This window comes from Staphylococcus auricularis (genome assembly GCF_051172115.1).
GTDB lineage: Bacteria > Bacillota > Bacilli > Staphylococcales > Staphylococcaceae > Staphylococcus > Staphylococcus auricularis_A.
Window position 1 is genome coordinate 57,672 of sequence record NZ_JBPIZN010000004.1, and the last position, 57,671, is coordinate 115,342.

Here is a 57,671-nt window from a genome sequence, read left to right on the forward strand (position 1 = left end):
AGTAAGATACCATCTGCACCTAATTCCATAACTTGGCAAGCATCTTTTGGTGAACCGATACCTGCATCTACAATGACAGGTACATTCACACGTTCTACGATGTAACGTAAATTCAACGGATTGTTGATACCGCGTCCAGTTCCGATTGGTGAAGCAAGTGGCATGACTGCATGTACACCTAGTTCTTCTAAACGTTTGGCTAATACGACATCATTAGAAATATAAGGACAGACAATAAAGCCTTTATCTAATAAAATTTTACATGTTTCGTAAGTTGCGAATGGATCTGGAAGTAGTGTATCATCGTCACCAATAATTTCTACTTTGATCATGTCACATACGCCAGCATGGTCTGCAATTTCTGCAATGCGCAACGCTTCTTCAGTCGTTTTAGCTCCTGCTGTATTCGGGAATGTCACAAATTTTGATAAGTCCACATCAGCAAGTGGATTAGGTAAATTTTTGTCATAAAGGTTCATACGGCGTACAGCGAAGGTTAACACGTCTGTTTCAGAAGCTTGAATCGCTTTTGATTGTGTTTCTTCATCCGCAAATTTACCAGTACCTAATAATAAGCGTGAATTTAATTTAAATGGTCCAATGTTTAACATATTAACCGCCTCCAACTAATTCTAGTAATTCTAACGTATCTGCATCTTTGACGATGCGTTGATCAAATTGATCTTTTTTAATTAAATCCTTATTGTGTTCGACGATGATGCGTTGTCCATCTAACTCTAAATGTGTGATGATGTCATCTACAGATAATTCATGATCAAACGTAAATTCATCTCCGTTAATTGTGCATTTCATGGCGTTCACCTCGCTTAAATTGAAAATCTGTGAATGATTCTGGACGTTCATGGTTGAGCACCCATTCACTCATTAACTGACCGATTAAAGGTGAGAGCAGGATGCCGTTCCGATAATGTCCAGTGATGACGAATAAACCAGGTTGTATTTCATCCATAATCGGCTGTTCATTCCGTGTATAAGGTCGAATGCCTGACCACGTTTTCAATATCTGACTCTGCGCGATGTCTGGAATATGTTTAATTGTATGTGACAAGAGCCAATCCTTACCTTCGTTAGAGACGCCAACCGAATAATCATTTACATAACTGGTTGCACCGATGAGGAAGCGGTGTTTTGCTTTCGGAACGATATAACAACCATTGGTCATAAAGATGGTTGTGTCTAATTTGAGATCTTTATGTTCCACAAGTACGACTTCCCCTTTCACGCCTGTGACGGCTTTATCGAGTTCAGGTTCATTTACCAACTCGTTACTCCAAGCCCCGCCTGCGACGATGACTTGTTTTGCGGTCAGGATACCATGTTGATCAGTATGAACTTGATATCCTGTATCTTTCGCTTCGACTTGCGTCACTTCTGTTTGATAATAGCGCTCCACACCATTTTGAATGATCGATTTCAGTAATGCTTTCGTATACTTATTCGCATTGATTTGATGATCGGTTGGAATATGCATTGCTGCTAGGTGAGGTGCTGTTACGGTATGGTGAGTAATGTCACTGAGCTCATGTTCAGAGAGCAGTCTTACCGCAGGGTGATAACTGTGTAGAAAAGCTTGTTGTTGTAAGACTTGCTCGTTATCTTCTGGCGCTGCTGCTAACTTAATTAACCCACTTTGTTGATATTCGATATCTATCCCTGTCTGTTGTTTTAATTCTGCTTGAAGCGGTTCGAATAAACGTTGAGCTCTCAGTGCAAGACGAAACAGAGTGCTGTCATAGGTGAATTCGTTTTGTGCACCTAACATACCGCCAGCTTTATAAGAAGCATGCATACCTGGGATATCTCGATCGATGACTACGATATTGAGATCAGATTCACTGAGTGATTTGGCGACAGATAAACCCATCACTCCAGAACCTATAATGATTACGTCATACATCATTTATGCCACGCCTTTCTTAAATCAGTAAGCGTCGTCAAGTTTTGAGTGGCAAAGAGAGAAATCGCTGCAATACCACTAAAACCGCTTGGCACTTGATTGATTGTTTTCGTATTAATACCACCTAACGCGATGATTGGAATGTCTTGAATCTCGAGTGCTGCTTGTATTTCAGTCTCACTTCTTGGAGCCTGACCTGGTTTTGAAGCTGTGTTAAAAAGATGGCCGAATAACACAAAGTCTAGTTGGTCATTACTTGCTTGCTGGATACTTGTTGCGTGGTGAGTCGCTTGGCTGACAATCACATCTGGATGTTGCTGTTTATACCGTGCTGCACGTGGATCACCTTCTCGAAAATGAATACCAGTCAAATGACACTGTGCTAACACTTTTTCATCACTATGTATCATCAATTTATCTTTGGGAAAGCCATGAGCGAGGGCTTGGTTTACCCAATGAACGAGTGATTTTGTATCCATTGGTGTACGTAGGATTAGATAGTCAATGGCAGGTGCAATGGCTGTATAGTGTTTCGCATCCGCTTCAGTAAGTGCTTGATAACGGGTAATAGCTACGAACATTTTAAATCACTCCAAATAAAAAAACGTTATTTTCCTCAGTAGGAAAATAACGTTGAGATCGATGTTATATATTGATGAAAACGACACTTTCCTACGCCAGTATAAACTGGATCAGGTTCCAGGAATCCCAAAGTCGCTACTTTAATCTCAGCCTTTAACAAAGGCACTTCCAGTGGTTTTATACTCTATTTAATTTGTTTCTATCAAAAAGATAGCGCTAACGTATTTGACAGTTATAATATATCGCAATGGTGATAGCGTTGCAAGCTAGGCGTCATGTTATTTTACACCTCAGAGTGTTGTGCTGTGGATAATTGAAGCAGTTGTTTTGTCAGCGGCTGGGTGTGTTCATAAACACTTTGATAGATGTCAAAATAACGCATATAGTTATCGTGATTGGCTTGATTTGGCGTGAACGACTTGTCGTATTCAATCCATGTATTGACGCATGATTCAATACTCTCAAACCAACCAACGCCCTTCGCTGCGATCATCGCTGCGCCCATCGAAGGACCTTCTTCGTATTTCAATTTACTAACGTGTGTATTGAACACGTCGGCTTGTAATTGTAACCAGAATTCACTTTTTGCGCCGCCACCAATAGAAACGATATGGGACACATCTTTTCCAAGTGATCGGATATATTCCACTGCGTCATACAGTGAATAGGTAATACCTTCGATGACTGCTCGTGCTAAATCAGCAGAAGTATGTAAATGACTAAGCCCGATAAAGCTACCTCGAATGGAAGCATCGCCATGAGGTGTTCGTTCTCCTGATAAGTAAGGTGTAAATACAAGCCCTCGTGCGCCTATCGTAGACCGACTCGCAAGTTCAACGATATTGCTAAAGCTGGTATCAGGTAAAACCGTTTGTTTAAACCAACTGAGACTGTCCCCTGCTGCCAATGTGACAGCCATTGCGTAAGACATATCATCGACACTATGTTGGAATAAATGAATGTTACGGCGATAAGTTGTTTCATGTTCGTCATCACAAATTAAAAAGACGCCAGAGGTACCAATACTGCACAGCGCTTCGCCATTACGAATGACGCCTGCCCCTACAGCACCTGCTGCATTGTCGCCACCGCCCGCAAAGACAGCCACATGATTATTTAGTCCTAGTTCATCGGCAACATTCGGTTTGATTGTACCTACACATTGTTGTGAAGAGACGAGTTCAGGATAAATATCGTGAATTCCAAACTGTTCACCGATGGATTTGTCCCATGTCTTGGTATCTGGGTCGAGTAGTAATGTGCTAGAAGCATCTGCATATTCCATGTGAAGTTCTCCGGTTAAAGCGAAGCGCACATAATCTTTGGGCAATAAAAAGACACTCACTTTATGCCAAAGATCCGGTTCGTTTTGTTGGACCCACAACATTTTCGTTAATGTGAACCCTTCTAATACGGGATTGTCTAAAACATAATCTCCAAGTTGTGCTTTGATCGTTTCGCACTGTGGTGTTGAACGGGTATCGTTCCACAATATCGCATTACGCAGCGGACGGTGACTCTCATCTAGTATGACCAGACTATGCATTTGGCCAGAAAATGAAATACCTTCGATTTTTGTATGGTCAATCGAAGGATCGTCGACTAATTTACGTATGTTAGCTTTAGTAGCTGCTACCCACGCGTCAGGATGTTGTTCACTGTAACCTGATTGTTGATGTTCTATAGTTAAAGGTTCACTGACACTCGCGAGTACTGTACCTTGTTGATTAACAGCTATGGTTTTAACTGAGCTTGTACCGATATCGATACCTAATACAATGTTATCCATACATCTCTTCCTTTTTGATCATTCACTCAAATTCTATACGTTTTTACTTTTAAGATATAACAATAAAATTTAACACTTTGCAAGCTGGAACCGTTATAAGAATAAGATAGATTATAAATGAGATTTAAAAAATAGGGGAGGGGAGATCAAATCTTTAGAAACACTGTCATATCAACGTTTTAACTCTATAGGTAAGGCTAACGGTTCAGAGAACGAATACAAACGGATGTCTAAATTTAATACGAATATTGTTTATATAACCGTTTTATATAAAAGTCGTGTTATGATTTGTAGTGAAAAGAAAGGAGCGTGCGTGATGAAAATTCTCATTGTCGAAGACGATTTTACCATTGCTGAAAGTTTACAAAATGAACTTAGTAAATGGCACTATGATGTAATGATCGCCGAAGATTTTAATGAAATCATGAGTCTTTTTCAATCATATGACCCACATCTCGTTGTGTTAGATATTACGTTACCATCATTTAACGGTTATCATTGGTGCCAAGAAATACGTAAAACGTCCAATGTGCCGATACTCTTTATTAGTTCACAATCGGATGATATGGATAAGGTCATGGCGATACAAATGGGAGCCGATGACTATATCGAAAAGCCGTTTAGTTTATCTCTCGCAACGGCGAAAATCCAAGCGCTCATACGACGGACTTATAATTTTGCAGTCGACAAAAATGAACTCGAAGTGAAAGGTTGTATCTTATCACTCGATGAAGCAAAAGTGTCATACGAAGATCAAACTGAACAACTATCATTTACAGAATTACAAATTCTGTCATTATTATTCCAACATGAAGGTCAGTATGTAAGTCGTACCGCACTCATCGAAAAATGCTGGGAATCTGAGTATTTTATCGATGACAATACGCTTGCAGTAAACATGACACGGTTACGTAAGAAATTACGTCGTCTAGGGTTAGAGGACTTTATTCAAACAAAGAAAAATGTAGGGTATAAAGTGTAGGAGCTGGATCGTCATGAAATTTATAAACGAGATTAAAAATGAAATCATCATCGCTATCGGAATTTTAATCCTATTTTTAGTGATCTTTTTCGTGTTTTCGCTGCCAATGGAGGCTTTCTTTTTAGGGGCTGCTATCGTGCTCTTTATACTAATCATTTACTGGGTCATTCAGTTCATGAATTTTAAAGAAAAATTGCGTTTGAAAACACAAGTGGATCAATTAGAAGATCAGTTAGAAACGATGCGACGCGAACAAATTGAGTATAAAAATGAAATAGAAGCTTACTTTTTAACGTGGGTACACCAAATTAAGACGCCGATTACCGCTTCTAAACTATTACTCGAACAAAATCATGAAGATACAGTCAATCGTGTGCGACAAGAAATCTTACAAATTGATAACTACACGAACCTTGCACTCAGTTATTTAAAATTAATTAACCAACAGACCGATATGGTATTGATGAAAGTATCGATTGATGACCTAATTCGCACGCTCATTAAAAAATATTCAATCCAGTTCATTCAAAACCATACTAAAGTCCATTATGAAAAAGTGACAGATGAAGTGTTAACTGATGCGAAATGGGCTTCGATCATGATCGAACAAATTCTCAACAATGCGTTGAAATATGCGAGAGGAAAAGATATATGGATTGATTTTGATTCACAACAAAACCAACTCAAGATTGCGGATAACGGTATTGGTATCAGCCAAGCAGATAAACCTAAAATATTTGATCGCGGATATTCCGGCTATAACGGTCGTTTAAATGATAAATCGAGTGGCATTGGGTTATTTATCGTGAAACAAATTGCGAATCGTCTTCAACATAAAGTAGAAGTTGAGTCTGAGTTAAATGAAGGGGCGACGTTTACCATCACTTTCCCACAACAAACAACGTAACCTTACAATATTGTAAGACGAGGGTGCCAGATTGAAAGGAATCATAAATGTGCTATAACCGTAAAGGGAGTAACATAGGTATTGAGTAAAAGGGGCGAGACAGATGTTATTAGAGGTCGAAAATGTAAAAAAGATATTTGGTAGAAGACTCAATGCAGTCACAGCACTTAAAGATCTATCGTTTACGGTAAACGAAGGAGAATTCGTCGCAATCATGGGCGAGTCAGGCTCAGGTAAGTCTACGTTGCTTAATTTAATCGCAACCTTTGACCAACCGACTGAAGGGTCAATTACGATTCATGGGCAAAATTTAGATCAGCTGAAACATAAACAAATTGCACAGTTTAGAAGAAATATGCTTGGATTTGTCTTTCAAGATTTTAATATGCTGACGACGATGACGAATAAAGATAATTTATTGATGCCACTCGTGTTATCTAATGAAAAGCCACAGACAATGAACGAACGTGTCGAAGTCATCAGTGAAGAATTAGATATAAAAAATATACTCGATAAATACCCGCATGAAGTCTCCGGGGGCCAACAGCAACGTGTAGCGATTGGTCGGGCAATCATCACACAGCCGAAACTCATTCTGGCAGATGAACCGACTGGCGCACTAGATTCAAAGACCTCTGAAGATATTATGAATTTATTTAGAAAGATGAATCACGATCAACAAACGATTTTAATGGTGACCCATTCTACGGTCGATGCTTCATTTGCGAAACGTGTGCTATTTATTAAGGATGGACGCGTGTATCATGAAATCTATCGTGGCGAAGAATCACGAGCCGTTTTTCAAAAGCGCATTTCAGAAAGTCTTACCATTTTAAATGAGAGGGCAGACTGACATGACACTACGGTTAATGTGGAAACTCGTCATTAATAACTTCAAAAGCATTCGCATGATGGTCGTGCCGTTCATCTTGTCTCTAAGTTTCATCTTTGGCTTACATTTTATTCTGTTGTCCATCAGTATGAATGATTATTTTCACCGAGAAGCTGAGATGATTACGACGTTTGCGATTGTCGCTCAGTTTATCTTGTTTCTCTTAAGTGTGTCCTTTGCGCTATATGCGAACCAGTTCATGATGCATCACCGGAAGAAGAACTTTGCGTTAAGTATGATGTTTGGCATGGAAAAGAAACGTCTCTGCTTTTTGCTGTTGATAGAAAATATCATTGAGTTTGTGATTATTGCCGTAATTTCTGTTATCGGTGGCTTTCTCTTTAGTCTGCTCATGTTTATGTTTTTAAATAAAGTATTACAACGGCATCATCATGTGACATTAGCGGATTTCACTTTGAATATGAATGTCGTGTGGTTGACGTTATTAATCTTAATTTTAGTGATGGGGCTCATTTTCTTAGTTAATATCGTCAAAGTCACATTGCAAAATCCTATCCAGCTCGTGCAAAAAGAAAATAATCAATCCCAACGCATCAAGAAAGTCCGTCTCATTATCTTACTTGTGTTAGGTCTAGTTTTACTCGGCTCAGGTTACTATCTAGCACTTACAACTCAAGGAATCTTCCATTCTCTCCTTACAATTTTTGAGGCGATGTTATTCGTATTCGTCGGAACATACTGTTTGTTTATGTCGCTCAGTTTGTTTACGTTAAAAGGGTTACAGCGTATTCCACGTGTGTATTATCATCCGGTGCTTTTCTTTTCTATAAATGGTATGATTTCACGCATGAAAACAGATGCGATTAGTCTGGCCAACATGTCAGTCATATGTACGTTCTTAATCGCAACGATTGGCTTGACGATTATGACCTATCAAGGTGCACATAATCTCGTCAAAACACTGACTGACCAACGAGATTATACGACGGTTATTACAGTAGAAAATGAAAAAAATAAATCATTGAAAGCAAAAACAGAAAAAGTCTTGGACGATGTTCAAAAATATGCGACGATTTCTCAACTCAAGCAGCGCTATTTTGTGATATTGGGCATTGATATTAAAGATAACAACGTGTTTGATGTTGCACACAATGATCAAAAGGCAACGGTTCAATTTACACCTGAAAAAGAATATAACCGTGTCTTTAACAAAAATTTGAAACTTGCACCAAACGAACTCGGCATCACTGAAAATAGTAATAAACTTGGAAAACAAAAATCGATTCAAATTGGAGACCAAATGTATAGTCGTGTCGATTTGAAAGATACGAGAGCGATGATTAGATCGACGATGGAGTCAGATATCTTTGTGGTCGTACCTGATGAGCAACAATTAGACCAAATCTTACATACACTTTTACCAGCTGATAAAAATCTCCAGAATTATAAGCGAGTTGATTTAGCATTTAATGTAGATGAAGGTAAACACGCACTCGAACAACATAGTATGGATATATTGAAAAAGGATCATGTTCAACTCACGAATACGAAAGAAATGTCACGCCTCGTGTATCAATTGGATAGTGGCTTAATTTTTCTAGGTGTCATTATCTCAGCTGCGCTCATCACGATTCTGTTCTTGATTTTATACTATAAACAGATGGCTGAAGCGGATGAGGATCAAAAAAGGTACGCACTATTATCACAACTCGGCGTGGAAGGCACGACGATTCGCAAAGTGATCAATCAACAACTGCGATGGCTCTTTACGTTACCCGCACTGGTCGCAATCATTCACACGTTAGTGGCGACAAAAATTATTTATAAAGTAATCAGTGTGCTCGGGGTCCAAAATATGTGGCAATTCGCACTCGTTTATTTCGGTGTACTCGTCATCGTTGTCGTTTGTTATGGCCTGCTCTGTATAGGCGTCTCAACGATTTATTATAATATTGTATATCGCGGACTGAAGCGGCCCCATGAGTGAAGTACCAACCTTTTGATGTTGAGTGGGTTGGAGGTCTATGACGCGTATCTAAAATAAAAAGAGGCAAGCACCTGTGAAGTGTGCTTGCCTTTTGTATATTGTGAGGGAAATGGGTAAGTGTGATATCCCCTTAATATACGTCTCGTTGATAACGACGTTCTTTTAACATTTTTTTAAGGTAATGATCTGCTTCCTCGTCACTTAAGTCTCCTTCTTTTACTAGGATTTGGTGAAGGGCTTCGCTGACACCTTGTGCCATTTTTTCCTTGTCACCACAAACAAAGAAACAAGCGCCGTTTGTGAGCCAGTCATAGACTGTTTCACTGTTTTCTAATAAGCGGTCTTGGACATATACTTTATGCTCAGAATCTCTTGAAAATGCCAAATCAAGTCGATTTAAAAATCCTTGATCTTGCATATCCTCGATTTCTTCTTGGTACAAATAATCGTGGTTGCGATATTGGTTACCGAAGATAAGCCAGTTATCACCTGAATAACCGACGTGCATACATTCTTGAAGATATGCTCTAAATGGCGCTATACCTGTTCCAGCACCCACCATAATGACAGGTGTGGATGCATCGAATGGGAACTTAAAGTTTTTATTTTTTCTAAAGTAAATTGGCAATGTGTCCCCAGGTTCAGTCCGCTCAGCTAATTGGACAGAGCAAACCCCTTTACGGTCACGTCCATGTGCCTGATAGCGTACCGTGCTCACCGTAATGTGGACCTCGTCTGTATTGAGCTTGTTACTGCTAGCGATTGAATATTCTCGCGGCGGTAACTTTCTCAACAAGTCCGTGAGCTGTTTCGGTTCTAATGTGCGTGGTGGGAAATCAGTCACTAAATCTAAGAAATCGCGACCTTCAATATAATCATTGAGCCAATCTTGATCAGCTACTTTCGCGGTAAGCGTGTCGTTACCGAATAACGTTGCTGCTGTTTCAACGAGATTTGGATTGAGCTTGGTGATTTCAAAATGATGGGTTAACGCATCTTTTACATTCACTGTCGTATCATTTGCATCTGAAATCTCTGTGTCTGCTTGAGCGTCCCACCCAAGCGTTTGAATGATATTTGCGACGAGTACCGGATCATTTTCAGGAATGACGCCTAAAATGTCACCTGGTTCATAAGTGTTGTCGTTATCTTCAATCTCTAATTCGATATGACGGACTTCTTTTTCAGCTTGATTACCACATAAATTAAAGTTTGTGAGTACTTTTGCTTGGAACGGATTTGCTTTCGTATAGTACTCAGATGGTGTAGTCGTGTTGCTTTCAGTGATGGTTGTGTCTGCTTCATCTTCAAAATCGAGTGTCACTTCTTCTGCAGTGCTGTCAATCGTCTTTGACGAACTAGACGCATCGTTTTGAATTTGTGTCAGCAATTCTAATACTTCTGTCATCCACTGATTAGCCGTTTCTTCATAATCAAAGTCACAGTCGACACGCGCTTTCATACGGTGCGCGCCGAGTTCACCAATGATGTGGTCAAAGTCTTTACCTGCTTGGCAGAAGTTCGCAAAGTCTTGATCACCTAGTGCTAATACTGAAAAGTTAACACCCTCTAGACTTGGCGCATCATCGCTGTGTAGATATTCATATAAGTCTAAAGCATTGATCGGTGGTTCGCCTACACCTTGTGTTGAACAGATGACAAACACGTATTGTTGTTCTGCTAAATCAGCAGGTTTAAAGTCATCCATGTCATAGAGTGACACGTTAAAGTTTTCAGCTTTCAACTTGTCGTAAAATTGTTCTGCGACGAATTCCGCATTACCTGTTTCAGTTCCAAAGAGAATGGTTACATCCAGTGGTTCAGCGTCCGATGCTGAAACGGATTCACTTTCAGAACTGGAGGTTTCTTCTTGCGTTGCTACGTCAGAAGTCGAAGCAGATATGTCATTTGACACTGGTTGGTCTTCTGATTCTGGAGAAGCGGTTGCTTCATTTTGAGCCCTTTGACTCTGACCCATTAAATAGCCACTCACCCAGTATTGTTGTTCGGGTGTTAACGTGTTGATGAGCTCATCGAGTAACTTGCGTTGTGTTTCGTCTAATGGGCTATAATTTGTGTTTGGTTCCAACTCTTTCACCTCTGTTTCTGCGATCTATGTTGTCGATATATATTTAGACGGCGCTCAGACTTCCCTCTAGGAAAATGCTGAGTCAAACCGTGATTGCGTAGATTAAATTCTAGTCTCAATTATAACGTGATTCCTCAAGATTGTTAAAGTTTAACAACTATAAAGCTCCTCCTGCAAAATGAGAATCATTATTTTACAGGAAGAGCATGTAAAACGGCTATATGATGTTATTTCAATTATGAAAATGCGGTGTGCGATCGTTTTGTAAATGAGACAATTTAAGGTTTAATCGCAAACGCACGTACTGGGAATCCGGGTGCATCTTTCGGTTTCGGGCTAATCGCATAAATGATTGCACCTCGAGTCGGTAGCTGATCTAAGTTAGTCAGCAATTCAACCTGATACGTATCTTGCCCTAATACATAACGTTCACCGACGATGTCTCCATTTTTCGCAACATCTACAGAGGCATCGGTATCAAAAGTTTCGTGTCCTACTGATTTGACGCCGCGTTCTTCGATTAAGAACTGTAATGCATCGAGGCCCCAGCCGGGTAAGTGTTGGTTTCCTTCTGCGTCTTTATTTTCAAACGCTTCGACGTCAGGCCATCGTTTAGACCAATCCGTGCGTAAAGCGACAAAGGTATCTGGCTCGATTGTACCGTGTTCTTTTTCCCAAGCAATCAGATGGTCACGCGTCACGATAAAGTCTGCATTCTCTTTCACTTCTTCACTAAAATCTAACACGATTAATGGTAAGACGAGTTCTTTTAAGTCTAATTGATCTAGATAACGTTGATTTTCAACAAAGTGGATCGGCGCATCAATATGTGTACCGTACTGGGTCACAAGATTCCAACTTTGAACGTAAAATCCATGTTCTTTGACAGTGAAGAGCGTTGACACTTTTGCTTTTTCAAAATCGCTAAAACGAGGAATCGATTCATCAAATGTGTGTGTTAAATCAACCCAGTTTGCATTTTTAAGTTGTGCTAATTGATCCCATAATGGGTAAGCCATGCTTATCACCTGCTTATTTGAATTTTATGATACTTGAGCGTCTTTGTCTTCGCGTAATTTTGTTACTGCACTAACGAGTGTTGTTAATGCGGCAACCACTTCATCTTCTTTACGTGTTTTCAATCCGCAGTCTGGGTTCACCCAGAAGAGAGAACGGTCAATTTGTTGTAAACCACGATTGATCGCAGTCGTAATTTCATCTTCTGTTGGAATACGAGGGCTGTGGATGTCATAAACACCTAAGCCGATACCGAGATCATATGTGACATCTTCGAAGTCTTTAATTAGGTCACCATGACTACGAGACGTTTCAATTGAAATCACGTCTGCATCTAAGTCGTGGATCGCATGGATGATTTGACCGAATTGAGAATAGCACATATGCGTATGAATTTGCGTTTCATCTGCCACAGACGATGTTGCGAGTTTGAATGAGTGCACTGCTTGTTGTAAGTATGTTTCATGGAATTCAGAACGAAGCGGTAAGCCTTCACGGAGTGCTGGTTCGTCTACTTGGATGATCGCAATGCCAGCTTTTTCAAGCGCGAGTGCTTCTTCATTAATCGCTAAGGCAATTTGGTCTTGAACTGTTTCACGTGGGATATCTACACGTTCAAATGACCAGTTTAAAATGGTTACCGGACCTGTAAGCATACCTTTCACAGGTTTGTCAGTTAAGCTTTGTGCGTAAACGGTTTCTTCTACTGTTAATGGTTCAGTCCATTTCACATCGCCGTAAATAATTGGTGGTTTAACCGCACGTGAACCGTATGATTGTACCCAACCAAATTTAGTTACGAGGAAGCCTTGTAGTTTTTCACCGAAGAATTCCACCATGTCGTTACGTTCGAATTCACCATGAACAAATACATCGAGGCCGATATCTTCTTGAATGTCGATCCAACGAGAAATTTCATGTTCTAAGAATTCACGATATGCTTCATCAGAAATGCGGTTATTTTTCCAATCTGCGCGGTATTTACGCACTTCTCTTGATTGAGGGAATGAACCGATTGTTGTCGTTGGTAAGTCTGGTAAGTGTAAGCGATTGTTTTGTGCTTCTTTACGTACAGAGAAGTCTGATTGACGTGATGTACGCACGCTGTCAAAGTCGTATGAGACGTTTTTGAAAGCTTGGTTTTGGAAGCGGTGATAACGTTCTTTTAACTCGTTATATGCCGTGTCATCATTTTCATTAAAGTAACGTTTTAAGGCATTGAGTTCGCCTAATTTTTCAGTAGCAAAGCTGAGACCTTCCGCAATGGATTCATCCAGTGATTCGTCATCGAGTGATACTGGCACGTGTAATAATGAAGATGATGGTTGGATGACAAGTTCATCTGTATAAGATTGTAATGTTTCGATGAGTTCTTTTTTCGCTTCGATATCTGCAGCCCACACGTTACGGCCGTCGATGATTCCTGCGTATAATGCTTTGTCTTTATTGAGGTGACCGTCTTGAATTTGTTGTAAGTTGTGGCCGTGATCATGAACGAAATCTAAACCATAACCTTTTGCTGGTAAAGTATTTAAGAATTTCAAGTCTACACGTTCGAAATAAGTTTGAATGACTAAGTATTGGCTTAAGCCAGCTTCTTCAAAGTAGTCATACGCTTTCTTAGTGATTGCTTCGAAGTTTTGACTTTCATCTGTCACGAGGACAGGTTCATCGATTTGAATATAAGACGCACCCGCATCTACTAATGATTGGAGTACTTCTTTATACAGTGGAAGCAACGTTTCGACTTTTTCTTCAAACGATTGATTGCCACCTTTTGATAATTTAACGAAAGTGACTGGACCTACGATGACTGGATGTGCTGGAACGTTTAGTGATTTCGCAAAGTTGAAGCGTTCGAGTAAAATGTTGTCATTTACTTTAGGTTCTACGTTATCCCATTCAGGAACGATGTAGTGATAGTTTGTGTTGAACCATTTGATGAGGGCACTTGCGACATGCTCTTTGTTACCACGTGCGATATCAAAAAGTAAATCTACATCGACGTCACGATCTTGGAAACGTTCTGGAATGATGTTGAATAATAATGACGTGTCTAAGATGTAGTCGTATAGTGAGAAATCACCAACAGGTACGCTATCTAAATGTGCGTGCTTTTGAAGTAATAAGTTTTCTTTGTGTAATGCCTCTAATTGTTCAGTTAATTCCTTTTGTGAAATTTGGCCTGACCAATAATTTTCAATTGTTTTCTTCCATTCTCTTTTTCTACCTAGTCTTGGGAATCCTAAATTTGATGTTTGAATTGTCATGATATTGCCTCCTGTTTAGTTGAAGTGATAGATTTTGAATACTGTGCAAGTTCAAGCGTGATATCTACATTTTGGAACGGTGTGATGAGATACAAACCGTTAAAGTACTGATGGACGGTATCGATGAGTTCTTGTGATAAAGATAAGCTATACGCTTTTGTTTTCTCTTTATCGCCTTTGAGTGCTTCAAAGCGCTCGAGTACTTCATCTGATAATTTAATGCCTGGCACTTCGTTATGTAGAAACAGCGCATTATTGTAACTTGTAATCGGCATGATACCGATGAAAAATGGGACGTCTAAATGTTTTGTTGCTTCGTAAATTTCTTTGATTTTGTCGGTGCTATAAACGGGTTGAGTGATAAAGTAGTTGGTCCCGTGTTTAATTTTCTGCTCAGCGCGTTTTACAGCAACTTCGAGTTTACGTACATTCGGGTCGAAAGCAGCAGCGATGTTAAAGTTTGTCTTTTTCTTCAGTGCATCACCATCTGTATTGATCCCTTCATTGAAACGTAAAGCAATCTCGGTTAAGCCTTTAGAGTTCACGTCATATACATTCGTTGCGCCTGGGAGGTTCCCCATACGAGAAGGGTCTCCTGTAACAGCGAGTATTTCGTTCACACCGATGAGTGACAGTCCGAGTAAGTGAGATTGTAATCCGATTAGATTACGGTCACGACAGGTGACGTGGACGAGTGGCTCGATGTTGTATTGTTGCTTGATGATACTTGCAGCGGCTAAATTATCTATACGTACTGTTGCAAGTGCGTTATCCGCCAATGTGATCGCATCGACCCCTTCTTCATCCAATTTTTTCACGTTGTCGAAAAACGTTGTCGTATCGAGATGTTTCGGTGTGTCGAGCTCGACGATGATGGTCGGCCGTGTTTTCACGAGATGCGTTAAATTATTGCGGTTTTCGTTGTTGGTGCCTTTTGATTTACGTTGCGTCATCGGCACGACATTTTTATGTGATACAGGTTTTAAACCTTTCACTGATTCTTTGATAAAATGAACGTGTTCTGGTGTTGTGCCACAACAACCGCCGATGAGTCGCACGCCTTCGTTGATAAGTTTTTGTGCCATTTGACCGAAGTATTGCGCGTTATCGCTGTATTGGATCGTGTCATTTTCGATATCGAGTAGACTCGCATTCGGATAACAAGATAAGTATGCGTTTTTCGGTAGCTCGATATGTGAAAATGAGTGCACCATATGATGTGGGCCGTGGTGACAATTGAGTCCTACGATATTAGCGCCGCTATCGATGACTGCCTGAATGGCTTCGTTGATCGGCTGGCCATCTTTCAAATAGTTCGTGTTTGAAGCGGTTAACTGTGCAATAATCGGAATGTCGTATTTCTGACGCGTCAGTTTCACGATATTCGTTAGTTCTTCTAAGTCATAGTATGTTTCGAAAAGCAACGCATCGACGCCTGCTTCAACGAGCGTATCGACTTGAACTTCGGTGTGGTATTGAATCGTCGATAGCTCAAGTTTGGTCTGAGTGATGTTTCGAAATCCGCCCACCGTACCGAGAATGAATGTTTCTGGTTTTGCTGCTCGTTTTGCGATAGCGACTGCTGCTTGATGGATTTGTTTAATCTTGTGTTCGAGACCAAAGGCTTTTAATTTTTCAAAATTGGCGCCGTACGTATTCGTTTGAATCACATCTGCGCCTGCTTCGATATAAGCGCGATGGATCTTTTCGATTTTGTCGGGATGTGTGAGATTATAAGCTTCGGGACAGGTATCGATGCCTTCTGAGTAAAGGAGGGTACCGATTGCACCGTCAGCCACTAATATGTTGTCTTTGAGTTGGGTTAGGAATTGGCTCATTAAAGACCTCCTCTAGCGCATGTTGTATGTCTGCGATTAATTCTTCAGGTTGTTCTAAACCAACGCTCAATCTAAAGAGACCAAAGGTTATATTACGTTGTGCTCTCACGTCAGCTGGAATCGCTGCATGTGACATCGTCGCTGGGTGAGAGAGAATCGTTTCGACACCGCCTAAGCTGACTGAAACGAGTGGGAGTGACAATGCATCTACAAAGGCTTGGGCTTGTGATTCATCTTTTAAGCGAAAGCCAATCACTGCACCACCGTGTTCTGCTTGAGATAAATGAATCGGATCATTTCCTGGGTAATACACTTCTGCAATTTCAGGACGATTACTTAGAAAATCAACCAATTGTTGTGCATTGGTTACGGATTGTTGAAAACGAACAGCTAACGTTTTCAAGTGCTTGAACAATGTCCAACTATCATGTGCAGATAATGCAGTACCAGTCCCGTTTTGAAGTAAGTACAGTGCATCTGCGATTGTGTCGTTATTTGTGATTGCTGCACCAGCAATGATGTCACTGTGACCACTTAGGAATTTCGTTGCACTGTGGACAACGACGTCTGCACCTAATGCGAGTGGTGACTGGCCAAGTGGTGTCATAAAGGTATTGTCGACAGCTAAATATAGGTCGTGACGTTTGGCGATTTGGGCAACAGCACGAATATCCGTGATCTTAAATAACGGATTGGAAGGTGTTTCAATGTAAATGAGTTTTGTGTTGTCCTGAATTGCTTCTTCGATTTGTGAAACGTCAGTTGTATCAACAGTTGTAAATGAAATATTGAAACGTGTCAGTATTTGAGACGTTAAGCGAAAGGTACCACCGTAGACGTCATCCGGTAAGATGACATGATCGTTTGCGTTGAGTGCAAGTAATACGGCTGAGATTGCCGCAATTCCTGAGGCAAAAGCGAAACCGTGCGTGCCCCCTTCAAGTTTGGCAAGCTTTTGTTCTAATAGATCTCGGTTTGGATTACCACTTCTTGCATAATCATAAGATGTTTCGCCACCTAAAACGTCTTGATGAAAGGTGGATGAGTCATAAAGCGGTGGATTGGCAGAAGGGTAAGCCGCTCTACTGTGTGCGTCAAAGACCACTTCAGTCGCTTTGGATAACTTCATGAAATCACCTCTTCTTTCGCGTGTTCTAACGCTTGAATTAAATCTGCTTCAATGTCGCTATAATTTTCAACACCGACAGATAAACGAACTAAGTAAGCATCGATGCCGCGTTTTGCACGTTCGGGTTCAGGCATATCAGCATGTGTTTGCGTATAAGGGAAAGTCACGAGTGTTTCAGTACCTCCAAGACTTTCAGCGAAGATACAAATTTTTAAATTTTCTAAAAATTTTGAAACGCTATAATTGAGGTTGAGACGTAAACTCAACATGCCGGTATGTCCGCTATAAAGTACCTCGTTAATCGAGTCTAAGTGACTACATCGTTCAGCGAGTAAACGTGCGTTTTCTTCAGAACGATCCACGCGTAAATGTAATGTTTTTAATCCGCGTAATAACAAGTAACTATCAAACGGTGAAAGTGTTGCGCCAATCATGTTGTGTAACTCGTCTAAACGCGTTGCGAGTGTTTCATCTTTCACGGTGACGACTCCAGCGAGTACGTCGTTATGCCCACCGATGTATTTTGTTGCCGAATGAAGGACGATATCTGCGCCATCTTCTAACGGTGTAGATAAATACGGTGTTAAAAATGTATTGTCGATAATCATTAATAGGTTGTGTTGTTGCGCTAAGCGATAATATGGTTCTAGTTCTACTTCGATCATTTGCGGGTTAGAAATCGGTTCGATGAATAAAGCGACGGTTTGCGAGGTGATCGCGTCCGCAATGCTTTCGTAGTCTAAAAAGTCTACATATTTGAAATGAATGCCATATTGCTGTTCGTAGTAATCAAAGAGTCTGAACGTTCCTCCATATAAATCAAACGAGACTAGAATTTCGTCGTTCGGTTTGAATAAGTTACAAATGAGTTGTATGGCAGACATGCCACTCGCTGTTGCGAATGAAGCGGTCCCTCGTTCGAGTTTCGCAAATGCTGTTTCAAATGCACTTCGTGTTGGATTTTTCGTTCGTGTGTAATCATAGCCTGTCGATTCACCTAGTGTTGGGTGTTGATAAGCTGTGGATAAGTATATTGGATTCGCGATTGCGCCAGTTGTATCATGTGTTAATGAAATTTGAGCAAGTTCAGTATGTTTCATCGACTGAGACCTCCTTGTACAAAATAAAAAGGCTTCCCTCCTCTAAACCCGATAAAATATCGGATGTAAAGGACGAAAGCCTACTTCGTGGTACCACCTTTATTTATTACTCTATCACTAGAGCAACCTTAATCAGTACGCCATTTGCTGATGTATTGTGTTGAAATATACATGTTGAAGAAACTTTGCATACGTCGTGCAGCAAATATTAATACTGTGTCGCTATAACGGGCGATCCCGTTGATATCTCATATTGATATCACCACTCAAAGGCCATTTTCAAACTTGCTTGCTGTATCTCGTTTCAGCAACTCGAGACTCTCTGTGCCAGTAGTGTAAGTTTTACTTTCCTCGTTATCGTGTTTCGGTTAATCTGTTTGGTTGTTTCTTAGCTTACAGAGTGATTTCCCATTTGTCAACCACTTTTCTGAAAATTTTGAGTCGACTGTTATTTTATGAGTTGTGAAAATGTGCGTGAGGATTGGAAATACATAGACTTTAACGCTGTTATTTTTTACAATTAAAGACAGTAAATCATTTTAAAGAAGGTGGTTGTAATCGCTATGGCAGATGACCAGCGCACAAAGCGTCAAGATAATGAAACGGTTCAAATGATCGATCTAGATCAGATTCGCGCAAATCCATATCAACCACGTAAGTTATTTGACGATGATAGATTAGAAGATCTCGCACAATCGATTATGCAACACGGTATTCTGCAACCGATTGTGTTACGTAAAACCATCAAAGGCTATCACATTGTTGCGGGCGAACGTCGTTTTCGTGCTGCGCAAAAGACAGAGATGACACAAATTCCAGCCATCGTTAAAAAGTTGACTGACGCAGATATGATGGAACTTGCGGTGATAGAGAATTTACAACGTGAAGACTTGAATGCGATTGAAGAAGCGGAAAGTTATAAACAGTTGATGGAACAACTCGATTTAACCCAACAAGAAGTCGCGAAACGCTTAGGAAAATCTCGCCCCTATATCGCAAACATGTTGCGCTTATTACAACTCCCTCAATCCGTGAGACAGATGATTCAACGTGGGGATATCTCAGGTGGCCACGGTCGCGCATTACTCCCTATCAAAGACCCGACTCAATTAAAACAAATCGCTCGGGCAGTGTGCCGGGAGTCTTGGAGTGTGCGATACTTAGAGAAACATGTGAGTGAGTTGGCTCAACACGAGACAACCAAACAGCAGAAGAAAAACAATTCAGCCGCTCCATCTAAACCGAAGATGATACAACAACAAGAATGTCAGTTAAAAGAACAATACGGGACTGAAGTTTCAATCTCCACCGCGAAACAAAAAGGACGAATCACATTTGAATTCGGTTCTGAAGACGAGTTTAAAGCGCTAATACGTCAGCTCAATCACAAATACAGATAGAAGGTTAGTATTTGGTTTTGGTGCGAACGATTAAATACTGTGCTTTCTCTATGAAAAATACCGTTTTTTTAGATGAATATGTGATATTTTCACGCGAGTGATGCGGAGATTTAAAGGCATATCATAAGTGAGTAGAGTGAAATTTTCTACAAACGTTTTACTTTCACAAACGGGACAGACAATATAAAATGAAAACTTGATCTTCTCAAGTGAAATCGACATATCATTTCATACGTGAAGCGAGGAATTAAAGCATAGGAGGCACCGTTGTTGAATCAAATTAAAACGATATTAACATCCATTATAGAACCGTTTACTCAACCTGAAACATATACAAAACTCGCAACTAACATCATCATGATCTTGATTTATATCGTGGTGGCTTGGGTCGCAATTAAGGTGATAAACAAGATTATCGCCGAGTTCTTTAAAATGCATAACAAGTCTAAAAAAGGTAATAAAAAACGCTCAAAAACATTAGTTTCATTGATTCAAAATATAGTGAACTACATCATTTGGTTTATTATCGTCACAACGATATTAAGTAAATTTGGTATTAGCGTCGAAGGCATTATCGCCAGTGCCGGCGTCGTCGGTATCGCAGTCGGCTTTGGTGCGCAAACTGTCGTCAAAGATGTGATTACAGGATTCTTTATTATTTTCGAAAATCAATTTGACGTCGGCGATTATGTTAAAATAAATAGTGCTGGCGCAACCGTCGCTGAAGGTACCGTATCCTCTATTGGATTGCGTTCAACGAGCATTAAAACAATCAGTGGTGAATTAACTGTGTTACCAAATGGCAGTATGGGTGAAGTCACGAACTATTCAGTTATTGAAGGAACATCAATTGTCGACTTACCGATTGCTGTAGATGAAGATATTGATAAAGTCGAAACGTTATTAAATGAATTTCTAGCTACACTGATATCAAAATATTATCTATTTGTCTCAGCACCGACCGTATTAGGTGTCGATGATATTACCCGTGATCAAATGACCTTACGCATTACGGCAGAAACTATTCCGGGTGAAGGCACGACGGGTGCGCGTATTCTACGTAAAGAGTTGCAACGTTATATGAAAATGAAAAATATTAAAGCACCTCAACCACTCATGGTACAATATGATACGGGTCAACAATCAAACGCATAATCTATTCGGAGGGGGAAAGACATGAAACTAAATTATGGTTTAAATGATATTGTAGAAATGAAAAAACCACACGCTTGTGGCAAAAATGAATTTAAAATCATAAGAATGGGTGCAGATATCCGAATGAAATGCGAACATTGTCAACGAAGCATGATGATTCCGCGACAAAAATTTGATAAAAATATTAAAAAAATATTGGTATCCAATCAAGATACTGAGAGTAAGGAGAATGATTAATGGCATTAACAGCAGGTATTGTAGGCTTGCCAAACGTCGGAAAGTCTACGTTATTTAACGCAATCACAAAAGCAGGCGCGCTCGCCGCAAACTACCCTTTCGCTACGATCGATCCTAACGTCGGCATTGTAGAAGTACCCGATAGTCGTTTATCTGTATTAACAGACATGGTTGGACCTAAAAAAACAATACCAACTACATTCGAATTTACAGATATTGCCGGTATCGTTAAAGGTGCATCTAAAGGTGAAGGACTTGGTAATAAATTCTTATCTCACATCCGTGAAGTAGATGCGATCTGCCAAGTTGTGCGTGCGTTCGACGACGATAATGTGACACACGTATCTGGTAAAGTGGATCCTATCGATGATATCGAAGTCATCAACATGGAACTTGTCCTTGCAGACTTAGAATCTGTTGAAAAACGTTTACCTAAATTAGAAAAAATGGCACGTCAAAAAGATAAAAATGCTGAAAACGAAGTACGCATTTTAACAACGATCAAAGAAGCGTTAGAAAATGGACAACCTGTGCGCAGTATTGATTTTAATGAAGAAGATAAAAAATACGTGAAACAAGCACAATTATTAACGTCTAAAGAAATGTTATACATCGCAAACGTTGGTGAAGATGAAATTGGCGATGACGATAATGAAAAAGTGAAAGCTATCCGTGAATACGCTGAAAACGAAGGTTCACAAGTCATTGTTATCAGTGCGAAAATCGAAGAAGAAATTGCGACGTTAGATGAAGAGGATAAAGCGATGTTCTTAGAAGACTTAGGTATTGAAGAACCTGGATTAAATCGCTTAATCCGCATTACTTATGACTTACTAGGCCTTGCGACATTCTTCACTGCAGGTGTAGAAGAAGTTCGCGCATGGACATTTACAAAAGGTATGACAGCACCACAATGTGCGGGCGTTATTCATACTGACTTTGAACGTGGCTTCATTCGTGCAGAAGTGACAAGCTATGAAGATTATGTTGAACATGATGGTGAACATGGTGCGAAAGAAGCGGGTAAACAACGCTTAGAAGGTAAAGAATACATCATGCAAGATGGCGACATCGTTCACTTCAGATTTAATGTATAAGTGAATTGTGTTGATTGGAATGCGATAAACATATAGAAAAACACGCCCTTTAGACTGCGGTAAGTCTAGAAGGCGTGTTTTTTAAGTTTAATTACTTTTAGATTTTTCAGTGAACCAACTTGGTTTAACGTCAGGTGAAATGTAGCTAGCATCAACATTTTGATCTAATATTTTAGAGTAATATTCATCTGTATATTGCCATAGTACGTGTGGGCTTTCTGGACGTGTTGTATAATTTGCTAACCAGACACCATCATATTCTTGAGCTGCTGATTCAGCATGGTTGAGCATGAAGTTTTCATAAGAATAGAATAAGACTTTTTTCTTACCTGCTAAACTTTTCATTTCATCATACCAAGCAGCTGTTGCTTTATTAGATGAACCGGATGTTACTGAGTCTGTTTCAAAATCATTGATGTAGAAACTTGCTTTAGGTGCACGATTATATAAGGTTTGTGCTTCGTAACGTGCATCAGCTACATTTTCGTACATACTGTATGAGTAGACACCGAATTTCATATTTTGTTTATCTAATAAATTTGAATTATGTTCAAGGACTTCGTCGACATATTCTGATCCGTATTGACCACGAATAATAATGAAGTCATATTCTTTTTTCAGTTTTTTAACTTGTTTTTTAGTCAACTCGCCTTGCCACTCAGATAAGTCCAAGATACGTTCTCCATTTTCAGATTCAGTGGTGTTTGATGACCCGGCTGATCGATCTTGCGTATTCGGAGCGGCTGCTTCAGGGTGTTGCTGTAGGTATTCCTTGTAGCCAGATCCCATTGTACCTCTTTCGGATTGTTCAGCAGAGGCTTGCGTTGTTGTGAATGGAATGGCTGCTACCAATATTGCGATGATTAACACGATGCTCTTTTTCAAAAAAGCGCGCACAGTGAAATCCTCCTTTTTGTATGTATAGTGGATGCATTTTTGTAAATAATGAAAAACAAAATTTGCATAGTTCAAATGTTAAATGACATGAATGGATTCTTCAACCAACTTCAGCATAGGCAAGGTGATGATGAGCGATCGGAATTAATAAAAATCATTGTAAAAAGTAATGTGCTGTGCTATAATATCGGAATGTGAGTAATTAAAAATTATTCCTTGCTTGTTTGTAATTAAGACAAGCCGTATAGACCATAAGGAGGTGCAAGAAATCATGAGAACATACGAAATTATGTACGTAGTTCGTCCGAATATGGAAGATGATGCTAGAAAAGCAGTTGTAGAACGCTTTAATGGTATCTTAGCTTCTAAAGGATCAGAAGTTTTAGAAGAAAAAGATTGGGGCAAACGTCGTTTAGCATACGAAATCAATGATTTCAAAGAAGGTTACTACAATATTGTACGTATCCAAACTGATAACAACGACGCAACAGATGAGTTCCAACGTTTAGCTAAAATTAGCGATGATATCATCCGTTACATCGTGATCAATGAAGACGAAGATAAAACTAGAAAATAAATTTAACGGGGGTGCTTAAATGATAAATAGAGTTGTATTAGTCGGTCGTTTAACGAAAGATCCAGAATATAGAACAACACCCTCAGGCGTGAGCGTTGCGACATTTACGCTTGCTGTAAACCGTACGTTTACGAACGCACAAGGTGAACGTGAAGCAGATTTCATTAACTGTGTGGTATTTAGAAAACAAGCAGATAATGTAAGCAACTACTTATTTAAAGGTAGTTTAGCTGGCGTAGATGGACGTTTACAATCACGTAGTTATGAAAACCAAGAAGGTCGACGTATCTTTGTGACAGAAGTTGTATGCGACAGTGTTCAATTCCTTGAACCTAAAGGTCAAAACCAAAGACATTCACAAGATGGAAACAACAATTTCCAAAACTTTGGTCAAAACAACTTTGGCGGACAACAATCCGGTCAAAATACGTCATCTTACTCAAACAATAACGATAATGGTGGATCACAATCTGATAACCCATTCGCAAATGCTAATGGACCTATCGATATCAGTGATGACGATTTACCATTCTAATAGAAACGCATTAAATTAATATATTTAAAGGAGGCAGCAAACCATGGCAGGTGGACCAAGAAGAGGCGGTCGTCGTCGTAAAAAAGTTTGCTATTTCACAGCAAACGGAATTACACACATCGACTATAAAGACACAGACTTATTAAAACGTTTTATTTCAGAACGCGGTAAAATCTTACCTCGTCGTGTTACAGGTACTTCAGCTAAATATCAACGTATGTTGACTACAGCTATCAAACGTGCACGTCATATGGCATTATTACCATACGTTCACGAAGATCAATAATAAATATTGATGTGAAAACCCCTGTAGGGAGCAGCCCTACAGGGGTTTTTTTGGTTCTATACTTTTGTCGGTTGATGAGTAAAATCATCATCCGACTTTATTGTAAAGAATGCCATCAATCCTTTACAGCTCGCTCTCCGTATATTCAACCTAAATCTTTAATTTCTAGTAGTGTTAAATTAATTTATTGCAGAAAAAGCAGCTGAAGTTCGCTCTGAAAAAGCAATAGCTGAAGATGTACTTGTCTCACCCTCCACTGTTCATAGAAAGATGAATGTGTTAGCTAAGCAAGTGAAACCCAAAGTCACTACCTTGCCTTCATATCTTACTTTTGATAAATTTAAATCTACTAGAGATGTTTCAGCTGCGATGAGTTTTATTTATTGTGAGGCTGAAACACATAAAATTGCTGATATTTTACCAGATCGTAGATGACGCCAACTCACAGAGTATTTTTCGCATTTTTACTCGTACTCGCAAAGTCAGGTGAGCAGGTTTTTGAGTGTCTACTTTTAAAGGTTTAGCATTATTTAAATAAAAACTAAAGTATAAAATAAAGATAAAAACAAGCACTAAAAATACACATAGATTAAATATCTTCATTATTAAGGTCCAATATTAAATCATTATACTTTTTAGAATATCTTACAAAGTCTTTAGTATTATTAAAAGCTAACCAAAGTCCTTTATCATCATACAAATGATATATTAAATTTTTGTTATTACTAATTATATATATTTCAGAATAATTGTAATCCTGATTGATATTAGGAATTAACCCTTTAAAATCTTGATTGGAAATAGCTTTTAATAATTTTTTATATTTTATGTCTTTTATGGAACAATTATAGGAAAACTCCTCGCACAAAATATTATCATCATTTGCTTTTGTATATTCTTTAAAGTAAGATAATTTGTCTATAGTTAATGATGTAAATTTTTTTATAACATTCGTTTTTTTGTAAGGGTTATTATAAATATATACAACATGAACAAAATTTATAGAATCCGAAGGTGAGAATAAATCTTCAAAAATGGTTATTGCATTTTTATATACAGTTAAAAAATAATCATTATTAATAGTCTTGCCATCTTCTAAAAACTGGTACTTACCTTCGTTTAAATTTAAATGAATTGCATTTTTTACAACTCTAAAATTTAACTTTTTGATATTCAAATCATTTATATCAAAGTACATAATTTATAGCACCTTATTCCCTCAAAATTTTTCCATCTTTAGTCAAAGAGACCTTTCTTTGTCCTTTGTTATTTATTAACTTCCAATAAGATCTACCATGTGGCTTTCCTTTATTTTTAGAAATAGTCCATTTAGGTTTCGGATCTCTCCATGTAGGATTTTTCCTTTTAATTTTTGAGTAAATTTACCAATGTTCATACTTCTATCGTTCAGTAAACTTTTATTAATACTTTTAGCTATATTATGAGTATTAGATTTTACAGCATCATCATCCTTAGTAAAAGTTGTTGTTGGTAAACTCTATTTTACTGGAATTTTGATTATAGGGCACATTTTTATGTGTTGCACTTAAATTGTAAATTCATCAATAAAAGAGGCCGCGCACGTAGGTGACCTCTTTAAAACAGGAAGCATGAGCGCATTATCTTGGCGCATCTTTATAGTCTGTGAATATAGCTTTGTGGTTGTATTTGAGATAAATTTTAAAGTATTTAAACAAGGCACGGCTTACTTTATAGCATACTGGAATTAAGATGATTCCTATAGCAAAAAATCCAAGACTAAGTAGCAATTCAAATAGTTCGAACGGTTGTATTTGTAAAAACACAGTGACTAAATAGACGAACGGACTTAAGGTGAAGATTACCACTAGGGACCACATAATGAGAATAGAGCTTAAAGCAACTAAAATCACAATAGAAAATAATAGCACGTTAAATACGATTGATCCAAACAAAGCGAAATAATTCATCTTTTTATCCTCCTTCTCTTCAGAAATCCCATTAATTAGATATTCTAAGGGAACATCATAGATTGAACTCAGAGCTTCTAATACATAGACATTTGGTAAAGTGACACCTTGTTCCCACCTTGAAATAGTTTGACGTGTGACAAATAATTTTTGGGCTACGTCCTCTTGGGTTAAATCTTTGCTTTCTCTAGCCTCTTTTAAATATTCTGCTAACATAAGCTTGCCTCCTTGTTTCTACACTTTCTATTTTTAACACATTGAGATCAAAAGCAAAGCATAATCAAAGCAACAACCCTGTTACATGTAGGACATAATAGGGTTTATTGAGTATTTGATGAGAAAATATATATTGAAATTTTCGATAGAGCACAGAGAAGGATGCGTGGAGGTGAGACTACCCGCACGCTTAATATAAGTAATAAATGAATACTTTTGAGAGAATATAATCATAATAAAATAATGAATTAAATTTTGTGTTATTATAAAACTGAAAGATATAACTGGAAGGTTAAAAAATGCAGAAAAATGATGCGAAAACACTTAAAGTTACGTTCTCTGGGTTAGCTACATTTCTCTTTTTTATTTCAGGATTATATTTTATTGCTCTGTTTTGGTTTATTCTTACAGTCGTATTTGCAGGACAAAACACAACAACAAACAAATAAAAATAAATTAGGAGTGAAGGGTGAAATAAATGTCCTTACCTGAAATTGTCATATATGCTTATGCTGCAATAGTAATTATATTTGTTATTGTTTGGGAGGTTATATTGAAAAAATCAGTCGTATACACATTTATTGCATTATTTAGTGCTTTTATCGTATCATTTTTAATCAAATATTTCTGGATAAATCAATCATTGAAAACAGCTTTTTGGTATACATTCGGCCCTCTTATACCTACTATTATTGTTTTTGTTATCATTTATTTAGCTGATAAAGTATATAAAAATGAAGACTAGCTGACTTTGGTTTTATTGATTTGATTAACGACTTAAACTTTTATTTTTCGACTTTTTCTAACCCAATGATGAAGAGGAGAAGTACAGGCAATAACATAAATGGCGCGAAGAGAGAAAAGAATAAAAATCCAGCGATCATGATAAGATATGTTTCGTCTATTTTATAGTTTCCGATTCTCATAAGACTATCCCCTTTTCATATCATTTTAAGAGATGGAGAGCGATGTGATCCCTTAATAGGCACCTGATTTATCGTTCTCTCTTTACATCTTCATAGCAAATACCGACACCCACTGCCAAACTACTCATTTGAAAATCCATTTTAACTATTTCGATATGCACATTTTCTTGTAAAAATTCATTCACTTTATTGTCGAGGCTTGAAGATGATAATGCGACAAAGTTTACAAATTTCATGACGCTCTCTCCTTTTATTTTTTTAACCTCTGCATTTTATAAAAATTATAATTAGTGTTAATCACAACATAACATATTTTGTACAATTACACTTCGTATATCCCTTTTAGATATAAAATAATAGAATTGAATTTGGACCCTGCTACTCTGATATTTTAGACGCCCAGCACACTCCCCTTATGCTCACTATGTGTTTTAAATATATCTCACTGGTTATAGTGTTATGTGAAAATAAGTACTTTTATTTAAAATACAGATAGAGAGAGGATATTAACTAATGAGCCAAAATGAAGAACAATTAAGCAAACAACCGCAACCTGATCAAGCGGAAGATCAAGCATTCTTCCCGTCTCCGTTTTCTTTAAGTCAGTATACTGGCCCTAAGACAGATTTCGATGGTGTGAATTATAAAGACGCTTACCAAGGTGACAAATGGAAAATTTTAGTCATCGCAACAGAGGAACGTTATGTATTTTTAGAAAATGAAAAGATGTTTTCTACAGGTAATCATCCCGTAGAAATGTTATTACCGTTACATCATATGATGGAAGCAGGTTTCGACGTAGAAATAGCTACAATCACAGGATATCCAGTTAAACTTGAGTTATGGGCTATGCCTCAACAAGATGAAGCAGTTATGCAAACATATGAACAACTCAAACCGAAATTGAAACAACCTAAAGCATTAAAAGAAGTTATCACAAATGAACTTGGCGCTGATTCAGATTACTTAGCTGTGTTTATACCTGGTGGTCATGGTGCACTCGTAGGCTTACCTGAGAGTACAGAAGTTCAACAAACGTTGGATTGGGCTCTAGAACAAGATAAATATATGATTAGTATTTGTCATGGCCCAGCCGCGTTCTTATCAGCTTCACTTAACCGTGAAAGTAATCCATTTGATGGATATGCGATGTGCGTATTCCCGGATGCTTTAGATGAAGGTGACAATGTCGATATGGGTTACTTACCAGGTAAACTCAGATGGCTACTTGCGGATGCATTAACAAAACAAGGCGTGAACGTGTTAAATGACGACATGTCTGGTCAGACACATCAAGATCGTAAACTACTCACAGGCGACAGCCCACTTGCTTCTAATGCCCTCGGTAAAATGGCTGCAGAAGTATTAGTAAAAGCAGTCAATGAATAATTAGATTCATAATTTAAATAGCGAAACTAGGGCCATAAGGGTCCTAGTTTTTTATTATTTGAAGCAAAATATAAGTGGCTTATTTTCCGTATTCATTATATAATTATGCTAATTAATTTTACACATTTGATCTAATGTTAATCATGGAATATAAATAGCAAACATAACAACTAAAATTGTGCTAATTTTCCAAAAATAAGGAGGGTTACGATGCAAGAGAATCAACAGAAACAAAACTACATATTAGGTTTAGATATTGGTATAACTTCAGTCGGTTATGGTCTGATTGATAGTAAGACAAGAGAAGTCATTGATGCTGGCGTTCGCTTATTTCCAGAGGCCGATAGTGAAAACAACAGTAATCTTCGTTCTAAACGCGGTGCACGGCGTCTAAAACGAAGAAGAATACATCGTTTAGATCGTGTTAAACAGTTGCTAACAGATAACCAATTAATGGATTTAAATGATGTACCCAAAAGCACAGATCCTTATACCATTAGAGTGAAAGGGTTACGAGAACAATTAACTAAAGACGAGTTCGCGATTGCATTACTTCATATTGCGAAAAGACGTGGCTTGCACAACATTAGTGTATCAATGGGTGATAAAGAACAAGATAATGAATTATCTACAAAGCAACAATTACAAAAGAACGCACAACAATTACAAGATAAGTATGTATGTGAACTCCAATTAGAAAGATTAACTAACATAAATAAAGTTAGAGGCGAGAAAAATCGTTTTAAAACTGAAGACTTTGTTAAAGAAGTTAAACAGTTATGTGAAACGCAAAGACAGTACCATAAGATAGATGATCAATTTATACAACAATATATCGATTTAATTTCTACCAGACGAGAATATTTTGAAGGTCCTGGCAATGGGAGTCCGTACGGCTGGGATGGAGATTTATTGAAGTGGTACGAGAAATTAATGGGTAGATGTACATATTTTCCAGAAGAGCTGCGTAGTGTTAAATATGCCTACTCTGCTGATTTATTTAATGCACTTAACGATTTAAATAATTTAGTAGTTACACGGGATGACAATCCGAAATTAGAATACTATGAGAAATATCATATTATTGAAAATGTCTTCAAACAGAAGAAAAACCCAACTTTAAAGCAAATTGCTAAGGAAATTGGTGTTCAAGACTATGATATTAGAGGTTATCGTATTACTAAATCAGGTAAACCACAATTTACGTCCTTTAAATTGTATCATGACTTGAAAAATATTTTCGAACAGGCTAAATATCTTGAAGATGTGGATATGTTGGATAAAATTGCCAAAATTTTAACTATTTATCAAGACGAAATAAGTATTAAAAAAGCATTAGATCAATTACCTGAACTATTAACAGAAAGTGAAAAATCGCAAATAGCGCAGCTTACTGGTTATACAGGAACACACCGATTGTCGTTAAAATGTATTCATATAGTTATTGATGAGTTATGGGAGTCCCCTGAAAATCAAATGGAAATATTTACAAGATTGAATTTGAAACCGAAAAAGGTTGAAATGAGTGAAATTGACTCCATTCCAACAACATTGGTAGATGAATTTATCTTATCCCCTGTAGTGAAACGTGCATTTATTCAATCCATAAAAGTGATTAACGCTGTAATTGATCGATTTGGCTTACCAGAGGACATTATAATTGAATTAGCAAGAGAGAAAAGTAGTAAAGATAGGCGGAAATTTATAAATAAACTACAAAAACAAAATGAGGCTACACGCAAAAAGATTGAACAATTACTTGCAAAATACGGAAATACAAATGCGAAATATATGATAGAAAAAATAAAATTACATGACATGCAAGAAGGTAAATGTCTATACTCACTTGAAGCGATTCCTATAGAAGATTTACTATCAAATCCTACACATTATGAAGTAGATCATATCATTCCACGTTCTGTATCATTCGACAATTCACTGAATAACAAAGTGCTAGTTAAACAATCAGAAAACAGTAAAAAAGGGAATCGGACACCTTATCAATACTTAAGTTCAAATGAATCAAAAATATCGTACAATCAATTTAAACAACATATTTTAAATTTATCCAAAGCCAAAGACCGTATTTCTAAGAAAAAAAGAGATATGTTGCTTGAAGAACGTGATATTAATAAATTTGAAGTTCAAAAAGAATTTATTAATCGTAATTTAGTCGACACGCGATATGCTACAAGTGAACTATCCAATTTATTAAAAACTTATTTCAGCACAAATGATTACGCAGTTAAAGTGAAAACGATCAATGGAGGATTTACAAACCATCTTAGAAAGGTATGGGATTTCAAAAAACATCGTAACCATGGTTATAAACATCATGCAGAAGATGCATTAGTTATCGCAAATGCAGATTTCTTATTTAAGACGCATAAAGCACTTAGAAGAACGGATAGGATATTAGAACAACCAGGATTAGAAGTAAATGATACTATTGTAAAGGCGGATACTGAGGAGAAATATCAAGAACTTTTTGAAACACCAAAACAAGTTGAAAATATAAAACAGTTTCGTGATTTCAAATATTCACATCGTGTCGATAAAAAACCGAATCGCCAGTTAATCAATGATACATTATATAGCACTCGTGAAATAGAGGACGAAACTTATGTAGTTCAGACATTAAAAGATTTATATGCAAAAGATAATGATAAAGTAAAGAAACTATTTACTGAAAAATCTGAAAAAATTTTGATGTATCAGCATGATCCTAAAACTTTTGAAAAATTAATGACTATCATTAATCAATATGCTGAAGCTAAAAATCCATTAGCTGCTTATTATGAAGATAAAGGTGAATATGTTACAAAATATGCTAAAAAAGGAAACGGTCCAGCTATTAATAAAATAAAATATATAGATAAAAAACTGGGAAGCCACTTGGATGTCAGTAACAAATATCCTGAAACGCAGAATAAACTAGTTAAGCTTTCTCTTAAATCGTTCCGTTTTGATATTTATAAGTGTGAACAAGGTTATAAAATGGTTTCTATCGGTTATTTAGACGTGCTAAAAAAGATAATTATTACTATATTTCTAAAGATAAATATGAAGCAGAAAAGGAAAAGAAAAAAATAAAGGAAAGTGACGTGTTTATTGGCAGTTTTTACTATAATGACTTGATTATGTATGAAAGAGAACTATTTAGAGTTATTGGTGTTAATAGTGACATAAATAATTTAGTTGAATTAAATATGGTAGATATCACTTATAAAGATTTTTGTGAAGTTAATCATGTTACTGGTGAAAAAAGAATTAAAAAAACTATAGGCAAAAGAGTTGTTTTAATTGAAAAATATACGACAGATATATTAGGAAATTTATATAAAGCCCCACTTCCCAAAAAACCTCAGCTTGTTTTTAAACGAGGTGAATTATAATGGGATGGCGTATTATACATGTGACTGATGTAAATCACATTGCGCTCAATCTCAATAGTTTAAAAATCACTAAAGGGGACTTAGAGGTTAAAGTCCCTTTAGGTGATATTTTTGCTCTCATCATAGAAGACTTAACCGTTACAGTATCGACACGTTTATTGGTTGAACTCTCTGATTATAATATACTGGTAATTCTTTGTAATCAGAAACACTTGCCGGAATGTGTTATACAACCTATTGCAGGACATTTTAATCAATATAAACAAATAAAAGAACAAATAGATTGGAATGATGATTTCAAAAAGATTCTTTGGCAACAAATTATAAAACAAAAAATAATGAATCAAATTGGCTGTTTGAAGTTTATTCAAATAGATATAAAGCGTATAGAAAAAATGAAAGAACTACAGTCATTAGTACAAGTTGGCGATACACAAAATATTGAAGGCCAAGCAGCTAAGTATTACTTTAATAGCTTATTTAAATCATTCAATAGAGATGATGATGAATTGCTAGAGAACGCAGTCTTGAATTATGGTTATACGATTTTGAATGCAGCAGTAGCTCGTACGATTGTAGCAAAGGGGTTGCTGCCAGCTATTGGTATCCATCATATTGGCAGTCGCAATCATTTTAATTTAGCTTCAGATATCGTGGAACCTTTTAGACCTTTAGTTGATTTATTTTTGGTTAAACATCCACCTGTAGATTTTCTTACGAAAGATTACAGAGTGAAGCTGATTAATCTAATGCATGCTCGCATACTGATAGATAACAAAATGGAGACGGTTATTCGAGCAATAGAAATAACAATTCAATCTATCATAGATTATTTTAAAACAGGTGATATCGAAAAAATAAAATTACCAAGCATAAAAAGATACGAATATTATGAGCTATAGATTTATGAGGGTTTTCATTATGTTCGATTTGCCTGTAGAAACTAAAAAACAACGAAGAATTTACAGTAAATTCCGGAAACGCTTAACTGAAGAAGGATTTTTGATGATGCAATATTCTATTTATATTAAAAGTGTCATTAATAAAGATGCGGCAAAAACAACCATTGCCAATGTGAATCGCTATCTTCCTACAGAAGGTCAGGTGAGAGCACTCGTCATTACTGAGAAACAATAATTTAGTACACTGTGATTTTAAGTATGAATGAAACTAACGCTAAGGCTGTAATGAATAAGGGATAGTTTTAGTACTCTGTGATTTTAAGTATGAATGAAACCTCTAGCTTTTTCGAATCTAACTGCCTCAAGGTTTCTATAATTAAAACTGTAGATCCGTTTTAAAATAATACTCTATATAATATAAAAGCTGGGCTTGTAGAATGTACGTCCTCTCCACAAAATGGAAGTAATAATTTGTTATTCATCATCGCCATTGAGCGGTTGGTTCGTACATTTATTAGGAATTGTCGGATTATACACTATAATCCAAAATATTTTCAAACTTTTCTAAAATCTTTATTGACTTTCTTGATTCGATAGCTTATACTTAATGTACAATATATATTGTATTTATACTTAAAATCACAGTATCTACTAAAACAAGACTATATGTCGTGTTTATCCCGTCAATTTATTGGCGGGATTTTTCGTTGTGACTGTGTTCATGCTCGCATTCATTGATTTAACGCAACTTCCACCTATCATCTCTCTAAATAAAAAGGGAAAGGCGAAAACCAATGGGGGTTTTCGCCTTTAATGATTGGAAATGAATTATAATAGTGAATTGTTATGCTTAAATATGGAGGATTTAAGAATCCATTATTTTTTATTGTTATTACGGATTGAACAATATATTTCTAACTATATAAGGATGAATTTGTTACGTCATAAAAGTTATAAAAAGTCGGGAACATGTACTTTTTATAATTTGAGCAACATTTTTTGATTTTTAACATCATTTTTCAACTATGGCCAACTGTATTTCTTACAGTTGTGTACAAAGGTTTGTTATGCAAAAGGATTTAGCGTGAACTAAATCTTGTTACTTAGGGGTGACATTTTTATTCGCTGTGATATTAGAGCGGGGACCTCTATTTCAGATGTATCTCCTCGTCTAACAGTTCTGACTAACGACACAATAGATCATCTATCTATTTGAGTTCATGTGATAAGTGACTATCGTATTGTATTTCAAAATCCAAAAATTGATTGGAAAGCTTTTATTATCAACCCTTTCTAGAATATATTTAGGTTAACCTAAATATTATTTTACATCATCCTAACTAATTATCAAATGATATAAGCACTAAAAATTTTATAAAATGAGAGAGCCTGAAATGATGGTGATTTTGCCTATTTTTTTAATTTCAGCACCTTATTTTTCCAATTTCTCAAAATCCGCGACCTTCTCTTCCAATCCTTCAAAACTACACTCGGCCCTTCAAAATTAACCGCTAATTTCTTCCTCATCCACAGATATTTTATATCTCCCAATTTTCAAAAACTGCACCCGACTCTTTTTAATTAACCAATAATTTTTCCACTCCCTCATTTTTTCAAAAATGCGTCAAACTCTAGCAACTAAACCCATTCTTTCCTCCCGCTCACATTTTTCTCTTCATTTTTCAAAAACGGCGCCAACATCTTTCACCCAAATTCATTCTTTCTTCCTATCCGCATTTTCTCCCACTTTCCACAAAATTTTCACCTAAAATCCTCAAAAATTCCTTTTTAGTTGTCTGCAAATTGCAAGAAATTTGAAATTTTTGTAGAAATCTAATATTTTAATACGTAATATATAGACTTTTCATAAAAAACTTTAATATAATGGAAGCTATGAATTTGAAATAAATAAGGAGCGTTACATAAATGAATTTAAAGCAGAGGGTGTTTCAAAAGGAAGACCCTAAGCAGTATCAACAGAAAGATATCCATTTGACGAGAACATTACGGACGAGAGATTTATTGGCACTTGGGGTAGGTACGATTGTCTCTACAGCAATTTTCACCTTACCTGGGGTTGTAGCGGCACAATATACAGGTCCTGCTGTGAGTTTATCTTTTCTCTTGTCAGCAGTCGTCGCAGCTTTAATCGCCTTTGTGTATGCTGAAATGGCGGCTGTCATGCCCTTTGCTGGATCAGCTTACACGTGGATTCGCATTCTCTTTGGAGAAGGATTAGGATGGCTCGTCGGTTGGGCGCTCATTGCAGAGTACACCATCGCGATCGCGTTCGTTGCCTCTGGTTTTTCAGCTAACTTAAGAGGTTTGATGGCATCGTTCAATCTTTCTCTTCCAGCATCGTTATCGCAACCGATGGGGAGTGAAGGCGGTGTGATCGATTTAATCGCGGCCATCAGTATGATATTAACCGCCATCTTGTTATCACGTGGGGCTTCAGAAACGGCACGTGTTCAAAATGTTTTAGTCGTATTAAAAGTGATGGCGATTTTACTCTTCGTTGTCGTGGGTGCGACAGCGATTCACCTTGATAACTACATTCCATTCCTTCCTGAATATAATCCGGATTCAGAAGGGACGTTAGGTGGTTGGCAAGGGATCTACGCTGGGAGTGCGGTGATTTTCATTTCCTACATCGGATTTGATTCGTTGGCAGCGAATTCCGCAGAAGCGATTAACCCTGGTAAAACGATGCCACGTGGTATCTTAGGTTCACTCGTCATCGCGGTGTCTCTATTTATCATCGTGTCACTTGTGTTAGTCGGCATGTTCCATTACACAGCTTATGAAGGTAATGCTGAGCCAGTTGGATGGGCATTACGCAATAGTGGTCACCCTGTTGTAGGAGTCATCGTTCAAGCAATTTCCGTCTTCGGTATGTTTACCGCACTTGTCGGTATGATGCTTGCCGGTTCACGTTTGATTTACTCATTTGGTCGTGATGGCATTTTCCCTAAATGGGTAGGACAACTCAATCGTAAGTTCTTACCGAATCGCGCATTATTGATAGTGACAATCGTTGCGGTTATTGTCGGATCTATGTTCCCATTTGATTTCTTAGCCGAACTGATGTCTGCCGGCACACTTGTCGCATTTATGTTTGTGACATTGGGTCTCTTCAGTTTACGTCGTCGTGAAGGGAAAGATTTACCAGTCCCTTCATTTAAATTCCCGTTATATCCTGTCTTACCTATCATTACGTTTATATGTATTTTTGCGATATTCTGGGGCTTAAGTGGAGAAGCGAAATTCTATACGGGTGTGTGGTTTATCCTAGGTATTATTTACTACGCATTTTACTTAATACGGACACGACATCGAACGGTTTAGCTGAAAATGAACACTTCAATTCAATCACGCAATATAAAAAAATAGCGCATCGAATTTCAATTCGATGCGCCTTTTTTGTGCTTTATTTTAACGTATTACCAAACCAGTAAAGCTATTGTTTAGACTTAGGTGGGAATGGCCACCAGTTACCTCTACCAAAGCTGTGCACGATAGCAGGGATGAATAGAGGCAAGATGAGTATGTTGTAAATGAGTAAGCCAATGATGAGTATCGTCGCAATTTGCATCAATGTGAGTGCACCAGATGTGTAAAGTGCGGCGATCGTACCGATGATAATGATACATGCGGTCACGATGACGGTACCCATTTTAGTCATAGCTGTATGCAGTGCTGCGCCAATTGGTTGCGTATCTGCTTCTTCATTGAAGCGGTTGAGTAAGAAGATCGCATAGTCGATACCGAGCGCGAACAAGATTACGAGACTAAAGAATGGTGTGACGAGCAAGATTCCTTTTGTTTGTAAAATGTCATCAAAGATCAAGTTACCGAGTGACATGGATACATAGTATGTGAGTAAGATTGATGCGATCATGTACAACGGCATGATAATTGAACGTTTAAAAATCACTAGTGCGATAAATGTTAGTAATGACATCAACGCGATGATTTTAACCATGTCGTCGTTGATGGTATTTTCAAGGTCTAAGTTGATTGAGGTAATACCACCAAATTCAATTGTACTATCTTTAAATGCGCTGTCTTTTACTTCGTCATTGACGGTTTGTTTAATTTGACTCACTGTTTTAAATGCGTCTTTACCGTAAGGGTTTTTATCTAAATCAACATCAATGCGAACGAATTTACCGTTATCCTCACTATATTGATCAATGGCTTCTTTCATGTTGTCATCTTTTAACATATCGTTTGAAATGTAGACACCTGAATCATTTACGTTATCATCATTTGCGATATCGTCTAAGTATTGTTGAAGTTGTTCTTGACCTTCAGTCACTTGTCCAATACCTTGTTGTGCTTGTGTTAAGCCTTGTGATAACGCAGAAGCTTGTTGGGTAATACTTTGTCCCGCAGCTTCAGGTGATTGCATGCCTTGCATCATGAGTGCTTGAACCATTTCCGCTTGGGTGAGCGGTTGAACTTGTTGATTCATTTCACCTAAACCATTGTCGACTTCATTTAAGCCCTCATTTGCGTCCGTTAAGTTTTTCTGGATTTCATCTAACTGATAAGTCGCTGAGAGTTGTTTGATAGGCTCACCAGTTGGACGTGTAATCGTATTGACGTTTTTAACACCATCAATATTTTCTAGTTTTTTAGAAAGTGATTCTAAATCGCTGATTCCTTCACTTGTTGTTAACTTATCATCATCTTTAATACCGACGTTCACAGGGAAGGCTTCACCTAATGCGAATTTATCTTTAATGATGTTGAGGCCTTTCACTGAACTATAGTCATCGCTGATCTCGTTGGTATTATCATATGTCGTATCATTTGGAATGAAGTAAATGATTGGCACACAGATGAGTAAGACAGCGAGGATTGTTACGAATGAGTATTTTTGTGTGAAGTCGCTTAATTTACCCCAAATTTTATTATCTTTATGTGAAGCGGTTTGTTTACTAGGCCAGAAGAGTTTGTGTCCGAGTAATGTCATGAGTAACGGTAACAATGTGTAAATCACGACGAGTAAACAAATAACACCGATACCAATACCGACTGCAGATTGGAATAGATCGAATTTCGCAAAGAATAACGTTGCGAAGGCTAAGACAATCGTAAGACCACATAGGAGAATGGTTTTACCGCCACTCGTAAATGTGTTGTAAGTTGCGGTTGTTACGTCATCTGCACTGGATAACTCTTCTTTAAACCGGTTAATCAGCAAGATACAGTAATCGGTACCTATACCAAAGAGCAACGCGACTAAGAATGGTTGAATGTAAATAGAAACTGGTAAATCTAAGTATTTCACCATGAATGCGATTAACGCAGAACTGAATAAGTATGAAATACCGACGATAAAGAGTGGAATAATCGGTGTAACGATAGAACGGAACACGATGAGTAAGATAATAATGATGAGCACAACAGTTACAATTTCTGTCATTTGTAAGCCTTCGTTCGTACTTTCATCGATATCACTATTCACGAGTTCGTTACTTGTTAGATCAACACTCTTGAAGTTTTGATCGATGTCGTCGATTGATGAAGCAATATTGACGGCATCATTTTTCGATAATTCAATCGGCAACATGATGTTTTTATGATCATCGGAGACGATTTTATCGTAGACTTCATCTTCCGCAAATGGCGAGATCACGTCATCCACACCATCTACGTCTTTGACTTTATCTATGTAATTCTCTAAATCTTTATCTCCGTCTTTACTGAGCGGGGAGTCTAACTGGACGACTGCGACAATACTATTATTGTTTGCGCCGAGGTCATCTAGCATCTCGTTATATTTTACAGATGTGGAATCTGAAGGCGGTTCGATATCGCCTTTTTCTTGTGCTAATTGTGATAAATTAGGTGCGAAGATTAGTGATAGGACTATAATAATAATCAACGCAATAGAAATAGGCCATTTGAATTTCAAAATCGTTTTCATGTGTACGCTCCTTCATTTTATAGTCAATATTCAATCGCGTCGTGCTGATTGTTGCTGAGACAACCATTCAGAAAATGCATAGCTATGTAGTTGTAAAGGTGCTTTGAAAGTACTGGTAACTGTAAACTAACCGTGCCTTATTTGTGCTATTTTGGGAAAATGAGAACCCTGATTGGTTGTGTTACGAAAGGTTTGAATCGTACATATTATCTTTCGCAAATCAATCATTCGAAAATATTTTAGTAATAAGACATAAAGATAGACCTCATTATTACATACCCGAAATTTTAATGAGTTACTTGTAAAATGTGGGCATTATTTTAACAATTGAGGTCTTAACTATATATGGGTCTATGAAACAAAATAGCATAGTTGTGCTAAAAAATCTTGTGAGAATAGAAAACTTCATTTTAATAAGAACAAAATAAAAAGACTTACCGAACGTGTTGAACGGTAAGTCTGTAGTTTTCGAAGCTCATATAGCTCCCTTTGGAATAGGTTATGCGAATATATTAATAAAGGCTAAAATCACTGGGAAACCGACTAAATCGACTAAGAATGCGCCGACGATAGGTACGACCAGATACGCTTTTGGTGATGGACCGTGTTTTTTCGTAACGGCTTCTAAGTTTGCCATAGCGTTAGGTGTTGCACCTAAACCGTGACCGATGAAGCCACCCACCATGACAGCGGCATCGTAGTCTTTGCCGAGACCCCAGAATGCGATAAAGACTGAGAATAAGATAATAAATACGACTTGTACGAGTACAATAATGATCAATGGTATTGCGAGATGATAAATATCTGTTAATTGAATACTCATTAATGCGATAGACAAGAAGAGACTCAATGCGACGTCACCAATGTTATCGATGAGCTTCAAGTCGAGCATTTGTACATTACTGTATTCGAAAATGTTTCTGACAATCACAGCGATAATCATCGCTCCGATATATATTGGAATGTTTAAACCAGTTAAATCAGAGAATGTATTACCGATATACGTACCAATTGCCATACAAATCACAATAATTGTGAACTGAATTAAGAATAGTTGTGGTGAACCAAAACGTTCATGTAGACGTTTGTTTTGTTCAAGTTGACCATAGTCTTTCTCAGTCGCATTAGCGTCATGCGGTTTTAAGTTAAATTTATTTATCAAGAAATTAACGACAGGACCACCGATTAAACCACCTGCAACGAGAGCAAGTGTGGCCGCAGCAAGTGCCGCAGTGAGTCCGGAATCGATACCCATGTCTTGAATTGTTTTACCATAAGCAGCCGCGTTTCCGTGACCACCTTCCATAGACATAGACCCAGCAGTTAAGCCGAGCAATGGATCAATATGTAATAGTTTTGCTAATGAAACACCGATGATATTTTGACCGATTGCCAAAACACCACAGAACATTAAATAGATGATTAACACTTTACCACCGAGACGTAACAGTTTCATTGATGCTCCGAGACCGATTGTAGTAAAGAAAACTAACATAAAGAAATCTTGTAAGTCTTGTGCGTTTAATTTAATTGTTACTATATTTGTCGAGTCTAATACTGCAACCAATACCGCGAATAACAATCCGCCAATAACCGGTGCAGGGATACATATACGTTTTAACGCAGAAATATGATTGACGATAAACTGCCCTAAGAGATATAGCACACATGCTACACACAGGGTTGTAATAGGATTCAGTTCAATCATGGTTAAAACCCCCTCTAATCAAAAAATATCCTATTCCAAATTTATTTATACTCTCTTTGTCACATCACTTAGTAAAGTGTGTACAAAAGCCCATGCTATCCATTATAAATATAAATTAAATATAAATCCAGAAAAGAATTTTTTGCTAAGCACAAAAGCGTTGATGTGATAGGGTTTATCGTAGCAAAATTTTATTTTAATTTACAAATTATCACAGAAAAAGCACACATCGAACTTATATGTTTAGTTCGTGTGTGCGAAATGAGTTTAGCTCATCACTTATTAGAGGAAGAAGTATATTAATAACAAACTGATTGCAGGAAGTAAATTATTAAGGAAATGGACGAGTATTGAATCCAATATATTGTGTCGTCTAGCATAAGCTAAATAAAAGATGGCCCCCATGCATGTATACAGTAGGAATGAGAAAAACTCGGTAGGTGCCTGGAGTATATGGAGAGAACCAAAAATGATAGAAGATACGATTAATGGTAACCACATACGCCCATATTTAAATAATTTTGATGTGATAATGCCTCTAAACGTTATTTCTTCAAGGATTGGCGCAACAATACTTATTGATAGTATCAATGTTAAGAAAGGTAAGAATGAATCAGAATAATTTGCTAATTGAAATATTGCGTTATCATTACCTGTTGTTTTATTGCCAGTAAACATATTATTCAGCGTTGTTCCTAAGTAAGCAATGACTTGAATGATGACAAAAAATAGAACCATGAATCCAACATCTTTAAGATGAATTCGTTTAATGCGTTCTCCGGAATATGTCTTATAACGATTCCAAAAGAAACGTATTAGAATGAAATATAGAGCTAAAAAGATAACAAAGATGATAGCTTGAACCCATATTGGCAAATGGTATTCATGTGAAGCCCATATAAAAATATCTGAGAATGATGCTGGTGTTATAGCTAAAATAATAAATCCTACGACTTTCAAGATATTAACAAATTGATTACCTGAGTTTCTCATTGGAATTTCTTTCTGTTTTTCTTCCATGGTTAAAATACTCCTCTATTCTTTATAAAATTTATTCGTTTTGACGTAATAGTAAACGATGTTTATAAGAAACAATAAAATTAAACAAGTAATGGTAAATAGTTGGTTTGACTGAGTGATTGAAGAATATAGTGCGGTGAAACAAATAAGGAATAATATTCCTATAATATTGATGTTAAAAATTTTAAATAATGCGGAGAACATAATATGTCTATCTCCTTCATCATAAGTTTGAATCAATTTATCCATGTAATGTGGTTCATTATATTTTGGTGCTTTCGAATTAATATGAGGTAAGTAAATGCTGATAATTACTGTTAAAAACATATTAATGAATAATGGAAGTAGTGAAAATATAATAGTTGGACCTATGAGAGAAGCTCCTACATTAATTAAAATTAAGTTGACAAAACTAAGAATATATCCACTTAAGTTTAACCAATTACTGTTTATAAAATGTTCGTTCAATTTGCGATCATAAATGTCCGCATTTTCTTCTTCGGCGATAGATAATTTATTAAAATTTTTAGCTTTCTGAAGCTGTTTAACCATTAATAAATTACATAAAATTACAAGAGCGGAAAAAATAATACTGATTACAACTACTTCTGTATTACTTAATACGTTTATCTTATCTACGAACGGAAAGTATTTGATAAGATATCCGACGACCCCTCCAGCGAGTGCTGATAAAATAATAACTCCTATGTATCGTACCGTTTTATTCATAATCTTCCTCCTCTAAGATAAATACATTTTCGATGCTTTCTCCAAAAATACGTGCAATTTTTGCGGCGGTGAGCACAGAAGGCATAAAATCATTTCGTTCGATCAATGAAATTGTTTGACGTGAAACACCAGCTTTTTTAGCAAGTTGTGTTTGATTGTATCCATCTCGTGCTCGTAATTCTTTTAAGCGTGTTTTCATTTTTGACCTCCCTTGTCTATTAACATATACGATATACGTCATTTTGACAAGTATATTTGTCAAAAAGATTATTAAAGTAGTCAAAATATGACCGTTGTGAATTGCCTGATAGGTGGATTTGGAAGGGACACAGCCACATTTGATAAAATATAAATATTTTTAAATGTAAGATATAAATCGTAAACATAACTGATTAGGATTTGTTAAAATGGAGTTGAAATGTTAAGAAGAGACTTTAAAACCGCGAACTATCTATTGATGTAATAGAATTGTCAATTAAAGCTTTAAAATCTAATTGTAAAGCTGAAAAATAAAGTAGATACTATAATTAATTAAGCTAATAGATGCGAGAGAGGAGGATTAGCTATGATGGTATTTATCATGTTCTCACCTTTATTAATCGTATTATTTATCGTTATGGGTATTATTGAAGAACGTCGAAGATCTAAGAAGAAAAAAGAAAAAGAAGCTAAAGAAATCGCCTCTTTTGATCAATGGGAAAAAGAGGGACAAGATCGCAGTAAAAATGACTACGAACAATTTATGAAAGATACAGATCAACAACAAAAGGATCCGAACAAGTAATTTTATATCACTAAACTGTTGTTGTTTATATAAATATATAATATTAAGTTAATTACTAAAGCTATTAAGAGATGTCTCCTAATAGCTTTTTATTTTGTGAAATCTGAGGCATCTTTTTAAGAATCCGTTATTCATCAGGTTCAAATGAATAAATATCTAATTATAGAAAAAGCGAAATGTTAAGTAGCCGGGCACTCTACCTGCAGACAACCTGTAGTGTGACCTCTAACAAGGAATAAAATATAGCGCAAAGCCTGATGAATCTTGAGATAAGTAAGGGTGGTTATAACGCTAAAATTCACAGAATTTAAGAAATCGACTCCAAAATATAGAACATATGTTCGTGTTATGATAGACTATATTTACAGACGAACTGGAGATAGTGGAAATTATAATAATGAGGTGATGCCTATTTACAAGGACAAGAAAGAAGGTCGAATGGCATGAGCGACTATGAAATACTCATGATTATATTAACTGTCTTAGGATTACTAATCACAACGAACGAATCAAAAAAATAACCATCCAACTCGCCACAAGTTGAATGGTTTATAGACTTTAACGTATCATTCAGCCACTATCTTCAAAGTGGTCTGTCTAGAGGCTGGAACCAACGCTTGATTTACATTGCATCTTAGAAAGGGTGCTTTGTTCATAAAAACGTTGCTGTTCTGGCCTTTTTCTTAACTCAAATATAGCAATATTTCCCAAAATAGTCAAAATATTACACGTTTGTTCATAATAGTGATATGACTTAAGACATGCTATGATTATGATAAATAGATGAGTTTGAAAAGGAGTTGCTCAAAGATGGAAGTCGTTTATCTTGCTGGAGGGTGTCTCTGGGGCGTTCAAGCGTTCGTAAAAACATTACCTGGCGTTGTTGAAACGGAAGCGGGAAGAGCAAATGGAAGCACACAGCAATTAGATGGCCCATATGATGGTTATGTAGAATGTGTGAAAACCATATTTGATCCTGAGGTCGTTTCAGTAACAGATTTAATGGACTATTTATTTGAAATCATTGATCCGTATAGTGTGAATCAACAAGGAGAAGACGTGGGCGAAAAATATCGTACAGGCTTTTATAGTGAAGCAGAGGCACACTTAACTGAAGCTCAAGCTTTCATTAACCAAAGAGAAGACCGGGACCAAATCGCTGTAGAAGTGAAACCGTTAAGTAATTATGTACGGAGCGCCGAAGAACATCAAGATCATTTAGCTGAGCACCCAGATGATTATTGCCATGTGCCAAAAGCACTATTAAACAAATATAAATGAGCGGGGAAAGCCAAAGTGAGGTTAAAGATATGAAATGGCTTATTTGGATCATTAATTTACTGAACTATGTGATTCTAGCGGGATTGATCGTTATTAATTATGATCAATTGTCTTATATTGGGTTCTATATTATTGAATATTTTTGGATTGCTTGTTCACTCTTAATGGTCATTTCGATCATTGTTTATTTTGTCACAAAGAAAGAAGCATTTCTCGTGAGTACGTTGCTCAATCTTTTTAATATCGTCGTGATCGGTACGTTATTATTAGTCTTTTTATTTTAAACATCGAGGATACGCTAGGATTGCACAAATACGTTTCCAAACCACATAAGTTTTGAAATAAAAAATTTTCTTGGTGAATTATTTGGATTAATGGAACAAAATATATATATTAATAAAGGGAAATTTTTAAATCACCAAGGAGATTTGCTTCATGGCGCTATTTATCATTGAAATCCTTATTATGATATTAGCTATTATTTTAGGATTACGTATTGCAGGTGCATTGGGCTGCGGTATTCTTGCGATTGTGATGCAGCTCGTCATGATCTTTGGGTTCGGTTTAGCGCCCGGAGACTTACCTGTCACAGCAGTATTAATTATTTTATCTATCGGGATTGCTGGCGGTACGTTACAAGCGACCGGAGGAATTGACTATCTCGTTCATCTTGCGAGTAAAATTATTGAGCGATTCCCAAAATCAATTATCTTCATATCACCTATGATTGTCTTTCTATTTGTCTTTGGTATCGGAACTTCAAATATTGCGTTGTCGTTAGAACCGATTATCGCGAAGACAGCGTTGAAGGCAAATATTTCACCGAAAAAACCACTCATCGCTTCTGTGCTTACTGCTAACTTAGCGTTGTTGTGTAGCCCAGCTGCTTCAGCAACGGCCTACATTATTTCGGTATTAGCAAATCATGAAATTACAATGGGTCAATATTTATCAGTGGCGCTACCTACTGCGTTGATCAGTATGCTTGCGCTAAGTACGTTTTGTACATTGGTTGGGAGAAACCATTTTGACCGTGATCGAATGACTCAAGTCGTTGAAGCGGAAGTTGCACAAATTGAGGATACATATTTTTCACCACGTGTGAAGTTAGGTGTTGCTGCATTCTTATTTGGCGTAGGATGTATTTTAATGTTTGGGATGTTTCCAGACCTGCTGCCAACATTTAACGTAGACGGTGAAACAGTGAGCTTAGAAATGACTGAGATTGTGCAGTTATTTATGTACTTGAGTACTGCGATTAATTTATTATTAATGAAAATAGATCCAAACGACATTTTATCTACACGTATTACCCAATCTGCTATAGGTGCGTTATTTGCAGTTTTAGGACCAGGTTGGTTAGGTGCCACTATTTTTAATGCACCCGAAAATATGAAAATCATGAAAGAAGATATCGGTGGACTAATTGCGCAAATGCCATGGCTCGTCATCATTTTAGTCGCTGTCGTAACAATGATTGTCATCTCTCAAACGGCCTCAGCTTCTATTATGGTGCCAATTGTGATGAGCTTAGGCGTCCCACCTATGAATTTTGTTGCGATGGTTCAAACGTTAAATTATAACTTTGTCATACCTGCGCAACCTACACTACTATTTGCAGTGAGCTTGGATGAAACACGCCAAACACGGGCGACAAGCTTTATTGTGCCAGGAACGGTAACCATTACTGTCTCCGTACTTGTTGGATTTTCAATTAAATGGCTATTAGGCTATTAATTTTTTTAACATCAGAAAATAAGATTTTAACTTCTTTTGTAGCACGGATGATCGAAAAACTGAATATATAGTAAGGACGAACAGGACTAATTGTTGTTTCTCTTAGTCCTATTCATTTTGTTTTATATTGTATAAAATATGTTTTGAAAGCGCTTTGTTATTTGAAACGCAATTAATTAGATTATTAAAGATAAAGTTCTCATACATTTTGGATAAATTAATTATTACCGTATTACTAAGTTTTAAAAAATAAATTAGCTTAAAACTAGCATGAATATAACAATATATTAAGGTAATTTAAACACGTTAAAGTTTGTTGAAATAAATATTGTAGTTTAATCAATAAATTTGTGATATATTTTTAGATGGCGGAATTTTTTCAGCCATAATTATTAAATTTTTAACGGGAGGGTTTTTAATTTGAAAAAAAGAAAGAGCGATTTAGAATTTTTAACTAACAAACGTTCTAAATTCAGTATTCGCAAATTCTCAGTGGGCACAGCCTCAATATTAATCGGATCAACATTAATATTTGGCGTAAACCACGACGCACAAGCAGCAGAAAGCGAAGAATCTAATGCACCACATACGACTGAAACTACTGAAAACAGTTCAGCAGATGATGCAGCAGAAGACCAAGTTGAACCCAACAACGCAAGTCATTCAACTGATGAAGCTTCTACTGATAACGAAGCGTTAGATCCTGAATTTAGTGTTGTTGACAGAGAAGACAGCAATGAAGAATCAGAAGCTAGTGAATCTGAGGACACAACAGCCGACAGTAACGAAGCAACTGAAGCAGATAACGATGAAGCAGCAACTTCAAATGACGAAGCAGCAGAAAGCGAAGCAACAGAAACAGACGATAGCGACGCAAATAGCGAAGAAACTTCAACAAATGAAGCAGCAGAATCAGCTGAAGATTCAGAATCAACTGAAGAAGCTGAATCAAACGAAACAGCTGAAACAAATGAAGCAGCAACTCCAAATGAAACTGAAGAAACTGCAGCAAACAATGAAACATCAAACAGTGACGAAGCTTCAAATGATTCAGTAGAAAAAGATGAAGCTGAATCAAACGAAACACCTTAATCAGAAACTGAAAAACCTGCAGCAGAAAACGAAGCAGCAACTTCAAATGAAACTGAAAAACCAGCAACTGAAGCAACAAATCATGAAACCCCTCTAAATCATGAAACAGATCATAACGAAGAAGCAGTAGAAAACGAAACTGCAGATAAAGAAGAAAACATCGAAAATACGAACGAAGCAGCTGAAAATGAAACAGCTGAAGATGAAGCAGCAGACACAGAAGAAGCTGCTGAAACCCCTGAAACAGAAGAAGCAGCAGATAATGAAGCAGTCCCAGCTAACAAATTATCTGATGATGTAACTGAAGCAACTTCACCTAAACACCAACATGTTGCAGCTACAGAATCTAGCTCAACTACAAACAATAATGATACATCAAATGAAAACGCGGCTACATCTCCATGCGTTAATACAAGAGCAGCAACTCCTGTAGAAGAAAACAGAGATGAAGCGGAAGAAACACAAGGTAATAACGTTAATGACCAAATTAATGTAAATCGTTTTGAACTTGATAACCATAGTTTCGACCCTAACCAATCTGAAAACACTGGTATGCACACAGACTTCACTGTAGATGGTCAAGTTAATAGTGGTGACTACTTCACTGTTGAATTACCTAAAACACTATCTGCAGAAGGTGACGGTGACTATAGTAAAGTCAATAATACGATGAACCTTTCACCATTGAAAAATGCTAACGGCGATGTCGTTGCTTTAGGTACGTACAATACAATTGATAAAACAATCAAATATGTATTTACAGACTATGTCAATGGTAAGAAAAATGTGAGAGGTCAATTCAAACTTCCAGTATTCACAGATAGAAAAAATGCACCAGTATCTGGAAGATATGAAGCTGACTTTAACGTAGCAGGTAATACTTATGAAGATGAAGTAGAATTAAATTACAGTACACCGTTTGTAAGTCAACCACAACCATACGGTGCTGGTATCAGTTCACAAATCACTGATATTGATGATTACTCTGGTCAAAGAACTTATAAACAAAGTATTTATGTTAACCCAATGGGTAAAAGTTTAACTAATCCAACTGTAACTATTCGTGGTTTCCATAAAGACCCTACAACAAGCAGTACAATCATTGACGAAGATAACACTAACTTAAGAATCTTCAGAGTGAAAGATAGAAATAAACTTGCTGATAGTTATTATGTGAATCCAGAAGATCCTAACTTAGAAGAAGTTACGGATGACTTTAATGATTCAATTGAATTTAATAACGATACAAATTCAGCTAAAATTAATTTTGCTAGTACAAGTGAATCATTCGTAGTCCTTGTAGATGGTCATTTCGATGATTCAGGTCACAATGTTAAAACGACTGTAAGTGAAAACAACACAGATATGTCTGGTTACACTACAAGTGGTTATGACTGGGAAAATGAAAACTTTGTAAGTAACGGTTCTGGTTCAGCAGATGGTGACGAAGACGGCGACGCAGATGCCGACGCAGATGCCGATGCCGACGCAGATGCCGATGCCGACGCTGATTCAGATGCCGATGCTGACGCAGACGCAGATGCAGACGCAGATGCTGATGCCGACGCAGACGCTGATGCCGATGCTGATTCAGATGCGGACGCTGACGAAGAAGAATTACCAGATACAGGTAATAACAATGCACAAAATGGCACATTACTTGGTAGCTTATTTGCAGCGCTTGGTTCATTATTCTTATTCGGTAAACGTCGTAAAAACAATAATGAAGAAAAATAATAGCTAACTGATAAAAGCCAGGTCTCCTACATGGAGCCCGGCCTTTTTTTATCTAAATTTGAAAGCGTGAACATTTTGTGACGTTAACGATTGTCGAATGACTGAAATAAAGCAATTGATTTTGCATTTTAACTCATATATACATATAATTATCTTTGCAGTATTTTGAAATTATTATTTGTGTGAAATTGGTTAAATCAATGTTCTATATATTTAATAAGTAAATATTTGAAAAGGTACTTATTTTAAAATACAGCCATTCAAATCTTAAATGAAAGCGAAGTCATATCTTTCATTTATAAGATTTTGATTTAACCATTATACATATCACTCAGCACAATAAATCGGATATAGGAAAGGCAGGGGATAATTTGAAAAGACGTGTATTGATCGTTGCAACGCTCTTATTCGGTATCGTCTTCTCTTTTTTTATTACCAATGAACAAGCTTCCGCACATGCCACACTAGAAACGACAACACCTCAAACAGATGGGGTGGTAACAAATCACCCTGACAAGATCGAATTGAAATTTAATGAACCCGTAAATGCTAAGTATTCCGGGATCACATTATATGATGATGAGGGTAATAAGATTACTGATTTAGACCCTGAAACAGAAGGATCCTCAGCGACATTATCTTTTTCTACGGATGATGTAGGTGAAGGGACCCACACTGTAGAATGGCACGCGATGTCAGCGGATGGACACGAAGTCGGTGATCAGTTCCAATTCTCAGTGGGAGAGGTTACGGCATCTGATGTCGATACATCGGTTCCGTTTTATCAAAAAGCAGACTTTTGGTTTGGTGTCACACGCTACCTTTCTCAAGGTGCATTAATAGGTCTCATCGGTTTGTTTTGGATGAATGAACTGGTTCGTCGTCGTGATTTACCAACTTATCAAGTCATTCCAGAACAAAAAGGCTTTACGGGTATTCTCATGATGCTAACAGGCGTCACACTGGTAACTTATTTAATGACGCTTACTTCAGATATTTTGGCAGATATCTTTGCCTTTAAAATGGATACAATCACGCAATTCCCATTCATATTGAGCTCTCTCGCGATCATTATTTTACTCGCGTTGCTTATGATTACGAATATGATGCGTGCTTGGTATATTCTCGTTACATTTGGCATCATTTTAGCTTTAAGTATGTCTGGGCATGCATGGTCACAAAGTGTGCCGGTATGGTCCATCCTTATTCGTTTTGCTCACCTGGTAGGGATGACGCTGTGGATTGGTGCGCTCATTTACTTGAGTTGTTACGCCATTAAAGACAGAGCTAAGCAAACAGCGACGGTTCGTCCGTTATTGCTTAAAGTTAATATTACAGCTGTAGCGATGATTATCATCTCTGGTGTCCTTATGACGATAGATGAGACTGATATTTTAGCGATATGGCAAAACATACAAACTTGGAGTGCGTTACTCATTGTTAAAATCATCGTTACAATCGTTATGATGGGCTTAGGTTTCTATCAAACGACCCGAGCACTTAAGAAACAACATCGCGTTAATAAAGCAAGTTTATTTATAGAATTAGGTCTCGGCATTCTACTCATTGGCGTAGGTGTCGTGATGAGTCAAATTAACTTACCAAAATAAGGAGATAGATTATGTTTAAAAAATTTTTACTCACAAGTATTATTTTATTTGCATCATTAAGTTTTTCTAAAGTGGCAGATGCTCACGTGACTTTAAATCCTGATCAAAGTGAACCAGGTTCATACGATAAATATGATGTGCGTGTTCCTGTTGAAAAAGACGCTAACACAAACAAAGTTGAATTAAACGTACCTGATGGCGTGAACGTCGCAAACGTACAACCTGTTGATGGTTGGAAACATAAATTAGATAAAGACAGTGATGGTAATATTAAAAAAATCACTTGGACAGCAGAAGGTAAAGGTATTGGTCCAGATGAATTCACAGAATTTCCAATTGTAGTGGCGAATCCAGAAGATGAAGGCACATTCAAATGGAAAGCAATCCAATCTTACGATAACGGTGAAAAAGTAAAATGGACCAACGAAGATGAGGATAGCGAAACACCTGCACCCGCTACTGAAGTGAAAAAGGGCGTAGAAGATGAATCTTCTAATGGTGGCTTTGGTACAACAGCATTATGGATTGTATCTATTGTAGCCATTATCCTATCTCTCATCGCATTATTTAAAAAACCTTCATCTAAATCATAATTAATAAATATGAAATTGAAAGCAGTGACAACCTTTAACGAGGTTTGTCGCTGCTTTTTTATGATTACGGGAATGAAATCTTAAATGCGTTTGAGCATTTCATTAGGTCTCCTTTAACCGCTGATGTAAGATAACGATATCAAAAATACAGGAGGCAACTTTTTAATGAAAGAATTTGATTTGGTCATTATCGGATTTGGTAAGGCCGGGAAAACATTAGCGAAGTTTGCAAGTCAACAAGGTCAAACGGTTGCTGTGGTTGAACAGTCCCCTGCAATGTATGGTGGGACTTGTATTAATATAGGATGTATTCCGTCTAAAACACTTGTTAAAGAAGGTTTAAAAGGACACGATTTTACGACAGCGATGTCACGCAAACGAGACGTGGTCGAAGCGCTTAATCATAAAAACTATCATAATTTAGCAGATGAAGAGCATATTACGGTGTTTGATCATCAAGCACGATTTAAATCCAATACAGAAGTTGAATTATTGAATTCATCTGGAGAAGTTGAAGATGTAGTCACTGCCCCTCACATCGTTATCAACACAGGAGCTAAAGCGGTCATTCCTGACATTGAAGGTGTCGCAACCTCCCAACGGTTGTATGATTCTACAGGCATTTTAAATTTAGCAACGCAACCGAAACACCTAGTCATTGTAGGAGGAGGTTATATTGCATTAGAATTTGCTTCTATGTTTGCGAATTTCGGTTCAGAAGTCACAGTGTTAGAACGTGGCAATACCATTATGGCACGTGAAGATCAAGAGATCGCAGCTGAAGTGGTCAAAGATTTGGAAAACAAAGGGATTCGCATCATAACAAATGCTGAGACACAAAAATTTGTAGATGAAACGGAAACGACAGTGGTTCAAACGACACAAGGTAACTTTAATGCAGATGCGGTGTTGCTCGCTATCGGGCGTCAACCGAATACTGAGCTTGGTCTAGACCATACAGACATTGAGCTCGGTTCACGTGGCGAAATTCAAGTCAATGAACGTTTACAAACCACAGTGGACCATATTTATGCAGTCGGAGATGTGAAGGGTGGGCTACAATTCACATACATTTCACTAGATGATTTCCGTATTGTGAGAGACCAACTCTTTAATGATGGCACACGTACCACTGAAAACCGTGGAGAAGTTCCTTATACTGTATTTATCGATCCCCCATTGTCTCGTGTAGGTCTTACCGCCAAAGAAGCTGAAGACCAAGGTTATGACATCAAAGAAGGTAAAATCTTAGTGAGCCAAATACCTCGTCATAAGATCAATAATGACCCACGCGGTATGTTTAAAGCTGTGGTTGATCGTAACACGAATCGCATTTTAGGCGCGACATTATATGGGGTCGAATCTGAAGAAATCATTAATCTGATCAAATTAGCCATTGACCAACACATCAGTTATGAAGTGTTGAGAGATAACATTTATACGCATCCAACGATGATCGAATCATTGAATGATCTATTTAACATTTAATAAAAATACGCATAAAAATAAAGCATTACTGAATACAGTGGGAGATACACGTGTTCGGTAATGCTTTTTATTATGAACGAAAACCTTCTATATTAATTGTCGTTTGAGGTTACCAATTGTTTGTCTTTTAATTCACCTTCGATGGCATGGATACGGTAGTCTATTTTTTCTCGTTCTGCCTTTAATACTTTGAGATGAGCTAAAAGGATATCATCAACAGTCATGGTCTGGCTTGTAATACGTTCAATGTCTACTTTAATTTGTTTTAATGGAATGTTGAGATTCGTAAAGCACAAAATTAACTTAATCACTTCGACATCTTTATCTGTATAAAGTCGTTTATTATTGCGATCACGTTGAATATTTTGCAGCAAACCGTGTTTCTCATAATAACGCAGTTTACTTTTAGGTATGTGACACTGTTCAGCTACATCTTGGATATAGTATGTGTTCACGTGAGCAACTCCCTTCTCTTAAACTATGGTTTAACTGATAATCTATAATACGTAAGTTAAGAATACAAACATTGTGATTTTGAGAGAGGAGAAATGCACAAATGGCAGAGTTAGATGACGTAATTGTAAACAGAAGATCTGTAAAAGAGTTTGACCCAGATTATAAAATTCCTCATGAAGAAATGGATGAAATGATGGAAAAAGTAGTAGAAGCGCCTTCTTCTATTAATATGCAACCTTGGCGCTTTGCAGTCGTTGAAAGTGACGAAGCTAAAGAAAAAATCCGTCCGTATGTTAGATTTAATACAACACAAAATGATACATCTTCTGCAATGATTATCGTGTTCGGTGATTTAGAATGCTATAAAGAAGGCGAATACATTTATAACGAAGCGGTAAATCATGGCCACATGCCTGCAGAAGTCCGTGACCAAACATTGCCTTTTGCGGTAGAAAGCTATAAACAATTAACGCGTGAAGAAATGGACAGCATTATCCGTGTTGACTGCGGATTAGCTGCGATGCAACTCATGCTTGTCGCAAAAGAATATGGCTACGATAAAAACCCAATTGGTGGTTTTGAAGAAGACCAAATTGGTGAAGCAATTGGTTACAGTTACGATCGCTATGAACCAATGTTAATCGTTGCGATTGGTAAAAAAGCAAAAGAACCGCACACTTCATTTAGAATGCCAGTAGATAAAGTCGTCAATTATCTATAATACGTGAGCTGTAAAAGCTCTAATCAAATATGATTCATGCTGTTCGGGAGGGAACGAAATCTTTGGTAAATCGAAGGTTTTGTTCCCCTTTTTAATGTACAAACGAACAGATGTACAATGAAATAAGACACAACTTAATTGCTTTTGTAAGCATCATTAAGTGAATATTGCGATTAATATATGTTGAAAATGTAAATCTCCACAATGCTTCTCAATCCGCCTTTTCACGTAAAAATAGTATTCAATCATTCATCATGCTAAGTGTTTTGAAATCCTTTTAATCCCCTAGTAATATATACATTGTAGAATATAAAGTGATGTTACATACATACGTTTTAAAGATAATTTGATTATACCAATAAAGTTAAGAAATATTATGATTGATGTAATTTTATTGATAATTTTAATGTGTAGTATTGCTATATAGTGGTATTGATATATAATGAAAACATCGCTATGACACTAGAATTCATGTGAAGAAGGGGCTAATGATATGAAAAAGAAATTAGACTTTTTACCGAACAGAGAAAACAAGTATTCTATTCGTAAATTTACTGTAGGGACAGCTTCCATACTGATTTCAAGTTTATTATTTTTAAGCGCAAATGGCGTAGCAGATGCTGCCGAAGATAATCAAGCAAATAGCGAACATAAACAAACTTCTACTACAAAAGATTCAGAACAATCAGAGCATGATCCTGATGAGAAAGACATCCAACGCCAAAAAGAAATTGATGAACTCGAACACGAAGAGTCAGAAGTGACTGTTGACGATGCCGAAGATACAGACGAAGCAGCTCATACAGACAATGATGATGAAAATATAGAAGACGAATCAGCAGAAGAAACTGAAACAGAGCCAAGTGCAGAAGAGAATAACGAAAACGATGCAGATGATTCAGATGACGAAGCGCAACGTCAAAAAGAAATCGACGAACTTGAACATGAAGAGTCAGAAGTGACTGAAGAAGAAGGTGACGAATCAGAAGAACCTTCACAAGAAGCAACGGATGATACAGAGGAAGCAACGACAGACGAAGATGAAGCTACCAAAGAAGAAGAAAATGAAGCTTCAGATGAAACATCTAACGAAGAAGAATCAACTAACGAAAACGAAAACACAGATGAAAATGTAGACGAAACAAGCGATTCAGAGGATGAGGGTGAAGAAGCACCGGCCGATGAAGGCTCAAATGAAGCCACAACAGATGAAAACAATCAATCCGAAACACAAGATGATGACGAAGCAGACCATCAACCCGTACATAAATCACAAAAAGCTGCTGAATCAGATGACACAACACAAAAAGATGACAATGAAACATCTACAGAAACACCTAACGAAGAAAACCACGAATCAGAAGCTACAGACGAAGAAAATACTCCTGACGAATCCACTCCAGCTACGAAACCTGCAGAAGATCATGAATCCGACCAAGATGACGCATCCGAAGAACATGAAAATACTGAAGCCGAAGATGATAAAGATACTACTTCAGAAGATAAAGACACACCTCGAACAGACGAAGGCATAGATACCGAAGGTAAACTATTCCCTGATAAAGAAAAAGAAGAACCAGCTTCTGACGCTGAAACACGTGATGACAAAGCAACAACCAACTCCGAACAAGCATCTACAGAAACGCCTCAAATTACTCAAAAAGACGATAAAAAATACGAATTGACAGATGCCAAACAATTTAAAGCAGGTATCAAAGATGAAGGAAATAAACAACAGTTTGTCGAAGATTACCTCAAAGACAATGATGTGAGTCAAAAAGAATCTCAAGATATCGCAAAACGCGTTATCCCAAACAATAAAGATGTGACTAGTGATGAAGTCTATGATGCACTCAGACTTAAATTGTTAAAACGTGCAGCAGAAACTCAAGATCAAATGCAACCGAAAGCTACACCTGCTGAGTCTCGTGTACGTACAAATAACAGATTCGTAACCGCTAGCATACCTGCTTCAAGAGCACAAGATCGTGCAGTGCAAGACCAAGCGAGAACAGATTACAGTAAATTGTTAAACATCCAGAAAACTTCAGAAGGTACAGCTAAAGGCAACGATTGGACAAGCATGAATGCTGTTAAATTTAGATTGTTAGATAATGGTAAGGCTGAACTCGATGTCACTTTAAATCAAAACGAGGGTCTTTCTTTTGGTTTTAACGCGATTGACCGTTATACAGTAAAATTTAACGATTATCTAAAAGATCATGTTGAAAGTGTCACTACTGAAGGGGATCAATTAACGAATAAAGGTAACGGAGAATACGAAATTGAATACAAACGTGCATTATCTCTCGTTTCAAATGGGAAACCTTTAAGCTTTAAAGCAGTAATCAATGCAGACGATTTCGACCCTAAAAGTGCATTGAGTATTAGATATCACAGACAAGTTAATACAGGAATACTTAAAGGAGCAGATGTTTATAACCTCACTTTCCAAGATTTTGCGACATTTTTAAATCAATATAAAGATGTTTATGAAGAAATCAGTAACTTCGATGCTGTAGATGATACTAAAAAAGAAATTTTACTTTCTCGTTTTGAAAACATAAATTCATTACCTAACTTGCAAGAAACAGCGGCTAGTGTGCGTAATGAAGGAAAAACGATGGTGAAAGACCAAATCAACAACATGAGTAATTTAAGCGACGATGAAAAAGCAAAATACACTAAACAAGTTGATGACAGCAAAAATCTAACAGATAACAATAATGTGGTTAAAGAAGCGCAAAAACAAGATGCGGGTAACCTAGTAAATAAACAAAAAGATCAAGGTAAAAATGGTATCAACGATTTATCAGATTTAACAGATGATCAAAAATCAGATTTTAACGATCAAATCGATAAAGCGCCTAATAAAAATGCGATTGATCAAATTGTGAAAAAAGCACAACAACAAAACACTACAAACGTACTTAACAATCAAAAAACACAAGGCAATCAACAGTTAGATGATTTAAGTAACCTATCAGATGATGAAAAATCACAATTCAAAGATCAAATTGATAAAGCTAACGATAAAGCAGGTATCGATCAAGTCCTCAAAGATGCACAACAACAAGATGACAAAAATCTTTTAAACGTCCAAAAAACAAACGGTAATAAACAATTAGATGGGTTAAGTAACTTAACAGATAATGAAAAATCTCAATTCAAAAAACAAATCACTGATGCCACAACCAAAGAAGCCATCGATCAAGCAGTCAATGATGCGAAAGCCCGTGATGTACAAGCTGAAGCAGAAAATAACTTAAATAAAGCAAAACAAACTGCACAAACAACTGTTGATGGTTTAACACACTTAACTGACAGTAATCGTTCAGACATTAAAAAACAACTT

Annotated in this window: 51 protein-coding genes, 1 pseudogene, 1 riboswitch and 1 other annotated feature (2 of these 54 cut by a window edge); of the genes and pseudogenes, 28 read left to right on the top strand and 24 right to left on the bottom strand. The window is 37.0% G+C overall.

Translation table 11 applies throughout. The annotated features are described in order from the left end of the window. The 5 genes from ACSBRB_RS08160 to xylB all read right to left on the bottom strand — a co-directional run. Positions 1-611, bottom strand: partial view of a thiazole synthase gene (locus ACSBRB_RS08160; protein ID WP_059107054.1) — the 5' portion only. 157 nt of this gene lie to the left of the window's left edge; 611 of the gene's 768 nt are visible here — the first part of the coding sequence; it begins with the start codon at positions 609-611; its stop codon lies off the left edge, out of view. 1 nt (position 612) lies between these two features. Continuing rightward, positions 613-813: a sulfur carrier protein ThiS gene (thiS, locus tag ACSBRB_RS08165; RefSeq protein ID WP_435032375.1), complete on the bottom strand. Its 201-nt coding sequence runs from the start codon at positions 811-813 to the stop codon at positions 613-615. Then, positions 797-1,918 carry a glycine oxidase ThiO gene (gene thiO / locus ACSBRB_RS08170; RefSeq protein WP_059107104.1) on the bottom strand — a complete coding sequence of 374 codons (1,122 nt, stop codon included), beginning with the start codon at positions 1,916-1,918 and terminating at the stop codon, positions 797-799. The genes thiS and thiO overlap by 17 nt, the downstream gene beginning before the upstream one ends. Further along, positions 1,918-2,499 carry a thiamine phosphate synthase gene (locus tag ACSBRB_RS08175; protein ID WP_059107056.1) on the bottom strand — a complete coding sequence of 194 codons (582 nt, stop codon included), beginning with the start codon at positions 2,497-2,499 and terminating at the stop codon, positions 1,918-1,920. Before ACSBRB_RS08175 ends, thiO begins: the two co-directional genes overlap by 1 nt. Positions 2,500-2,570: 71 nt before the next feature. After that, positions 2,571-2,680: riboswitch (TPP riboswitch) on the bottom strand. A gap of 103 nt (positions 2,681-2,783) precedes the next feature. Further along, positions 2,784-4,289: a xylulokinase gene (gene xylB, locus ACSBRB_RS08180; protein WP_059107057.1), complete on the bottom strand. Its 1,506-nt coding sequence runs from the start codon at positions 4,287-4,289 to the stop codon at positions 2,784-2,786. Positions 4,290-4,605: 316 nt separating this feature from the next. Between xylB and ACSBRB_RS08185 the strand changes: the two genes are divergently transcribed. The 4 genes from ACSBRB_RS08185 (at position 4,606) to ACSBRB_RS08200 (ending at position 9,018) form a co-directional block, all read left to right on the top strand. After that, a complete protein-coding gene (locus tag ACSBRB_RS08185) occupies positions 4,606-5,271 on the top strand; it encodes a response regulator transcription factor (RefSeq protein WP_435032376.1) in 666 nt (221 codons plus the stop codon). A 13-nt stretch (positions 5,272-5,284) separates the two neighbouring features. Then, positions 5,285-6,178, top strand: a complete 894-nt coding sequence (locus tag ACSBRB_RS08190; RefSeq protein WP_180991909.1) for a sensor histidine kinase — start codon at positions 5,285-5,287, stop codon at positions 6,176-6,178. 103 nt (positions 6,179-6,281) lie between these two features. Continuing rightward, complete coding sequence (locus ACSBRB_RS08195; protein WP_059107060.1) at positions 6,282-7,031, top strand: ABC transporter ATP-binding protein; 750 nt, start codon at positions 6,282-6,284, stop codon at positions 7,029-7,031. A gap of 1 nt (position 7,032) precedes the next feature. Further along, a complete protein-coding gene (locus ACSBRB_RS08200) occupies positions 7,033-9,018 on the top strand; it encodes an ABC transporter permease (RefSeq protein WP_435032377.1) in 1,986 nt (661 codons plus the stop codon). Positions 9,019-9,148: 130 nt separating this feature from the next. Here ACSBRB_RS08200 and ACSBRB_RS08205 read toward each other — a convergent pair whose 3' ends face one another. The 6 genes from ACSBRB_RS08205 to ACSBRB_RS08230 all read right to left on the bottom strand — a co-directional run bounded on the left by ACSBRB_RS08205 (position 9,149) and on the right by ACSBRB_RS08230 (position 18,461). Further along, positions 9,149-11,107, bottom strand: a complete 1,959-nt coding sequence (locus tag ACSBRB_RS08205) for an assimilatory sulfite reductase (NADPH) flavoprotein subunit (protein ID WP_435032378.1) — start codon at positions 11,105-11,107, stop codon at positions 9,149-9,151. A gap of 278 nt (positions 11,108-11,385) precedes the next feature. Then, the gene (locus ACSBRB_RS08210) at positions 11,386-12,126 is read right to left on the bottom strand and encodes a cyclase family protein (protein ID WP_435032379.1); all 741 of its coding nucleotides are present in this window, start codon (positions 12,124-12,126) and stop codon (positions 11,386-11,388) included. A 24-nt stretch (positions 12,127-12,150) separates the two neighbouring features. Then, complete coding sequence (gene metE / locus ACSBRB_RS08215) at positions 12,151-14,397, bottom strand: 5-methyltetrahydropteroyltriglutamate--homocysteine S-methyltransferase (protein ID WP_435032456.1); 2,247 nt, start codon at positions 14,395-14,397, stop codon at positions 12,151-12,153. Next, on the bottom strand, positions 14,391-16,232 hold the full coding sequence (locus ACSBRB_RS08220) for a bifunctional homocysteine S-methyltransferase/methylenetetrahydrofolate reductase (protein ID WP_203071471.1): 1,842 nt from the start codon (positions 16,230-16,232) through the stop codon (positions 14,391-14,393). The genes metE and ACSBRB_RS08220 overlap by 7 nt, the downstream gene beginning before the upstream one ends. Next, complete coding sequence (metC, locus tag ACSBRB_RS08225) at positions 16,186-17,361, bottom strand: cystathionine beta-lyase MetC (RefSeq protein WP_435032380.1); 1,176 nt, start codon at positions 17,359-17,361, stop codon at positions 16,186-16,188. The genes ACSBRB_RS08220 and metC overlap by 47 nt, the downstream gene beginning before the upstream one ends. Then, the gene (locus ACSBRB_RS08230) at positions 17,358-18,461 is read right to left on the bottom strand and encodes a PLP-dependent transferase (protein WP_435032381.1); all 1,104 of its coding nucleotides are present in this window, start codon (positions 18,459-18,461) and stop codon (positions 17,358-17,360) included. The genes metC and ACSBRB_RS08230 overlap by 4 nt, the downstream gene beginning before the upstream one ends. Positions 18,462-18,526: 65 nt before the next feature. Beyond that, positions 18,527-18,828, bottom strand: a binding site (T-box leader). 190 nt (positions 18,829-19,018) lie between these two features. Here ACSBRB_RS08230 and ACSBRB_RS08235 point away from each other — a divergent pair. From ACSBRB_RS08235 to ychF, 4 genes are all read left to right on the top strand, one after another. Continuing rightward, the gene (locus ACSBRB_RS08235; protein WP_435032457.1) at positions 19,019-19,861 is read left to right on the top strand and encodes a ParB/RepB/Spo0J family partition protein; all 843 of its coding nucleotides are present in this window, start codon (positions 19,019-19,021) and stop codon (positions 19,859-19,861) included. A gap of 270 nt (positions 19,862-20,131) precedes the next feature. Beyond that, positions 20,132-21,016 (top strand): mechanosensitive ion channel family protein, encoded by an 885-nt coding sequence (locus ACSBRB_RS08240; protein WP_435032382.1) that lies wholly within the window; start codon positions 20,132-20,134, stop codon positions 21,014-21,016. Positions 21,017-21,037: 21 nt separating this feature from the next. Then, positions 21,038-21,253: a DUF951 domain-containing protein gene (locus tag ACSBRB_RS08245; protein ID WP_059107069.1), complete on the top strand. Its 216-nt coding sequence runs from the start codon at positions 21,038-21,040 to the stop codon at positions 21,251-21,253. Continuing rightward, entirely contained in the window at positions 21,253-22,350 is a 1,098-nt protein-coding gene (ychF, locus tag ACSBRB_RS08250) for a redox-regulated ATPase YchF (RefSeq protein ID WP_150888382.1), read from the top strand. The genes ACSBRB_RS08245 and ychF overlap by 1 nt, the downstream gene beginning before the upstream one ends. Before the next feature lie 87 nt (positions 22,351-22,437). On the opposite strand, the gene ACSBRB_RS08255 is transcribed toward ychF, so the two are convergent. After that, positions 22,438-23,247, bottom strand: coding sequence for a GH25 family lysozyme (locus ACSBRB_RS08255; protein WP_435032383.1), 810 nt, complete (start codon positions 23,245-23,247; stop codon positions 22,438-22,440). Positions 23,248-23,518: 271 nt separating this feature from the next. Between ACSBRB_RS08255 and rpsF the strand changes: the two genes are divergently transcribed. Genes rpsF through rpsR form a run of 3 tightly spaced genes read left to right on the top strand, consistent with a single transcriptional unit; the run spans position 23,519 to position 24,645 of the window. Further along, the gene (gene rpsF, locus ACSBRB_RS08260) at positions 23,519-23,824 is read left to right on the top strand and encodes a 30S ribosomal protein S6 (protein ID WP_059107072.1); all 306 of its coding nucleotides are present in this window, start codon (positions 23,519-23,521) and stop codon (positions 23,822-23,824) included. Between the two features lie 19 nt (positions 23,825-23,843). Beyond that, complete coding sequence (ssb, locus tag ACSBRB_RS08265) at positions 23,844-24,359, top strand: single-stranded DNA-binding protein (protein WP_059107073.1); 516 nt, start codon at positions 23,844-23,846, stop codon at positions 24,357-24,359. A gap of 43 nt (positions 24,360-24,402) precedes the next feature. Further along, positions 24,403-24,645 carry a 30S ribosomal protein S18 gene (gene rpsR, locus ACSBRB_RS08270; RefSeq protein WP_059107074.1) on the top strand — a complete coding sequence of 81 codons (243 nt, stop codon included), beginning with the start codon at positions 24,403-24,405 and terminating at the stop codon, positions 24,643-24,645. 589 nt (positions 24,646-25,234) lie between these two features. On the opposite strand, the gene ACSBRB_RS08275 is transcribed toward rpsR, so the two are convergent. The 5 genes and pseudogenes from ACSBRB_RS08275 to ACSBRB_RS08295 all read right to left on the bottom strand — a co-directional run bounded on the left by ACSBRB_RS08275 (position 25,235) and on the right by ACSBRB_RS08295 (position 27,972). Further along, positions 25,235-25,843: a DUF3885 domain-containing protein gene (locus ACSBRB_RS08275; protein WP_435032384.1), complete on the bottom strand. Its 609-nt coding sequence runs from the start codon at positions 25,841-25,843 to the stop codon at positions 25,235-25,237. A gap of 13 nt (positions 25,844-25,856) precedes the next feature. Further along, positions 25,857-26,107: pseudogene (locus ACSBRB_RS08280) on the bottom strand (SAR2788 family putative toxin); the annotation flags it as partial. A gap of 157 nt (positions 26,108-26,264) precedes the next feature. Continuing rightward, positions 26,265-26,810 (bottom strand): helix-turn-helix domain-containing protein, encoded by a 546-nt coding sequence (locus ACSBRB_RS08285; RefSeq protein ID WP_435032385.1) that lies wholly within the window; start codon positions 26,808-26,810, stop codon positions 26,265-26,267. 785 nt (positions 26,811-27,595) lie between these two features. Beyond that, entirely contained in the window at positions 27,596-27,736 is a 141-nt protein-coding gene (locus ACSBRB_RS08290; protein ID WP_169791246.1) for a hypothetical protein, read from the bottom strand. A gap of 68 nt (positions 27,737-27,804) precedes the next feature. Then, positions 27,805-27,972 (bottom strand): hypothetical protein, encoded by a 168-nt coding sequence (locus tag ACSBRB_RS08295; protein WP_169791247.1) that lies wholly within the window; start codon positions 27,970-27,972, stop codon positions 27,805-27,807. A 277-nt stretch (positions 27,973-28,249) separates the two neighbouring features. Here ACSBRB_RS08295 and hchA point away from each other — a divergent pair, with 277 nt between their 5' ends. From hchA to ACSBRB_RS08325, 6 genes are all read left to right on the top strand, one after another. Next, the gene (gene hchA, locus ACSBRB_RS08300; RefSeq protein ID WP_435032386.1) at positions 28,250-29,125 is read left to right on the top strand and encodes a glyoxalase III HchA; all 876 of its coding nucleotides are present in this window, start codon (positions 28,250-28,252) and stop codon (positions 29,123-29,125) included. 210 nt (positions 29,126-29,335) lie between these two features. Then, on the top strand, positions 29,336-32,218 hold the full coding sequence (gene cas9 / locus ACSBRB_RS08305; protein WP_435032388.1) for a type II CRISPR RNA-guided endonuclease Cas9: 2,883 nt from the start codon (positions 29,336-29,338) through the stop codon (positions 32,216-32,218). Positions 32,219-32,229: 11 nt separating this feature from the next. Beyond that, on the top strand, positions 32,230-32,520 hold the full coding sequence (locus ACSBRB_RS08310; protein ID WP_488199621.1) for a hypothetical protein: 291 nt from the start codon (positions 32,230-32,232) through the stop codon (positions 32,518-32,520). After that, positions 32,520-33,422, top strand: coding sequence for a type II CRISPR-associated endonuclease Cas1 (gene cas1, locus ACSBRB_RS08315; protein WP_281673289.1), 903 nt, complete (start codon positions 32,520-32,522; stop codon positions 33,420-33,422). The genes ACSBRB_RS08310 and cas1 overlap by 1 nt, the downstream gene beginning before the upstream one ends. 4 nt (positions 33,423-33,426) lie before the next feature. Beyond that, positions 33,427-33,657: a CRISPR-associated endonuclease Cas2 gene (gene cas2 / locus ACSBRB_RS08320; RefSeq protein ID WP_435032389.1), complete on the top strand. Its 231-nt coding sequence runs from the start codon at positions 33,427-33,429 to the stop codon at positions 33,655-33,657. Between the two features lie 1,691 nt (positions 33,658-35,348). Beyond that, entirely contained in the window at positions 35,349-36,770 is a 1,422-nt protein-coding gene (locus tag ACSBRB_RS08325) for an APC family permease (protein WP_435032390.1), read from the top strand. Positions 36,771-36,882: 112 nt separating this feature from the next. On the opposite strand, the gene ACSBRB_RS08330 is transcribed toward ACSBRB_RS08325, so the two are convergent. From ACSBRB_RS08330 to ACSBRB_RS08350, 5 genes are all read right to left on the bottom strand, one after another. Further along, the gene (locus ACSBRB_RS08330) at positions 36,883-39,360 is read right to left on the bottom strand and encodes an MMPL family transporter (RefSeq protein WP_435032391.1); all 2,478 of its coding nucleotides are present in this window, start codon (positions 39,358-39,360) and stop codon (positions 36,883-36,885) included. 499 nt (positions 39,361-39,859) lie between these two features. Next, positions 39,860-41,068 carry a sodium/glutamate symporter gene (gene gltS / locus ACSBRB_RS08335; protein WP_435032392.1) on the bottom strand — a complete coding sequence of 403 codons (1,209 nt, stop codon included), beginning with the start codon at positions 41,066-41,068 and terminating at the stop codon, positions 39,860-39,862. Between the two features lie 282 nt (positions 41,069-41,350). Beyond that, positions 41,351-42,088 (bottom strand): CPBP family intramembrane glutamic endopeptidase, encoded by a 738-nt coding sequence (locus tag ACSBRB_RS08340; protein ID WP_150888387.1) that lies wholly within the window; start codon positions 42,086-42,088, stop codon positions 41,351-41,353. Between the two features lie 15 nt (positions 42,089-42,103). Then, positions 42,104-42,817, bottom strand: coding sequence for a DUF3169 family protein (locus tag ACSBRB_RS08345; RefSeq protein WP_059107083.1), 714 nt, complete (start codon positions 42,815-42,817; stop codon positions 42,104-42,106). Continuing rightward, on the bottom strand, positions 42,810-43,016 hold the full coding sequence (locus ACSBRB_RS08350; protein ID WP_107392942.1) for a helix-turn-helix transcriptional regulator: 207 nt from the start codon (positions 43,014-43,016) through the stop codon (positions 42,810-42,812). Before ACSBRB_RS08350 ends, ACSBRB_RS08345 begins: the two co-directional genes overlap by 8 nt. Before the next feature lie 366 nt (positions 43,017-43,382). Here ACSBRB_RS08350 and ACSBRB_RS08355 point away from each other — a divergent pair, with 366 nt between their 5' ends. The 5 genes from ACSBRB_RS08355 (at position 43,383) to ACSBRB_RS08375 (ending at position 47,711) form a co-directional block, all read left to right on the top strand. Next, positions 43,383-43,601, top strand: coding sequence for a hypothetical protein (locus ACSBRB_RS08355; RefSeq protein WP_059107085.1), 219 nt, complete (start codon positions 43,383-43,385; stop codon positions 43,599-43,601). A gap of 810 nt (positions 43,602-44,411) precedes the next feature. Further along, complete coding sequence (locus tag ACSBRB_RS08360; RefSeq protein ID WP_059107086.1) at positions 44,412-44,882, top strand: peptide-methionine (S)-S-oxide reductase; 471 nt, start codon at positions 44,412-44,414, stop codon at positions 44,880-44,882. 29 nt (positions 44,883-44,911) lie between these two features. Continuing rightward, the gene (locus tag ACSBRB_RS08365; RefSeq protein ID WP_435032393.1) at positions 44,912-45,166 is read left to right on the top strand and encodes a hypothetical protein; all 255 of its coding nucleotides are present in this window, start codon (positions 44,912-44,914) and stop codon (positions 45,164-45,166) included. A gap of 151 nt (positions 45,167-45,317) precedes the next feature. Further along, positions 45,318-46,619 (top strand): anaerobic C4-dicarboxylate transporter family protein, encoded by a 1,302-nt coding sequence (locus ACSBRB_RS08370; protein WP_203071488.1) that lies wholly within the window; start codon positions 45,318-45,320, stop codon positions 46,617-46,619. Between the two features lie 420 nt (positions 46,620-47,039). Beyond that, complete coding sequence (locus ACSBRB_RS08375) at positions 47,040-47,711, top strand: YSIRK-type signal peptide-containing protein (RefSeq protein WP_435032394.1); 672 nt, start codon at positions 47,040-47,042, stop codon at positions 47,709-47,711. 110 nt (positions 47,712-47,821) lie between these two features. On the opposite strand, the gene ACSBRB_RS08380 is transcribed toward ACSBRB_RS08375, so the two are convergent. Then, positions 47,822-48,271, bottom strand: coding sequence for a hypothetical protein (locus ACSBRB_RS08380; protein WP_435032395.1), 450 nt, complete (start codon positions 48,269-48,271; stop codon positions 47,822-47,824). Here ACSBRB_RS08380 and ACSBRB_RS08385 point away from each other — a divergent pair. From ACSBRB_RS08385 to merA, 4 genes are all read left to right on the top strand, one after another. Then, on the top strand, positions 48,264-49,448 hold the full coding sequence (locus ACSBRB_RS08385) for an LPXTG cell wall anchor domain-containing protein (RefSeq protein WP_435032396.1): 1,185 nt from the start codon (positions 48,264-48,266) through the stop codon (positions 49,446-49,448). The two genes, ACSBRB_RS08380 and ACSBRB_RS08385, sit on opposite strands and share 8 nt — an antisense overlap. 371 nt (positions 49,449-49,819) lie before the next feature. Further along, positions 49,820-51,058 carry a copper resistance CopC/CopD family protein gene (locus ACSBRB_RS08390; protein WP_169791251.1) on the top strand — a complete coding sequence of 413 codons (1,239 nt, stop codon included), beginning with the start codon at positions 49,820-49,822 and terminating at the stop codon, positions 51,056-51,058. Between the two features lie 11 nt (positions 51,059-51,069). Beyond that, complete coding sequence (locus tag ACSBRB_RS08395; RefSeq protein ID WP_150888393.1) at positions 51,070-51,651, top strand: YcnI family copper-binding membrane protein; 582 nt, start codon at positions 51,070-51,072, stop codon at positions 51,649-51,651. 165 nt (positions 51,652-51,816) lie between these two features. Next, positions 51,817-53,139 carry a hypothiocyanous acid reductase MerA gene (gene merA, locus ACSBRB_RS08400; RefSeq protein WP_059107095.1) on the top strand — a complete coding sequence of 441 codons (1,323 nt, stop codon included), beginning with the start codon at positions 51,817-51,819 and terminating at the stop codon, positions 53,137-53,139. 92 nt (positions 53,140-53,231) lie between these two features. On the opposite strand, the gene ACSBRB_RS08405 is transcribed toward merA, so the two are convergent. Beyond that, positions 53,232-53,594 carry a MerR family transcriptional regulator gene (locus ACSBRB_RS08405; RefSeq protein WP_059107096.1) on the bottom strand — a complete coding sequence of 121 codons (363 nt, stop codon included), beginning with the start codon at positions 53,592-53,594 and terminating at the stop codon, positions 53,232-53,234. Between the two features lie 101 nt (positions 53,595-53,695). Between ACSBRB_RS08405 and ACSBRB_RS08410 the strand changes: the two genes are divergently transcribed. Continuing rightward, positions 53,696-54,316 (top strand): nitroreductase family protein, encoded by a 621-nt coding sequence (locus ACSBRB_RS08410; RefSeq protein WP_435032397.1) that lies wholly within the window; start codon positions 53,696-53,698, stop codon positions 54,314-54,316. 493 nt (positions 54,317-54,809) lie between these two features. Beyond that, a protein-coding gene (locus tag ACSBRB_RS08415; RefSeq protein ID WP_435032398.1) for a YSIRK-type signal peptide-containing protein crosses the window boundary here: on the top strand, positions 54,810-57,671 show its 5' end (the start). Its footprint extends 6,999 nt past the window's final position; 2,862 of the gene's 9,861 nt are visible here — the first part of the coding sequence; its start codon is at positions 54,810-54,812; its stop codon lies beyond the right edge, outside the window.

Bases quoted from the DNA above. Each gene is read 5' to 3' on its own strand.
- ssb (WP_059107073.1), top strand. From the start codon at position 23,844: ATGATAAATAGAGTTGTATTAGTCGGTCGTTTAACGAAAGATCCAGAA.
- ACSBRB_RS08230 (WP_435032381.1), bottom strand. From the start codon at position 18,461: ATGAAACATACTGAACTTGCTCAAATTTCATTAACACATGATACAACT.
- metC (WP_435032380.1), bottom strand. From the start codon at position 17,361: ATGAAGTTATCCAAAGCGACTGAAGTGGTCTTTGACGCACACAGTAGA.
- ACSBRB_RS08175 (WP_059107056.1), bottom strand. From the start codon at position 2,499: ATGTTCGTAGCTATTACCCGTTATCAAGCACTTACTGAAGCGGATGCG.
- ACSBRB_RS08350 (WP_107392942.1), bottom strand. From the start codon at position 43,016: ATGAAAACACGCTTAAAAGAATTACGAGCACGAGATGGATACAATCAA.
- ACSBRB_RS08360 (WP_059107086.1), top strand. From the start codon at position 44,412: ATGGAAGTCGTTTATCTTGCTGGAGGGTGTCTCTGGGGCGTTCAAGCG.
- ACSBRB_RS08330 (WP_435032391.1), bottom strand. From the start codon at position 39,360: ATGAAAACGATTTTGAAATTCAAATGGCCTATTTCTATTGCGTTGATT.
- ACSBRB_RS08365 (WP_435032393.1), top strand. From the start codon at position 44,912: ATGAAATGGCTTATTTGGATCATTAATTTACTGAACTATGTGATTCTA.
- xylB (WP_059107057.1), bottom strand. From the start codon at position 4,289: ATGGATAACATTGTATTAGGTATCGATATCGGTACAAGCTCAGTTAAA.
- cas1 (WP_281673289.1), top strand. From the start codon at position 32,520: ATGGGATGGCGTATTATACATGTGACTGATGTAAATCACATTGCGCTC.
- merA (WP_059107095.1), top strand. From the start codon at position 51,817: ATGAAAGAATTTGATTTGGTCATTATCGGATTTGGTAAGGCCGGGAAA.
- thiO (WP_059107104.1), bottom strand. From the start codon at position 1,918: ATGTATGACGTAATCATTATAGGTTCTGGAGTGATGGGTTTATCTGTC.
- gltS (WP_435032392.1), bottom strand. From the start codon at position 41,068: ATGATTGAACTGAATCCTATTACAACCCTGTGTGTAGCATGTGTGCTA.
- hchA (WP_435032386.1), top strand. From the start codon at position 28,250: ATGAGCCAAAATGAAGAACAATTAAGCAAACAACCGCAACCTGATCAA.
- ACSBRB_RS08295 (WP_169791247.1), bottom strand. From the start codon at position 27,972: ATGAAATTTGTAAACTTTGTCGCATTATCATCTTCAAGCCTCGACAAT.
- ACSBRB_RS08275 (WP_435032384.1), bottom strand. From the start codon at position 25,843: ATGTACTTTGATATAAATGATTTGAATATCAAAAAGTTAAATTTTAGA.
- ACSBRB_RS08385 (WP_435032396.1), top strand. From the start codon at position 48,264: ATGCACACAGACTTCACTGTAGATGGTCAAGTTAATAGTGGTGACTAC.
- ychF (WP_150888382.1), top strand. From the start codon at position 21,253: ATGGCATTAACAGCAGGTATTGTAGGCTTGCCAAACGTCGGAAAGTCT.
- ACSBRB_RS08370 (WP_203071488.1), top strand. From the start codon at position 45,318: ATGGCGCTATTTATCATTGAAATCCTTATTATGATATTAGCTATTATT.
- rpsF (WP_059107072.1), top strand. From the start codon at position 23,519: ATGAGAACATACGAAATTATGTACGTAGTTCGTCCGAATATGGAAGAT.
- ACSBRB_RS08290 (WP_169791246.1), bottom strand. From the start codon at position 27,736: ATGAGAATCGGAAACTATAAAATAGACGAAACATATCTTATCATGATC.
- ACSBRB_RS08395 (WP_150888393.1), top strand. From the start codon at position 51,070: ATGTTTAAAAAATTTTTACTCACAAGTATTATTTTATTTGCATCATTA.
- cas2 (WP_435032389.1), top strand. From the start codon at position 33,427: ATGAGGGTTTTCATTATGTTCGATTTGCCTGTAGAAACTAAAAAACAA.
- ACSBRB_RS08355 (WP_059107085.1), top strand. From the start codon at position 43,383: ATGATGGTATTTATCATGTTCTCACCTTTATTAATCGTATTATTTATC.
- ACSBRB_RS08210 (WP_435032379.1), bottom strand. From the start codon at position 12,126: ATGGCTTACCCATTATGGGATCAATTAGCACAACTTAAAAATGCAAAC.
- cas9 (WP_435032388.1), top strand. From the start codon at position 29,336: ATGCAAGAGAATCAACAGAAACAAAACTACATATTAGGTTTAGATATT.
- ACSBRB_RS08245 (WP_059107069.1), top strand. From the start codon at position 21,038: ATGAAACTAAATTATGGTTTAAATGATATTGTAGAAATGAAAAAACCA.
- ACSBRB_RS08185 (WP_435032376.1), top strand. From the start codon at position 4,606: ATGAAAATTCTCATTGTCGAAGACGATTTTACCATTGCTGAAAGTTTA.
- ACSBRB_RS08340 (WP_150888387.1), bottom strand. From the start codon at position 42,088: ATGGAAGAAAAACAGAAAGAAATTCCAATGAGAAACTCAGGTAATCAA.
- ACSBRB_RS08200 (WP_435032377.1), top strand. From the start codon at position 7,033: ATGACACTACGGTTAATGTGGAAACTCGTCATTAATAACTTCAAAAGC.
- ACSBRB_RS08410 (WP_435032397.1), top strand. From the start codon at position 53,696: ATGGCAGAGTTAGATGACGTAATTGTAAACAGAAGATCTGTAAAAGAG.
- ACSBRB_RS08325 (WP_435032390.1), top strand. From the start codon at position 35,349: ATGAATTTAAAGCAGAGGGTGTTTCAAAAGGAAGACCCTAAGCAGTAT.
- thiS (WP_435032375.1), bottom strand. From the start codon at position 813: ATGAAATGCACAATTAACGGAGATGAATTTACGTTTGATCATGAATTA.
- ACSBRB_RS08195 (WP_059107060.1), top strand. From the start codon at position 6,282: ATGTTATTAGAGGTCGAAAATGTAAAAAAGATATTTGGTAGAAGACTC.
- ACSBRB_RS08220 (WP_203071471.1), bottom strand. From the start codon at position 16,232: ATGAGCCAATTCCTAACCCAACTCAAAGACAACATATTAGTGGCTGAC.
- ACSBRB_RS08345 (WP_059107083.1), bottom strand. From the start codon at position 42,817: ATGAATAAAACGGTACGATACATAGGAGTTATTATTTTATCAGCACTC.
- ACSBRB_RS08285 (WP_435032385.1), bottom strand. From the start codon at position 26,810: ATGTTAGCAGAATATTTAAAAGAGGCTAGAGAAAGCAAAGATTTAACC.
- rpsR (WP_059107074.1), top strand. From the start codon at position 24,403: ATGGCAGGTGGACCAAGAAGAGGCGGTCGTCGTCGTAAAAAAGTTTGC.
- ACSBRB_RS08190 (WP_180991909.1), top strand. From the start codon at position 5,285: ATGAAATTTATAAACGAGATTAAAAATGAAATCATCATCGCTATCGGA.